The 53611-nt window shown below is 69.9% G+C and carries 60 protein-coding genes and 3 tRNA genes (1 of these 63 cut by a window edge); 43 read left to right on the plus strand and 20 right to left on the minus strand.

Going from position 1 to position 53611, the window contains the following annotated elements; translation table 11 throughout:
- The 5 genes from ACE3Q8_RS17345 to ACE3Q8_RS17365 all read left to right on the plus strand — a co-directional run.
- The coding region (locus ACE3Q8_RS17345; RefSeq protein ID WP_374471550.1) for a hypothetical protein at window positions 1–192 on the plus strand (192 nt) is incomplete at its 5' end.
- Window positions 192–650, plus strand: a complete 459-nt coding sequence (locus ACE3Q8_RS17350; RefSeq protein ID WP_374471551.1) for a chemotaxis protein CheW — start codon at window positions 192–194, stop codon at window positions 648–650. The genes ACE3Q8_RS17345 and ACE3Q8_RS17350, both read left to right, overlap by 1 nt.
- 165 nt (window positions 651–815) lie before the next feature.
- Window positions 816–2048 carry a hypothetical protein gene (locus ACE3Q8_RS17355; protein ID WP_374471552.1) on the plus strand — a complete coding sequence of 411 codons (1233 nt, stop codon included), beginning with the start codon at window positions 816–818 and terminating at the stop codon, window positions 2046–2048.
- A gap of 341 nt (window positions 2049–2389) precedes the next feature.
- On the plus strand, window positions 2390–3964 hold the full coding sequence (locus ACE3Q8_RS17360; RefSeq protein WP_374471553.1) for a tyrosine-type recombinase/integrase: 1575 nt from the start codon (window positions 2390–2392) through the stop codon (window positions 3962–3964).
- A gap of 671 nt (window positions 3965–4635) precedes the next feature.
- The gene (locus ACE3Q8_RS17365) at window positions 4636–4929 is read left to right on the plus strand and encodes a hypothetical protein (protein WP_374471554.1); all 294 of its coding nucleotides are present in this window, start codon (window positions 4636–4638) and stop codon (window positions 4927–4929) included.
- Between the two features lie 46 nt (window positions 4930–4975).
- On the opposite strand, the gene ACE3Q8_RS17370 is transcribed toward ACE3Q8_RS17365, so the two are convergent.
- On the minus strand, window positions 4976–6400 hold the full coding sequence (locus ACE3Q8_RS17370) for a PLP-dependent aminotransferase family protein (RefSeq protein WP_374471555.1): 1425 nt from the start codon (window positions 6398–6400) through the stop codon (window positions 4976–4978).
- An 82-nt stretch (window positions 6401–6482) separates the two neighbouring features.
- On the opposite strand from ACE3Q8_RS17370, the gene ACE3Q8_RS17375 reads away from it, so the two are divergent.
- The 5 genes from ACE3Q8_RS17375 to ACE3Q8_RS17395 all read left to right on the plus strand — a co-directional run bounded on the left by ACE3Q8_RS17375 (window position 6483) and on the right by ACE3Q8_RS17395 (window position 9654).
- Complete coding sequence (locus tag ACE3Q8_RS17375; RefSeq protein ID WP_374471556.1) at window positions 6483–6893, plus strand: cupin domain-containing protein; 411 nt, start codon at window positions 6483–6485, stop codon at window positions 6891–6893.
- Between the two features lie 12 nt (window positions 6894–6905).
- On the plus strand, window positions 6906–7370 hold the full coding sequence (locus ACE3Q8_RS17380) for a carboxymuconolactone decarboxylase family protein (RefSeq protein ID WP_374471557.1): 465 nt from the start codon (window positions 6906–6908) through the stop codon (window positions 7368–7370).
- Between the two features lie 2 nt (window positions 7371–7372).
- Window positions 7373–8134, plus strand: coding sequence for an HD domain-containing protein (locus tag ACE3Q8_RS17385; RefSeq protein ID WP_374471558.1), 762 nt, complete (start codon window positions 7373–7375; stop codon window positions 8132–8134).
- A 32-nt stretch (window positions 8135–8166) separates the two neighbouring features.
- On the plus strand, window positions 8167–8817 hold the full coding sequence (locus ACE3Q8_RS17390) for an HD domain-containing protein (protein WP_374471559.1): 651 nt from the start codon (window positions 8167–8169) through the stop codon (window positions 8815–8817).
- 117 nt (window positions 8818–8934) lie between these two features.
- Window positions 8935–9654 carry an SDR family oxidoreductase gene (locus ACE3Q8_RS17395; RefSeq protein WP_374471560.1) on the plus strand — a complete coding sequence of 240 codons (720 nt, stop codon included), beginning with the start codon at window positions 8935–8937 and terminating at the stop codon, window positions 9652–9654.
- A 102-nt stretch (window positions 9655–9756) separates the two neighbouring features.
- Here the strand turns inward: ACE3Q8_RS17395 and ACE3Q8_RS17400 are convergent, their stop codons facing one another.
- Together ACE3Q8_RS17400 and ACE3Q8_RS17405 are read right to left on the minus strand one after the other, a co-directional pair.
- Window positions 9757–10332, minus strand: a complete 576-nt coding sequence (locus ACE3Q8_RS17400) for a hypothetical protein (protein WP_374471561.1) — start codon at window positions 10330–10332, stop codon at window positions 9757–9759.
- 132 nt (window positions 10333–10464) lie between these two features.
- Window positions 10465–10539: transfer RNA gene (locus ACE3Q8_RS17405), tRNA-Thr, on the minus strand.
- A 350-nt stretch (window positions 10540–10889) separates the two neighbouring features.
- Here ACE3Q8_RS17405 and murA point away from each other — a divergent pair.
- The 17 genes from murA to ACE3Q8_RS17490 all read left to right on the plus strand — a co-directional run bounded on the left by murA (window position 10890) and on the right by ACE3Q8_RS17490 (window position 23250).
- Window positions 10890–12179, plus strand: a complete 1290-nt coding sequence (gene murA, locus ACE3Q8_RS17410) for a UDP-N-acetylglucosamine 1-carboxyvinyltransferase (protein WP_374471562.1) — start codon at window positions 10890–10892, stop codon at window positions 12177–12179.
- 7 nt (window positions 12180–12186) lie between these two features.
- The gene (locus ACE3Q8_RS17415) at window positions 12187–12612 is read left to right on the plus strand and encodes a DUF2948 family protein (RefSeq protein WP_374471563.1); all 426 of its coding nucleotides are present in this window, start codon (window positions 12187–12189) and stop codon (window positions 12610–12612) included.
- Window positions 12613–12655: 43 nt separating this feature from the next.
- The gene (hisD, locus tag ACE3Q8_RS17420; RefSeq protein ID WP_374471564.1) at window positions 12656–13939 is read left to right on the plus strand and encodes a histidinol dehydrogenase; all 1284 of its coding nucleotides are present in this window, start codon (window positions 12656–12658) and stop codon (window positions 13937–13939) included.
- 69 nt (window positions 13940–14008) lie between these two features.
- Window positions 14009–15016 carry a fatty acid desaturase gene (locus tag ACE3Q8_RS17425; RefSeq protein ID WP_374471565.1) on the plus strand — a complete coding sequence of 336 codons (1008 nt, stop codon included), beginning with the start codon at window positions 14009–14011 and terminating at the stop codon, window positions 15014–15016.
- A gap of 64 nt (window positions 15017–15080) precedes the next feature.
- Window positions 15081–16364 (plus strand): mechanosensitive ion channel family protein, encoded by a 1284-nt coding sequence (locus ACE3Q8_RS17430; protein ID WP_374471566.1) that lies wholly within the window; start codon window positions 15081–15083, stop codon window positions 16362–16364.
- Between the two features lie 112 nt (window positions 16365–16476).
- Complete coding sequence (locus tag ACE3Q8_RS17435; RefSeq protein ID WP_374471567.1) at window positions 16477–17070, plus strand: SH3 domain-containing protein; 594 nt, start codon at window positions 16477–16479, stop codon at window positions 17068–17070.
- Window positions 17071–17213: 143 nt separating this feature from the next.
- Window positions 17214–17690 (plus strand): UPF0262 family protein, encoded by a 477-nt coding sequence (locus ACE3Q8_RS17440; RefSeq protein ID WP_374471568.1) that lies wholly within the window; start codon window positions 17214–17216, stop codon window positions 17688–17690.
- A gap of 7 nt (window positions 17691–17697) precedes the next feature.
- On the plus strand, window positions 17698–18159 hold the full coding sequence (locus ACE3Q8_RS17445) for a low molecular weight phosphatase family protein (protein ID WP_374471569.1): 462 nt from the start codon (window positions 17698–17700) through the stop codon (window positions 18157–18159).
- A gap of 111 nt (window positions 18160–18270) precedes the next feature.
- Window positions 18271–18489 carry a translation initiation factor IF-1 gene (infA, locus tag ACE3Q8_RS17450; RefSeq protein ID WP_111458197.1) on the plus strand — a complete coding sequence of 73 codons (219 nt, stop codon included), beginning with the start codon at window positions 18271–18273 and terminating at the stop codon, window positions 18487–18489.
- Window positions 18490–18494: 5 nt separating this feature from the next.
- Window positions 18495–19082 (plus strand): nucleoside triphosphate pyrophosphatase, encoded by a 588-nt coding sequence (locus ACE3Q8_RS17455; protein ID WP_374471570.1) that lies wholly within the window; start codon window positions 18495–18497, stop codon window positions 19080–19082.
- Entirely contained in the window at window positions 19079–20119 is a 1041-nt protein-coding gene (locus ACE3Q8_RS17460) for a ribonuclease E/G (protein WP_374471571.1), read from the plus strand. The genes ACE3Q8_RS17455 and ACE3Q8_RS17460 overlap by 4 nt, the downstream gene beginning before the upstream one ends.
- On the plus strand, window positions 20116–20286 hold the full coding sequence (yacG, locus tag ACE3Q8_RS17465; RefSeq protein WP_374471572.1) for a DNA gyrase inhibitor YacG: 171 nt from the start codon (window positions 20116–20118) through the stop codon (window positions 20284–20286). Before ACE3Q8_RS17460 ends, yacG begins: the two co-directional genes overlap by 4 nt.
- Window positions 20287–20350: 64 nt before the next feature.
- Window positions 20351–20426, plus strand: a tRNA-Phe gene (locus ACE3Q8_RS17470).
- 544 nt (window positions 20427–20970) lie between these two features.
- The gene (locus tag ACE3Q8_RS17475) at window positions 20971–21885 is read left to right on the plus strand and encodes a MotA/TolQ/ExbB proton channel family protein (RefSeq protein WP_374471573.1); all 915 of its coding nucleotides are present in this window, start codon (window positions 20971–20973) and stop codon (window positions 21883–21885) included.
- A gap of 5 nt (window positions 21886–21890) precedes the next feature.
- The gene (locus ACE3Q8_RS17480; protein WP_374471574.1) at window positions 21891–22325 is read left to right on the plus strand and encodes a biopolymer transporter ExbD; all 435 of its coding nucleotides are present in this window, start codon (window positions 21891–21893) and stop codon (window positions 22323–22325) included.
- Window positions 22326–22337: 12 nt separating this feature from the next.
- Window positions 22338–23042: an energy transducer TonB gene (locus ACE3Q8_RS17485; protein ID WP_374471575.1), complete on the plus strand. Its 705-nt coding sequence runs from the start codon at window positions 22338–22340 to the stop codon at window positions 23040–23042.
- 131 nt (window positions 23043–23173) lie between these two features.
- Window positions 23174–23250 (plus strand) — tRNA-His (locus ACE3Q8_RS17490).
- Between the two features lie 584 nt (window positions 23251–23834).
- On the opposite strand, the gene ACE3Q8_RS17495 is transcribed toward ACE3Q8_RS17490, so the two are convergent.
- The gene (locus ACE3Q8_RS17495; protein WP_374471576.1) at window positions 23835–25139 is read right to left on the minus strand and encodes an MFS transporter; all 1305 of its coding nucleotides are present in this window, start codon (window positions 25137–25139) and stop codon (window positions 23835–23837) included.
- Between the two features lie 129 nt (window positions 25140–25268).
- On the opposite strand from ACE3Q8_RS17495, the gene ACE3Q8_RS17500 reads away from it, so the two are divergent.
- The 3 genes from ACE3Q8_RS17500 (at window position 25269) to ACE3Q8_RS17510 (ending at window position 26557) form a co-directional block, all read left to right on the plus strand.
- Window positions 25269–25694 carry a DUF4112 domain-containing protein gene (locus tag ACE3Q8_RS17500; RefSeq protein WP_374471577.1) on the plus strand — a complete coding sequence of 142 codons (426 nt, stop codon included), beginning with the start codon at window positions 25269–25271 and terminating at the stop codon, window positions 25692–25694.
- Between the two features lie 252 nt (window positions 25695–25946).
- Window positions 25947–26195 (plus strand): hypothetical protein, encoded by a 249-nt coding sequence (locus tag ACE3Q8_RS17505; RefSeq protein WP_374471578.1) that lies wholly within the window; start codon window positions 25947–25949, stop codon window positions 26193–26195.
- Between the two features lie 92 nt (window positions 26196–26287).
- A complete protein-coding gene (locus ACE3Q8_RS17510) occupies window positions 26288–26557 on the plus strand; it encodes a PAS domain-containing protein (protein WP_374471579.1) in 270 nt (89 codons plus the stop codon).
- 6 nt (window positions 26558–26563) lie between these two features.
- Here the strand turns inward: ACE3Q8_RS17510 and ACE3Q8_RS17515 are convergent, their stop codons facing one another.
- Complete coding sequence (locus tag ACE3Q8_RS17515; RefSeq protein WP_374471580.1) at window positions 26564–27847, minus strand: DUF418 domain-containing protein; 1284 nt, start codon at window positions 27845–27847, stop codon at window positions 26564–26566.
- 195 nt (window positions 27848–28042) lie between these two features.
- On the opposite strand from ACE3Q8_RS17515, the gene ACE3Q8_RS17520 reads away from it, so the two are divergent.
- Window positions 28043–28909 carry a DUF2189 domain-containing protein gene (locus ACE3Q8_RS17520; RefSeq protein WP_374471581.1) on the plus strand — a complete coding sequence of 289 codons (867 nt, stop codon included), beginning with the start codon at window positions 28043–28045 and terminating at the stop codon, window positions 28907–28909.
- A gap of 282 nt (window positions 28910–29191) precedes the next feature.
- The gene (locus tag ACE3Q8_RS17525; RefSeq protein ID WP_374471582.1) at window positions 29192–30622 is read left to right on the plus strand and encodes a sensor histidine kinase; all 1431 of its coding nucleotides are present in this window, start codon (window positions 29192–29194) and stop codon (window positions 30620–30622) included.
- 13 nt (window positions 30623–30635) lie between these two features.
- Here ACE3Q8_RS17525 and ACE3Q8_RS17530 read toward each other — a convergent pair whose 3' ends face one another.
- The 4 genes from ACE3Q8_RS17530 to ACE3Q8_RS17545 all read right to left on the minus strand — a co-directional run bounded on the left by ACE3Q8_RS17530 (window position 30636) and on the right by ACE3Q8_RS17545 (window position 32614).
- Window positions 30636–30845 carry a hypothetical protein gene (locus ACE3Q8_RS17530; RefSeq protein ID WP_374471583.1) on the minus strand — a complete coding sequence of 70 codons (210 nt, stop codon included), beginning with the start codon at window positions 30843–30845 and terminating at the stop codon, window positions 30636–30638.
- Window positions 30846–30959: 114 nt separating this feature from the next.
- Window positions 30960–31094, minus strand: a complete 135-nt coding sequence (locus ACE3Q8_RS17535) for a hypothetical protein (RefSeq protein WP_374471584.1) — start codon at window positions 31092–31094, stop codon at window positions 30960–30962.
- Between the two features lie 219 nt (window positions 31095–31313).
- Complete coding sequence (locus tag ACE3Q8_RS17540) at window positions 31314–31910, minus strand: helix-turn-helix transcriptional regulator (RefSeq protein WP_374471585.1); 597 nt, start codon at window positions 31908–31910, stop codon at window positions 31314–31316.
- Between the two features lie 68 nt (window positions 31911–31978).
- On the minus strand, window positions 31979–32614 hold the full coding sequence (locus ACE3Q8_RS17545) for a helix-turn-helix transcriptional regulator (protein ID WP_374471586.1): 636 nt from the start codon (window positions 32612–32614) through the stop codon (window positions 31979–31981).
- A 322-nt stretch (window positions 32615–32936) separates the two neighbouring features.
- Between ACE3Q8_RS17545 and ACE3Q8_RS17550 the strand changes: the two genes are divergently transcribed.
- Window positions 32937–33641 (plus strand): LuxR C-terminal-related transcriptional regulator, encoded by a 705-nt coding sequence (locus ACE3Q8_RS17550; RefSeq protein ID WP_374471587.1) that lies wholly within the window; start codon window positions 32937–32939, stop codon window positions 33639–33641.
- Here ACE3Q8_RS17550 and ACE3Q8_RS17555 read toward each other — a convergent pair.
- On the minus strand, window positions 33620–34399 hold the full coding sequence (locus tag ACE3Q8_RS17555; RefSeq protein WP_374471588.1) for a Crp/Fnr family transcriptional regulator: 780 nt from the start codon (window positions 34397–34399) through the stop codon (window positions 33620–33622). The two genes, ACE3Q8_RS17550 and ACE3Q8_RS17555, sit on opposite strands and share 22 nt — an antisense overlap.
- Before the next feature lie 648 nt (window positions 34400–35047).
- Here ACE3Q8_RS17555 and ACE3Q8_RS17560 point away from each other — a divergent pair.
- Together ACE3Q8_RS17560 and ACE3Q8_RS17565 are read left to right on the plus strand one after the other, a co-directional pair.
- The gene (locus tag ACE3Q8_RS17560; protein WP_374471589.1) at window positions 35048–35578 is read left to right on the plus strand and encodes a sigma-70 family RNA polymerase sigma factor; all 531 of its coding nucleotides are present in this window, start codon (window positions 35048–35050) and stop codon (window positions 35576–35578) included.
- 343 nt (window positions 35579–35921) lie between these two features.
- Window positions 35922–36491, plus strand: coding sequence for a sigma-70 family RNA polymerase sigma factor (locus tag ACE3Q8_RS17565; protein WP_374471590.1), 570 nt, complete (start codon window positions 35922–35924; stop codon window positions 36489–36491).
- Here ACE3Q8_RS17565 and ACE3Q8_RS17570 read toward each other — a convergent pair.
- From ACE3Q8_RS17570 to ACE3Q8_RS17590, 5 genes are all read right to left on the minus strand, one after another.
- Entirely contained in the window at window positions 36479–37762 is a 1284-nt protein-coding gene (locus ACE3Q8_RS17570) for a transporter (protein ID WP_374471591.1), read from the minus strand. The two genes, ACE3Q8_RS17565 and ACE3Q8_RS17570, sit on opposite strands and share 13 nt — an antisense overlap.
- The gene (locus ACE3Q8_RS17575) at window positions 37759–38277 is read right to left on the minus strand and encodes a hypothetical protein (protein ID WP_374471592.1); all 519 of its coding nucleotides are present in this window, start codon (window positions 38275–38277) and stop codon (window positions 37759–37761) included. The genes ACE3Q8_RS17570 and ACE3Q8_RS17575 overlap by 4 nt, the downstream gene beginning before the upstream one ends.
- The gene (locus ACE3Q8_RS17580) at window positions 38274–38984 is read right to left on the minus strand and encodes a C39 family peptidase (RefSeq protein ID WP_374471593.1); all 711 of its coding nucleotides are present in this window, start codon (window positions 38982–38984) and stop codon (window positions 38274–38276) included. Before ACE3Q8_RS17580 ends, ACE3Q8_RS17575 begins: the two co-directional genes overlap by 4 nt.
- Complete coding sequence (locus ACE3Q8_RS17585; RefSeq protein ID WP_374471594.1) at window positions 38984–39382, minus strand: hypothetical protein; 399 nt, start codon at window positions 39380–39382, stop codon at window positions 38984–38986. The genes ACE3Q8_RS17580 and ACE3Q8_RS17585 overlap by 1 nt, the downstream gene beginning before the upstream one ends.
- A gap of 69 nt (window positions 39383–39451) precedes the next feature.
- On the minus strand, window positions 39452–40423 hold the full coding sequence (locus ACE3Q8_RS17590; protein WP_374471595.1) for a hypothetical protein: 972 nt from the start codon (window positions 40421–40423) through the stop codon (window positions 39452–39454).
- Window positions 40424–40825: 402 nt separating this feature from the next.
- Here ACE3Q8_RS17590 and ACE3Q8_RS17595 point away from each other — a divergent pair, with 402 nt between their 5' ends.
- The 6 genes from ACE3Q8_RS17595 to ACE3Q8_RS17620 all read left to right on the plus strand — a co-directional run bounded on the left by ACE3Q8_RS17595 (window position 40826) and on the right by ACE3Q8_RS17620 (window position 46258).
- The gene (locus tag ACE3Q8_RS17595) at window positions 40826–41584 is read left to right on the plus strand and encodes a Crp/Fnr family transcriptional regulator (RefSeq protein WP_374471596.1); all 759 of its coding nucleotides are present in this window, start codon (window positions 40826–40828) and stop codon (window positions 41582–41584) included.
- 50 nt (window positions 41585–41634) lie between these two features.
- Window positions 41635–42840, plus strand: coding sequence for a hypothetical protein (locus ACE3Q8_RS17600; protein ID WP_374471597.1), 1206 nt, complete (start codon window positions 41635–41637; stop codon window positions 42838–42840).
- On the plus strand, window positions 42827–43876 hold the full coding sequence (locus ACE3Q8_RS17605) for a nucleotidyltransferase family protein (protein ID WP_374471598.1): 1050 nt from the start codon (window positions 42827–42829) through the stop codon (window positions 43874–43876). The genes ACE3Q8_RS17600 and ACE3Q8_RS17605 overlap by 14 nt, the downstream gene beginning before the upstream one ends.
- The gene (locus ACE3Q8_RS17610; protein ID WP_374471599.1) at window positions 43873–44091 is read left to right on the plus strand and encodes a hypothetical protein; all 219 of its coding nucleotides are present in this window, start codon (window positions 43873–43875) and stop codon (window positions 44089–44091) included. The genes ACE3Q8_RS17605 and ACE3Q8_RS17610 overlap by 4 nt, the downstream gene beginning before the upstream one ends.
- A gap of 132 nt (window positions 44092–44223) precedes the next feature.
- Window positions 44224–44586: a hypothetical protein gene (locus ACE3Q8_RS17615; protein ID WP_374471600.1), complete on the plus strand. Its 363-nt coding sequence runs from the start codon at window positions 44224–44226 to the stop codon at window positions 44584–44586.
- Window positions 44579–46258: a L,D-transpeptidase family protein gene (locus tag ACE3Q8_RS17620; RefSeq protein ID WP_374471601.1), complete on the plus strand. Its 1680-nt coding sequence runs from the start codon at window positions 44579–44581 to the stop codon at window positions 46256–46258. The genes ACE3Q8_RS17615 and ACE3Q8_RS17620 overlap by 8 nt, the downstream gene beginning before the upstream one ends.
- A 6-nt stretch (window positions 46259–46264) precedes the next feature.
- Here the strand turns inward: ACE3Q8_RS17620 and ACE3Q8_RS17625 are convergent, their stop codons facing one another.
- From ACE3Q8_RS17625 to ACE3Q8_RS17635, 3 genes are all read right to left on the minus strand, one after another.
- Entirely contained in the window at window positions 46265–46480 is a 216-nt protein-coding gene (locus ACE3Q8_RS17625; RefSeq protein ID WP_374471602.1) for a hypothetical protein, read from the minus strand.
- 119 nt (window positions 46481–46599) lie between these two features.
- Window positions 46600–46785 carry a hypothetical protein gene (locus ACE3Q8_RS17630; RefSeq protein ID WP_374471603.1) on the minus strand — a complete coding sequence of 62 codons (186 nt, stop codon included), beginning with the start codon at window positions 46783–46785 and terminating at the stop codon, window positions 46600–46602.
- Window positions 46786–46957: 172 nt separating this feature from the next.
- Entirely contained in the window at window positions 46958–48418 is a 1461-nt protein-coding gene (locus ACE3Q8_RS17635; RefSeq protein ID WP_374471604.1) for an O-antigen ligase family protein, read from the minus strand.
- Between the two features lie 290 nt (window positions 48419–48708).
- Between ACE3Q8_RS17635 and ACE3Q8_RS17640 the strand changes: the two genes are divergently transcribed.
- Window positions 48709–49440 (plus strand): sugar transferase, encoded by a 732-nt coding sequence (locus ACE3Q8_RS17640; protein ID WP_374471605.1) that lies wholly within the window; start codon window positions 48709–48711, stop codon window positions 49438–49440.
- Between the two features lie 168 nt (window positions 49441–49608).
- On the plus strand, window positions 49609–50355 hold the full coding sequence (locus tag ACE3Q8_RS17645) for a class I SAM-dependent methyltransferase (RefSeq protein ID WP_374471606.1): 747 nt from the start codon (window positions 49609–49611) through the stop codon (window positions 50353–50355).
- Window positions 50356–50360: 5 nt separating this feature from the next.
- Here ACE3Q8_RS17645 and ACE3Q8_RS17650 read toward each other — a convergent pair whose 3' ends face one another.
- Together ACE3Q8_RS17650 and ACE3Q8_RS17655 are read right to left on the minus strand one after the other, a co-directional pair.
- Window positions 50361–51722, minus strand: coding sequence for a hypothetical protein (locus tag ACE3Q8_RS17650; RefSeq protein ID WP_374471607.1), 1362 nt, complete (start codon window positions 51720–51722; stop codon window positions 50361–50363).
- 126 nt (window positions 51723–51848) lie between these two features.
- Window positions 51849–53611: the 3' portion of a calcium-binding protein gene (locus ACE3Q8_RS17655; protein ID WP_374471608.1), read on the minus strand. Its footprint extends 520 nt past the window's final position; the window shows 1763 of its 2283 coding nt (coding positions 521–2283); the start codon falls outside the window, past its right edge; it ends in the stop codon at window positions 51849–51851.

Consider the following 53611-nt stretch of genomic DNA (forward strand, 5'->3'; position numbering starts at 1 on the left):
TTCAAGGTCGACGGCGTCGCCGCCAAGGCCGCGCCGGCCAAGCGCGCCGAGCCGGTGCAGCCGCAGCCGCCGCGAGCGCAAACCGCCCAACCTGCCCCCGCGCGGACGGCGGAGCTTCGCCGCGCCACGGCCGGCGGCGCCGCGCTCAAGCTTGAGCCGGCCGGCCAAGGCGAGAGCTGGGAGGAGTTCTGATGGACGCGGGAGCGAGCCTCTCCGCCGCGCCGGCCGAGCTGATCTCGGTCCGCATCGGCGAGCAACTCTTCGCGCTCGACATCATGGCCGTCCGCGAGATCCGCGGCTGGACCGTCTCCACGCCGCTGCCGCACGCGCCGGACTACGTGCTGGGCATGATCAACCTGCGCGGCGCCGTCCTGCCGGTGGTCGACCTGGCCGGCCTGCTCGGGCTCCAGAAGATCCAGCCGGACGCCTCCTCGGTGGTGGTCGTGGCGGAGGTCGGCGGACGCACCATGGGCCTGCTGGTCGACGCCGTCTGCGACATCATCACGGTGCAGGACGGGGAGCTGAAGCCCGCGCCCGACCTCGGTTCCGACGACCTGGGCTTCGTCAGCGGGGTGATCACGGCGGCCGACGGGATCGTCACGGTTCTGCAGCTCGACGGCGCCCTGCCGGCGGTGGAGGAGGCCGCCTAAGCGGCGGGGCCATGCCGGACGTCGGGGCGAGGCGCCGACCGCTGTCAATTGACGGATCGCTCTCGGCAACGTGTCCGCGTCGGACGTGAACCCGGCTTCCGCTCCTAGCTGCGGGCCTCAATCTGGCACGGGCGATCTGCGCGCCGTCAGTCAGGGGGCACACCGATGAAGGCGGAGATGGAGGCATGGGAGCAGCTCGTGTTCGGAGACACGAGTGGAACGCTGTCCGGCTCTGCGAGAGCGGGTGATCAGGAGCTCGACGTCAGCTCGCAGGGCGTCACAATCCTGGTAGGAGACGCGCGCAACCTCGGCGGTTTCGCGGTCGGAGGCGACGACCGCCTGTCCGCATATGGCTTCGCTCTCGGTGAGGCTATCGGAGACGCGTTCAAACTCACGGCCCAAGCTCGCGGCGGCGACGACGTCGTCGTCGCGCGGGGGGATCAGGCGAGCCGCGCCTTCGGCGACGCCGAGCACATCACCGGAAACGCGGCAGGCGGTGACGACGAGGTGGGCGCCTATTCCCCGCAGAGCGCAAGAGCCTATGGCGATGCGCTGGTGATCAGCGGCGTCGGCCGCGGGGGAAACGACACGGTGAGCGCGGGCGCAAGCCTGCATGGTACGCCCGTCGTGTTCGGAGATGCCGAGCGTCTTGAGGGGACGAGTCACGGCGGAGACGACGTGCTTATCGCGTCGGTTGTCGGCAGCATGATGTGGGGTGACGCGGAATATGTCGGTGCTGGGGCGAGCACCGGGCAGGACCGCTTCGTGATTCCCTACGGCAATGTCTTCGGCTCGACGATCATGGACTTCGAGCCCGGACGAGATGTCGTCGAGCTACGCGGCTATCCGGTCGGCGGATACGACGAGCTGGCCGCCCGGTTCGTTGAGACGTCTTGGGGGGTCGAGATCGACTTCGGGCAAGAGGACACGATCTACCTGCGGGGCGTCACGGCGGACGAGCTCGGTCCCAACGACTTCGAGCTTAGCCGGCTCGTAGACGAGGGCGTTTTCCTGGAGGCTGACCATCCGAGCGCCGTCCATGGCCCCGGTTGGTATTACTTCGCTTCGCCGGGCTCCCAGGCGTTCGTTGGCCATCCCGGTGAACTCGACGTTTACATCCGCGATTTCGGCCTGTTCGGTCTGGGTGACGCGGCAGCGCCACTCGGTGACGACACCATCGACGTGTTCGAACTGGGCCTCGACCGGATCGTCACCCTGAACGCCGGGATCGTGCAGGATGAGAATAACCGGAACGTCATCGTCTCGCGCGAAGGGCAGACGGCGCCAAACGGGGAGTACTTCCCAACGTCCTACTATCAGGATCGCGCCGTGGACGGCGTCGTCAGTGTGACGGAGGTGCCAGGCCAGACGCTCATCCAGGACTTCGTGTTCGCTTGAGCCGATCGCGATTCGGGGAGCTTGCCCGCCTGGCCGCGAGGGCGCGCGTTCAGCGGGGACCGCCGCGCTGCATCGTAGGGTCTGGCGAGGGAATGGTGTTTCCCCAAGCCTGTCGAGGCTTGGGGAAACATGGTGCCGCCGGGCAGGATTGAACTGCCGACCTCAGCCTTACCAACTCGCATAACATGTTTTGCGAAAATGCGGCGAGCTGCGAAAATTCACTAGAAACATTGACTTACGCCTTCGGCTTCACGACGCTGCGCGACCTGATTTCCGTCCCGGCGCTTACTATGTGCTTACTAGAAGCGCCGGGCGGCGGCCATACGACCGGAGGCCCCCGGGTGCCAAACGACGCTCGCGCCAGGCTCACCAGACGCCTCGTGGAGGCGCTTCAACCCGCCGCGAAGGATCGCTTCGTCTGGGACTCCGAGGTCACCGGCTTCGGCGTGAAGGTCGCCGCCTCAGGCCTTCGAACCTACGTCCTGCAGTATCGTTTCGGCGGACGCGCGCGTCGCTTCAGCATCGGCGCCCATGGATCGCCCTGGACGGTGGAGACCGCGCGGGACCAGGCGCGGGTCCTGCTCGGCCGGATCGCCGGCGGCTGCGATCCCCAGGAGGAGAAGCAGGGCGCCCGGCGCGACCTCACCGTGGCCGAGCTCTGCGACCTCTACCTCTGCGAAGGCCTGGTCACCCGCAAGCCTTCGTCGATCGCCTCGGCCCGCGCCGACATCGAGAATCACATCAAGCCCTTGCTTGGGGCCAAGCGCGCCGCCCTCGTGACGCGCCAGGACGTCGAGCGGCTGCTGATCGATGTGGCGGCCGGAAAGACGGCGCGCCGCGCGCGCACCTCCAGGCGCCGGGGGCTCGCGCGGGTGCGGGGCGGGCAGGGCGCCGCCAACGCCGCCGTCGTGACGCTCTCGGCGGCGTTCAGCTTCGGCATGGGCCGGCAGGTCCGGCCGGACAACCCGGCGCAGGGAGTGCGGCGCTTCCCGGAGAAGAAGATCGAACGCTTCCTCTCGCCGGCCGAACTCGCGCGTCTCGGCGAGGTGCTGGCCGCCGCGGAGAGCCTGGGCGTCGAGAGCCCCTACGCGCTTGCCGCCATCAAGCTCCTCATGCTCACCGGCTGCCGCAAGAACGAGATCCTGACCCTGAAGCGCAACCACGTCGATCTTCACCACCGCTGCCTGCGCCTTCCGGACAGCAAGACGGGCGCGAAGGTCGTGCACCTCGGCGCGCCGGCGGTGGCGCTGATCGCCCGGATCCCCGAGACAGCGGGCAATCCGTACCTGCTGCCCGGGCGCAACGGCGTCGGCCACTTGGTCGACCTTCAGGCGACCTGGGAGCGGATCCGCACGGCGGCGGGGCTCGAGGATGTCCGCATCCACGATCTCCGGCACTCCTTCGCCAGCGTCGGCGCCACGACCGGCGACAGCCTGCTGATCATCGGCGCGCTGCTCGGCCATCGGAGCGCCAAGACAACGGAGCGCTACGCCCATCTCTCGGATCATCCGATCAAGGGCGCCGCCGACCGCATTTCCGCGGAGATCGCGCGCATGCTGGGCCTCTTCGAGCGGGCCGACGCCGGTTCAGCCGCCCCGCCCCCCGCTCCGCCGCCGCTCAGCGCTCGACCTGTCCTGGGCGATGTCGTCCAGGCGCGCTGGCTCGACACGCCTGCGGCCGCCGCCTTCCTGGGCAACACCGTGGGCACGCTCCAGACCTGGCGCTGGATGGGCGTGGGCCCGAGCTTCCGGCGCATCGGGCGGCGGATCGTCTACGCACGGGCGGACCTGCAGGCATGGCAACGGGAACATGGCCATGCACCCGCCGCAGCCGGCGCCGAGTTGGGCGAGAACGTCATCTCTCTGGCGGCGGCCCGCCAGAACGGGCGGGGAGGGCGCGCAGCCGGTCACGTCTAGCGCCGAATGCCGCGCGAGCACCTTCCAAGCCGCTGAGCGCGTACGACTGCACGGCGCATCGGCGACTCCGACCCCAGGCGTAAGATCTCGCATCCCCGCCTGCCGCAGAGGACACTGCCCAGCAACAGCGAAGAGGAAACGATGATGTCTTGCCGGAAAGACAGAAGAACAAATGCGACGGCAAGATAAAAGGGCGCAGGACCCTGCGGGCCTAGGCGGCTGTGGGTGTTGAGGTTTCCGCGGGACCTTGAAAAGGGCCAGGGTCCCGCGGCGGACGAAAACGCCAGCCGCATCAACCCACATCGCGGGACCAGCCGCCGCCGCAGCCGCTTCGTTCACGAAGGGGAAGAGGCTTTCGCGACACGCCGAGCCAGCGCCGGCCGGCGGGAGCGGGTCAGGGCTGGCGCCGCCAGGCGCCACCGCGAAGCGGCGGCGAAGCCGGCCTTGACGCGCTCGCAGAGCCGGCCGGCACGCTCGCGCGCCGAGCGATAGCCGCGCCGCCGCCGCAGCCGCCACCAGGAGGTTTCAGCGGGCCCACGAAGGCAGCCAGCCCGGCCGCGCAATTCGCTGGCACCCTCCAGGGCGCCGAGCTGAGCCTCCGGACGTCAGCTATGGGTGGATTGCGGACCTTCTCCGGTTAAGCTTCACCGATGCGCAGAAATCGGTTCCCCGTGATCTCTGGCTGGCCTGCTGTTCTGCTGGCGCCTCTCGTGGCGCCGATCGCTCTTTTGGCGCAACTGCTCCCGGGCAAGAAGACGATCGACCGAACTCCGGAGGAGGTCGTTGGCTTCATCGAGGACTTCTTGGAAGGCACTGGCGGCGATTGGGATTGGGACGAGTTCGAGAGCGTGCCAATTACCGATCCGACGCTGGAAGCGATACGCATCCGAGCCACAACGCCGGGCGTGGAGCTGTCAGACCTTCTCCAGGAAGCGCGACAAATCGCTAGCGCGAGGTCTGCTTAGGGTCGAGAGCGGACCTTGGCGACGTCGGCTCCCCGGCGGGTGGCAGCTAATTCGGCGAACCTTGGATTGACCCGACGAGTCTTTCGCAAATCCGGTCGAGGTGCCTAGTCGGTGCGGTGGCAACACCGAGCAGCAGCGCGGACTTGGCTCCGTCCGTCGAGGCATACCAAGGCGAGAGCGGCGTCGGCGATACGCCGAAGCTTGAAGCCTCAGTGGCCAACCGCACGTCGGAAATCGACTCCGGCAGCCTCAGCATGACGGACAGCCCCGCAGTCGCCAGTTGATCACCCGGAACGAGCGTCCGAAGGCGCTCCATGACAGCTTGCCGCCTGGCGGCGTACGCGCGTTTCGTGCGCCGGAGGTGGCGGATGTAGTGCCCTTCGCGGATGAAGTCTGCGATGGCCCATTGAAGCGACGGGCCGGGGGGCGGCGCGAGGCAGGCCGCCGTCTCAGCGAACCTGGAGACGAGCTCGACGGGCGCGACCACGAACCCGAGCCTGAGGCCGGGGCTGATCGTCTTGCTGAACGAGCCGATGTGGATTACCCGACCGCCGCGGTCGAGGGAGGCGAGCGCGGGCGCAGCTCTCCCCGAGAGCTGCAGCTCGCTGAGGTAGTCGTCCTCCACGACCCAGGCGTTCTCGGACGACGCCCACTCCAGCAGTCGAAGCCGCCGGTCCAGCGACAAGGCCCCGCCAAGGGGCGCCTGCTGGCCCGGAGTCACCAAGGCGAGCTTGGCGTCGCCATGCACGCGCAGGCCGTGATCGAGATCGATCCCATCCTTGTCCACGGGTATGGGCGCCAGCGAAAGGCCAGCCAGCTCGAGCGCCTTCCGCGACCATGGGAAACCCGGGTCTTCCATCCATGCCTTGCAGCCGGCGAGACGGAGGACGTGTAGCGCCAAGCCGAGGCCGCCAGCGAACCCAGCGGTGATGATCACCTGGGAAGCCGCACAGGAGATCCCTCGAGCGACGGCGAGATAGGCTGCGATTTCGCGCCTGAGCTCAGGCTCCCCCCGCGGGTCGGGATACAGCGGCGGTGCGCTCGCCTCCGCCCGCACTGCGCGCCCGCGCAGCCGGGACAGGAGGGTCGCGGGGAATATGTCGAGCGCCGGCACGCCCATCTGGAAGTGCGCGGGGCCGCGGATCATCTCCTCATAGGTGGCGATGAACGGGCCGGCATCGACAGGCTCCGCGAGGGCTCCGTGGGCGCTCGGCCGCGGCGCGACGCGGGTGCCGGAGGCGCGGGAAGCTACGACCAACTGTGCGGCGGCCAGCTTCTCGTAAGCGATCCGCACGGTGCCCCGAGCCACGCCGAGCTGCGTTGCCAGGTCCTGCCAGGAGGGTAGGCGCGCACCCGGGCTCAAGACCCCCTCATGGATGGCGTTTGCGATCCCCAGCTGGATCTGCTCGGCCAAAGAGGGTTTCGCCGAGCGGTCGAGCTTCAAGTCCAGGGCATTGGTCATCGCGGTCATAGTACAGCGATTTCGCACATTCTTGGTGCTTATCGGTGAACCAACGAAAGCCAATCTTCAGGCTCCCAGGAGGGACAGGCGCATGAAGATTCAAACCCCTATCGCCGCGGCCGGCATGGCCTTGCTGCTGGCGTTCCCCGCTGCGGCTCACCCGGCGCGCGAGACGGTCACGCCGAAGTTCGATCAGGCGATCCCGAACGTGCCCGGCAAGTCGCTCATCGTGGTGGAAGTCGACTACGCCCCCGGCGCGGCGTCGCCCTCGCACACCCACGCCAAGTCCGCCTTCATCTACGCCTACGTGCTCGCCGGCGAGGTCGAGTCGAAGGTCGATGACGCGCCGGTCCGCGTGTACCGGGCTGGCGAAGGTTGGTTCGAGGCTCCGAACGCGCGCCACCAGATCAGCCGCAATGCGAGCAAGACGGTGCCGGCGAAGCTGCTCGCCGTCTTCGTCGTCGACAGCGGCGACACGAAACTCACCACCCCCGACCATTAGAGGAACGAAATCATGGCCAAGAGGCTCGACTACGCTCAGGTCGCTCCGAACGGCGCGAAGGCGCTCGGCGGCGTGTACGGCTACGTCCTACAGAGTGGACTGCCCGGCGATCTGGTGGATCTGGTCTACCTTCGGGTGTCGCAGATCAACAACTGCGCCTACTGCTTAGATATGCACACGCGGGAACTGCTGAAGCGCGGTGTGACGGTGGAGAAGCTGGCGCTCGTTCAGGCTTGGGCTGAAGGTGGCGCGCTCTTCAGCCGTGAAGAACGTGCGGCGCTCGCCTGGGCCGAAGCCGTCACGCTCGTCGCGCAGACCGGCGTTCCCGACAGCGCCTACGACGCGGCGCGGGAGGTCTTCGACCAGAAACAGCTCGTCGACCTCACCCTCGCGATCAGCCTGATGAACAGCTACAATCGTATGGCCATCAGCTTCCGCAACACGCCTCAGGCGGTCGCGGACCTGGGTGGAGACTGATCATGGCGCTCTCGAAGGCGCTGATCGCCACAGCAGCCGCGCTGGCGATCGCCGGGGCGGCACAGGCCGGCGGCAGCCCTGCGGAAACCGGGCTGCCCAAGCCGGCGAACTCGGCGCCAGCCGCAGAGGTGGCTGGCGTCGTCATCCCGGATGGGCCCTTAGCCGCTGCGGCGGCCCAAGCGGTTCGCGGCGCCGAAAGCGAGCTGGTCTATCAGCACTCGCTGCGGGTCTACCATTGGGCGACCCTTGCGGCGAAGCGTAGAGGGCTCGCGGTCGACCCGCAGCTGCTCTACGTGGCGTCGCTGTTTCATGACTTCGGGCTCACGGACCGCTACCGGAACAGCCATCTGAGGTTCGAGGTGGATGGCGCCAACGCCGCCCGCGAGTTCCTGCTCCGCCACGGCGCGTCAGCGGAAGAGGCGCAAAGGGTCTGGCTGGCGATCGCGCTCCACACCACCAACGGCGTCTCGTCGCAGCTCGAGCCCATGGCGGCGGTGTTGGCGGAGTCCGCCAACATGGATCTGGTCGCCGCTGGCTATGACGCCTTCACGCCGGGCGAAAGACGCGCGGTCGAGGCGGCATTCCCGCGTGAGCCGGACTTTGCGGAAGGCTTTCTGCAGACGCTTTACGAGGGCCTGAAGCACCGACCCGAAACGACGCAGGGTACAGGGCTGGCCGATGTCATGGCCTACAAGGATCCTGCCTTTCGCCGTCGCGATTTCAGCGTCCTTGTGCGGACCTCGCGCTGGACGGCCAAGCCGTGACCGCCCAGCCCTCAGGCCAATGGGGTCTTGCGATGCGCCGTGAGGTTTTCGGCGTCAGGGTTCCTGACAGCGCGCTGGCGCGGAACGTGACCGCCTACGTCCGCGACGTGGAGGGCAGCCTGCTCTTCCGTCACTCGCTGCGGGTCTACTTCTGGGGCGCCCTGAAGGGCCGGCGCATGGGCATGACCTTCGACGCCGAGCTGCTCTACGCCGCCGCCATGTTCCACGATATCGGGCTGACGGCAGCGTTTCGCGAAAGCCAGCTGCGCTTCGAGGTCGACGGGGCGAATGCCGCCCGCGAGTTCCTACGCGGCCACGGCGTACCGGAAGCGGACCTCCAGACGGTGTGGAACGCCATCGCCCTGCACACCACGCCGGGGATTCCGGAATTCATGGGGTCCGAGATTGCCCTGGTCCAAGCGGGCGCGGGCATGGATGTCGCAGGACGCGGGTTCGACGAATTCACCGAGGCGGAGCGCAGCGCCGTCGTTGCCGCCGCGCCCCGGGAACGACACTTCGAGCACGGCATCATCAACGCCTTCTACGAAGGCATGAAACATCGCCCCGGCAGCACGTTCGGGACCTTCAACGACGACGTCCTCGCCTACAAGGACCCAGACTTCCGCAGGACCGACATGTGCAGCGTCATCCTGTCTTCAGCCTGGGCGGCTCGGGCGCGCTGACGCGCGCCCGTCTCATCCGATCAGGTCGCCGGGCGTCGGAGCTGCCGCCCCCCGGCGCCTCATGCGCGGCCCACATCGTGACCCGGGGCGCTACATGACCATTGGAGCAAGAGATCGATGATCGAACGCACTTTCCTCGTGACAGGCGCCAGCAAGGGCATCGGCCGCGCGGTTTCGGAGCGGCTGGCGAAGGCGGGCCATCGCGTGGTTGGCATCGCTCGCGGTGCGGATGCCGGTTTCCCGGGTGAACTTGTATCCCTTGACCTGGCTGACACTCAGCGAGCCCAAGACGTGTTCGCCGAACTTGCGGGGACTTATGCCTTCGACGGCGTCGTCAACAACGCTGGCTTGGCCCGACTGGCCCCCCTTGGCCGCATCGAGGTGGCCGATGCTGACGATCTCTTCCGGATGAACGTGCATCCAGCGATCGTCGCCACGCAGGCGGTGCTGCCGACTTTCCGGGAGAAGGGGTGGGGGCGTATCGTCAACGTGACCAGTCTTGTGGTGACCGGGACGCCTCTGCGCAGCGCCTACGCCGCGGCGAAGGCGGCGCTGAACAGCCTTACCCGCACGTGGGCGATGGAGTTGGCGGACACGGGCGTCACGGTCAATGCTGTCGCGCCAGGTCCCGTCGAGACGGAACTCTTCCGTCGCAATACGCCTGTCGGAAGCGAGGCTGAGGCGCGGTTCCTGTCGATGATCCCGATGCGGCGACTGGGCAAACCCGACGAGATCGCCGCCACCATCGAATTCCTGTTGTCGGAGGACGCCGGCTTCATCACGGGGCAGACGGTCTTCGTCGACGGCGGCGGTTCGATCGGGAGAGTTGCCGCCTGACCCGCAACCGCCTTTCCTGCCAGGCCAGCGGAGTCCGCTGCCGGCCCTAGGGTCCGCTTCCCGCCTCTAAGCCAATGTCCGCTAACGCCCCATAGCGGACCTTCAAAAGACGATACGCCCGAGTGCCGTAGCGATGTTTCCGTTCTCGTGTGGGCCTTCGTCGGTGTGAATACGGAGCGAGGCTCCGTTGCTGAACTTCAGGGTCAGGCGAAGTGACTCAGCCTCAAGCTCAGAGATGCGTTCCTGTAGAAGTTCGCGCATGTAGACAGGCGCGGTGTCGCGATCCTCTCCCGCGTGATGCTCATGGGCCTGCCCGCGCGCGTCGAGGTGCTCAAACCTGCCCTCGATGGTGATCTGCCCCTCGTCCGCAAAGCGAAGCTGGACCGACCAAGGATCGAGGCAGATTTGGCCGACTTCCTTCCCGATAAGGAAGTGCAATTCGGAGGCGGGAGGGAACGGGTGCATGCGAACAAGCTGTGGCAAGCCGAGCGCTCGTACAACGCCCCTAGCCGACTTAGAAAAGTCGGCCGCGGGCGTCCACGTCCAACCGTCGTTCCGCAGAGTGAAGTCAGTGTCGGCTTCCGCCTCTGAGCGGCGTGGGAACGTTCCGGCCTTGCCCGAACCCGCCGAGCCGAACGACGACAAACGGTCGTGATTCGGTTGGTAGTCGGCCTTCAACCTCGAGGATCGGAGCCTAATCTCACGGAAAAATGGCTCTCCGGGCGCTTACTATGTGCTTACTAGCGCGCTGACGGGACACCAATTGGGGAAGTGGCGTTTCCCCAAGCCTTTGAAAGGCTTGGGGAAACATGGTGCCGCCGGGCAGGATTGAACTGCCGACCTCAGCCTTACCAAGGATGCGCTCTACCACTGAGCTACGGCGGCGAAAGGCGAGGCGGGGCATATAGCGGGACGACTCGGGCTCGTGAAGCCCCCATCGACGGCAAATTTGCTTGACGCCCCGGACCGGTCGCCGCACCGCAGGGGAGATGGCCGCCGACGACAAGCCCAACAGACACCCGCCTGACAGCCGGGAAGCGAAGCTCGCGCAAGCGCTCCGCGCCAACCTGCGGCGACGCAAGGCGCCTCCGCCCGCGACGTCGGCGAAACCTGCACCGGAACAGGACGAGAAGGGCTGAGCAGCGCCCTTTGCGAGCTCGCGGCCGCACGCTAGATAGCGCCGCGAAGGGCCGACCCCGCGATTTCCGCACAAGCGTCGCCTCGAAGGACTGGGATTGGACCGCATCGCCATCACCGGCGGCGCTCGCCTGCAGGGAGAAATCCCCATCAGCGGCGCCAAGAACTCCGCCATCAAACTGATGGCGGCGAGCCTGCTCACGGACGAGCCGCTGCGGCTCACCAACATGCCGCGCCTGGCCGACACCCGCTTCCTCGGCAAGCTGCTGCAGCGGCTGGGGACCGAGGTCGTCGAGTCGGAGCTGGAGAGCGGCTCCGAGACCCTGCTGACCACGCGCGAGATTGTCTCGGGCTTTGCGCCCTATGACCTCGTCCGGCAGATGCGGGCGTCATTCAACGTGCTCGGCCCGCTACTGGCCCGCAGCGGCCAGGCGAAGGTCTCGCTGCCGGGCGGCTGCACCATCGGCGCGCGTCCGGTGGACCTGCACCTGAAGGCGCTGGAGGCGCTGGGCGCGCGCATCGACCTGCACGAGGGCTACGTCTACGCCCAGGCGCCGCGCGGCCTGAAGGGCGGCGAGATCGACTTCCCGTTCGTGTCGGTGGGCGCCACGGAGCATGCGCTGCTGGCCGCCGTGCTGGCGGACGGGGACACGGTGATGACCAACGCGGCCCAGGAGCCCGAGATCGTCGACCTCGCCGAGTGCCTCAACAAGATGGGCGCGAAGATCACCGGCGCGGGGACGTCCACCATCCGGATCCAGGGCGCGACGAGCCTGAGCGGCGCGACCCACGCGGTGCTGCCGGACCGGATCGAGACCGGCACCTATGCGCTGGCCGCGGCGATGGCGGGCGGCGAGGTGCGGCTGACCCGGACCCGCAGCGACTTCATCGCGGCCCTGATCGACAAGCTGGTCGAGGCCGGCGTCGAGGTGACCGCCCACAACGATGGTTTGACGGTGAAGCGCAACGGCGGGCGGCTGCGCGCCGTTGAGCTGGAGACCGATCCCTATCCCGGGTTCGCGACCGACCTGCAGGCCCAGTTCATGGCGCTGATGACCCTGGCGGAGGGCGAGAGCATCATCCGCGAGACGATCTTCGAGAACCGCTTCATGCACGCGCCCGAGCTGCGGCGCCTGGGCGCCGACATCACGGTGCACGGCGGCGAGGCGCGGGTCAGGGGGGTGGAAGCCCTGGAGGGCGCGCAGGTCATGGCCACCGACCTTCGCGCCTCGGTCAGCCTGGTGATCGCCGGACTCGCCGCGCGCGGGGAGACTGTGGTCAACCGGGTGTACCACCTGGACCGCGGCTTCGAGCGTCTGGAGGAGAAGCTGAGCGCCTGCGGCGCGCAGATCCGCCGCATCCAGGGCGATGGCGAGGCGGAGGACTGAGCCGAGCATGGCCGATCCGACCCCGCTCCGTCTGCTGGCCCAGGACGAGGAGGACCTCGCGGTCATCTCGGCCGCCCTGCAGGACGCCGTCGCCAAGGTCGGCGACATCCAGTTCGAGCCGAAGGCGCGCCGCCTGACCCTAGCCTTCAATCGCTTCCGCTGGGAGGCGGGCAAGGGGGAGCGGGTCCGCACGGCCCTGCAACTCGGCGGCGTGCTGAAGGTGGAGGCGCGCAAGATCCGGCGCGATGCGCCCGACGCCGTACTCGAGGTCCTGGCCGTCACCTTCGAGCCCGGGGAGGCGCCAGGCGGGGTCGTGACCCTGAGCTGCGCGGGGGGCGGGGATATCCGGGCGACGGTGGAGTGCATCGAGGCGGTGCTCGCCGATGTCTCCAGCCCCTGGCCAACGCCGCGCACGCCGAAGCACGAACTCTAGTCGCGCATGGCGCTTCGCCCCGCGCGTCGCTAAGTAGCGCGCCATGCGCCGCTTCCGCTTCACCGATCCTGGCTTCCGAGCCGTCTTCGCCGCCTTCGTCGAAGAGCGGCGGGAGACGCCCGAGGAGGTGGACGCCATCGTTCGCGACGTGGTGGCCGCGGTGCGGAGCGAGGGGCTGGAGGCGCTGCTGCGCTTCGCCCGCGAGTTCGACAAGGTCGAGCTGGACGCGCAGTCGCTGCGGGTGAGCGAGGCCGAGATCGCCGAGGGCGCCGCCGCCTGTTCCTCCGAAGTACGCGAGGCGATCGCCTTCGCCGCCGGCCGCATCCGCGCCTACCACGAGCGCCAGCGCCCCGCCGACCAGCACTTCACAGATGAAGCGGGCGTCGAGCTCGGCTGGCGATGGGGACCGCTGGACGCCGTCGGGGTCTACGTACCCGGCGGCCGGGCCGCCTATCCCTCCACCGTGCTGATGAACGCCGTTCCGGCCGCCGCCGCGGGCGTGGGCCGTATTGCGATGGTCACGCCGCCGGGCCGGCTGCAGCCCGCGGTGCTCGCCGCCGCCCAGGCCGCCGGCGTGACCGAGATCTGGCGTGTCGGCGGCGCCCAGGCCGTCGCCGCCCTGGCCTACGGCGCAGGGCCGATCCGCCCGGTGGACAAGATCGTCGGCCCAGGCAACGCCTTCGTCACGGCCGCCAAGCGGCGGGTCTACGGCGCCGTCGGCATCGACGCCCTGGCTGGCCCCTCCGAGATCGTGGTCGTGGCCGACGGAGCGAACGATCCGGAGTGGATCGCCGCCGACCTGCTGTCCCAGGCCGAGCACGATCCCGCCGCCCAATCCATCCTGATCACCGACGACGAGGCGTTCGCCGCCCGCGTCGAAGCCGCCGTCCAGGCGCAACTCGCCACGCTCGCCACAGGCGAGGACGCGGCGGCGTCGTGGCGCGACCACGGCGCCGTGGTCATCGCGCCGCTGGACGAGGCGCCGCCGCTGGTCGACCTCATCGCCCCCGAACACGTGGAGTTCGCCGTCGAGGAACCCGAGCGGCTGGCCGCGCGCGTGCGGCACGCCGGGGCGATGTTCCTCGGCCGGCACGCGCCGGAAGCCATCGGGGATTACGTCGCCGGCTCCAACCACGTGCTGCCGACCAGTCGCGCCGCCCGGTTCTCGTCCGGCCTCTCGCTGTACGACTTCCTGAAGCGCACCTCGTTCGTGAAGTGCGACGAGGCCGCCTTCGCGGCGCTCGCACCAGCCACGGTGGCGCTGGCCGAAGCGGAAGGGCTGCCGGCCCACGCCCGCTCGGCGGCGATCCGCATGGGCCGCGGCTGAGACCGGAACCGCCGCATTCAAACCTTGTTTCTGGGGCACGGCAGCGCGCCGCCTCAATTGGGAAGATCCATGCCACCCGACGCGACCTCCGCCAGCGCCTGGTCCAAGAAGCTCGTCGCCTACAGGACGCCCAAGACGGGACGGAGCGTATTGGAGATCGTCGTCACGGCGGTTCCGTTGCTCGCCATCTGGGGCTTGGCCTGGCTGCTGCATGGGCGCGGGCTTTGGTGGGCCGCCCTGCTGCTGGCCGTACCGGCCTCCCTGTTCCTCGTGCGGCTGTTCATGATCCAGCACGACTGCGGCCACCAGGCGTTCTTCGGAGAGCGGCGGGCCAACGACTGGGTCGGCCGGATCATCGGGGTCTTCACCCTGACGCCCTATGACTACTGGCGCCAGACGCACGCCATCCACCACGCCACCTCCGGCAACCTTGACCGCCGCGGGCTGGGCGCGATCGAGATGCTGACGGTCGCGGAATACAAGGCTTTGCCGGCGCACCGGCGGCTGGGCTACCGCCTCTACCGCCATCCGGCGGTGATGTTCGGCCTGGGTCCCGCCTTCGTCTTCTTCCTGATGAACCGTCTGCCGATCGGCATGATGCGCCAGGGCTGGCGGCCCTGGGCGAGCGTGCTCGGCAACACTCTCGCGGTGGTGATCGGGCTCGGGACGCTCGTCTGGCTGTTCGGCCCGGCGCCGGTGCTGATCGTCAACGCCGCGACCATGCTCCTGGCGGCCACCATCGGGGTCTGGCTCTTCTACATCCAGCACCAGTTCGAAGGCGCCGAGTGGTCCCGCAACGGCGTTTGGACACGGGACGCGGCGGCGCTGGCCGGCAGTTCCCACTACGACCTGCCGCCCGTGCTGCGGTGGTTCACCGCCAACATCGGCATCCACCACGTGCACCACCTGTCGAGCCGCATCCCGTTCTACCGACTGCCGAAGGTGCTGCAGGACAATCCGGAGCTCGCGCCCATGAGCCGGGTCGGCCTGCTGGAGAGCTTCCGCTGCGCAAAACTGGCACTGTGGGACGAGTCGCAGGGCCGTCTGGTGTCGTTCCGCGAGGCGCGGCGGGTCTGACCGCCAGGAACTCCGGCCAAAGCCGAGGCGTTGGCCCGCGGACGTCCACCGCCACAGGCTCCGCATGTTCCAGTCCAACGCCGCCCCGGCCGAGGCGGCTCCGGCCGCCGCCGACGCGGTCCAGCCCTCGCTTGCCGAGCAACTGACCGTCTTCGGCCGCAACGCCTGGCGACACCTCACCCAGCTCGATCCGGGCGAGGCCGGCCTGAACTTCCTGGTCTCGGCGGCGGTGATCCTGGGGGCGCTCGGACTGCTCTGGATCCTGCGCCGCGTGTTCGACCGATGGATCGGCCGCTTCTCGGACAGTTGCCAGGTGGAGGTGGCCGAGGAGGATCGGCGCACGCCGCGGGCGGCCGGCGTCACCTGGGCGCTCATGCGGCTGTTCGTGCTCGGCGCCGCGCTTCTTCTGGTGGTCAGCGTTTGGGGCATCGACCCCTGGGCCTGGATTTCGGGCGAGGCCGGCGCCCGCCTCGTGCGCCTGGCGCTAATCCTGGTGCTGGTCACGGCCCTGGTGGAGGTGGCGGGCTTCGTCATCCGTCGGTTCATCGAGGGCGTCGCCAGCCGCAGCCGCGACGCGCGGCGGGCGAATCAGATCCGCTCGCTCGGACCCCTGCTCACCGGCTCATTGCAGGGCGTGCTGCTGGTGGTGGGCCTGCTCACCTTCCTGTCGGAACTCGGCGTCCAGGTGGGGCCGCTGTTGGCCAGCGCCGGCGTGGTCGGCCTCGCCGTGGGCTTCGGCGCCCAGACGATCGTGAAGGACTTCCTGACCGGCGTCTTTCTCATCGCCGAGGACGCCGTCTCCGTCGGCGACAACGTCCGCATCGGCGACGCCAGCGGCACGGTGGAGGCCATGACCCTGCGGACCATCCGGCTGCGCAACATGAACGGCACGCTGCACATCTTCCCCTACAGCGAGGCGCAGGTGATCCATAATCGGACCAAGGCCTTCTCCTCCTACCTGTTCGACCTGCAGATCGCTTACGACGCCGACATCGACGAGGCGCTGGGCGTGATGACGCGGGTGGGCGAGGAGATGCGGGCCGATCCGGAGTTCGGCCCCATGATCACTCGGCCATTCGAGGTGATGGGCGTCGACAAGCTGGCCGACAGCGGGGTCGTCCTGAAGGCCCGCGTAACCACCACGCCCAAGGACCAGTGGAAGGTCGGCCGGGAGTACAACCGCCGCATCAAGCTGGCCTTCGACCGCGCCGGGATCGGCATCCCGTTTCCCACGGTCCAACTCGTCGCGCCCGCCGAGCCGATCCGCATCGCGGGAGAGGGGCGCGAGGCGCGACGCCCGGCCGAGCCTCGCTCGTTCGATAGTCCGGACGCGCGTCCACAAAGCTGAACAGTTCCTGTCAGCGCGGCCCAAAGGGCGTTCAGGCTCGGCCGTCTAGGGTGGCGTCATGTCGAGGCCGGTCGGGCCTCGCGAAGCAACGCGAAGAAGGACGGAGAGCAAGATGCGGACTTCGAAGATCAACAAGCTGATCGGCGGCGGCGCGGCTGCGGCGATCCTCGCCGGCGCGACCCTGGCCAGCGCCGGGGCGGCCCAGGCGGCTGGGATCGGCGGGGTGACGAACTGCTCGGCCCCCGGCGGCAAGCAGGAAGTCGGCGCCGTGCTCGGCGCGGTGGTCGGCGGCCTCGTCGGCAACAAGGTGGGCGGCCGCCATCCCACTGGCGAAACGGTGGTCGGCGCGGCCGCCGGCGCGGCGGCGGGCTCCGCCATCGGCTGCCAGATGCAGAAGAACACGGCCCGCGAGCACGCCTATGGCGGCACCTACACCCGCGGCGGATACCGGCTGTCGTCGAGCATCGCGCCGGCCAACTACAGCCGGATCGGGGACACCTTCGTGGCCACCCGGACTGTGAACCTGAGGGCGGCGCCCTCCACCGGCTCGGGGCGGGTAGGCTCGCTACGGGCCGGCGAGCGCTTCCAGGCGCTGGCCGAGGTCCGCGGGACCGACTGGATTCTGGTTGGCGAGAACGGCGTCGGCGTGGGCTACGTCCACCAGGCCTATGTCCATCCCGAGGGGCGCCGGTACGCCCGCTACTAGGCGCGCCGACATCCGAAACAAGACGCCCGGCGCAGCCCGCGCCGGGCGTTTTTCGTTTTTGGGCCGCGGGTTCTCGCGGCTGCGGGATGACGCGAACCCCCGGAATGCCATAAAGCTCGCCCACTGCCGCAACGCCGAACCCGATGGCCGAGGACCGCAACAAGCACCGCCTGCAGAGCGTGGAACTGGACGAGGATTCCCTCGCCGCGGTGTCGCGCGACCAGGAGCAGGAGCGGCAGATCGCCATCTTCGACCTGCTGGAGGAGAACTACTTCGTCCCGGAGGGCGCCGAGTCGGGTCCGTACGACCTCCGCATGGGGCTGGTCGAGAACCGTCTGGTGCTCGACGTCCGCGGCCCAGGCTACGAACGCCGCCACATTCTTTCACTCTCGCCGTTCCGAGGCCTGATCAAAGACTACTTCATGATCTGCGAGAGCTACTACCAGGCGATCCGCAACTCGACGCCGGCGCAGATTGAGGCGCTCGATATGGGGCGTCGCGGTCTGCACAACGAGGCTTCGCAGCTCCTGCAGACGCGGCTGAAGGGCAAGATCGAGACCGACCTCGACACCGCGCGCCGGCTGTTCACGCTGATCTGCGCACTGCACTGGCGCGGGTGAGGATCGCGTGCCGTCCGACGACTCTCCCCCGCAGCCGGGCGCGGTACTCTTCGCCTGCAACCTCAACCGGGTGCGCTCCCCCATGGCTGAGGCGCTGCTGAAGCGCCTGATGGGCGACCGCGTCTTCGTGGACAGTTGCGGGCTCAAGCGCGAGCCGGCCGACGCGGACGACACAGCCGTCGATCCCTTCGCGGCGGCCGTGATGGCCGAGCTCGACTGCGACCTCACCCGGCACCGGGCGAAGACCTTCGACGAGCTCGAGGACGACTCCTTCGACCTGGTGATCTCGCTGACGCCGGAGGCGCAGCACCGCGCCGTCGAGCTCACCCGCGGCCGGGCGGTCGAGATCGAATACTGGCCGATCTTCGATCCCACCCTGTCGGAGGGCTCCCGGGAGGCGCGGTTGGCCGCCTACCGCGAAGTGCGCGACGCGCTCGCCGCCCGGATCGCCCAGCGCTTCCGCCGCTGAGCCCCCATCGACCGCAGACGGGCGCCTGCGTTATACTTCCGGCGCTGTTCACGGCTCGCGGCCTCGGCTAAAGGCGCGAGCCGTCGTTTTATTCTCCGTTTGGGAGCCGGCATGGCGAAGGAAGAGCTTCTGGAATTTCCGGGCACGGTCAGCGAGGTCCTGCCCAACGCGACCTTCCGCGTGAAACTCGAGAACGACCACGAGATCATCGCCCACACCGCCGGCAAGATGCGCAAGAACCGCATCCGGGTCTCGGCCGGGGACAAGGTGCTCGTGGAGATGACCCCCTACGATCTCACCAAGGGTCGTATCACCTTCCGCGTCCGCTAGCCGGCTTGGCCGACACACCACCACGCCTGGTGCTCGCCTCGGCCAGTCCCAGGCGCCTCGACCTGTTGCGCCAGATCGGGCTCGAGCCCGACGCCGTGGCGCCCGCAGAGGTCGACGAATCTCCCCTCAAAGACGAAACGCCGCGCCAACTCGCCCTCCGCCTGGCGGCGGCCAAGTGCGCGCGCGTCGCCGAGAGCGACCCGGAGTCGTTCGTGCTCGCCGCCGACACGGTGGTGGCCGTGGGCCGCCGGATCCTGCCTAAGGCCGAGACAGAGGCGCAGGTCCGAGACTGCCTGGCCCTGCTGAGCGGGCGGGCGCACCGGGTCCTGACCGGTGTGGCCGTGGCTGCGCCCGGCGGCGCCCGCGCCGAGCGGCTGGTGGAGACACGCGTCCGCTTCAAGCGCCTTTCCGAGCAGGAGGTGGCCGGCTACCTCGCCGCGGGGGAGGGGCTCGGCAAGGCCGGGGGATATGCGATCCAGGGCCGCGCCGCGGCCTTTGTGCTCGGGCTCCAGGGCTCCTATTCCGGCGTCGTGGGTCTGCCGCTCTACGAATGCGCGAATCTGCTTGGCGGCCTCGGATTTCGACTTCCATGAGCGTGCGCCGCCTCTACCTCGACCGCGGCCTGGGCGAGAGCCGGGGTGTCGTCACCCTCGACGGCCGGCCAGAGCGGCTGCTGATCCGCCGAGATGGCGACGACCCGAAGCTCCGCCTCGGCGCCCGCTGCGTCGCGCGGGTGGCGAGCCTCGAGCCAGCTCTGGCCACGGCCTTCCTGGACCTCGGCGGCGGCGCCGAGGCCATCCTGCCGTTCAGGGCCGACGCCAAGCCGGTGCGCGGACAGACCATCGAGGTGGAAATCCGCAGCGAGCCGCGCCGGGGGAAGCTTCCCATCGCCCGCCTGCTGGGAGAAGGAGAGGGCGCTCCGCGCCTGCTGGGCGAAGCGCGGGACCTGGCCGAGGAACTGCGTGGCTTCGCCCGCGACGCGGATCTGGTGGAGGGCCGCGCCGCGCGCGAGGCGGCCGACGAGGCCGAGGCCGAGGCGCTGGAGGTGCTGCACCCGATCCCCGGCGGGGGGCTGATCGCCGTCGAACCGACCCGGGCGCTGACGGCCATCGACGTCGACCTTGGCGAGCGGAAGGGCGCGGACGCGAAGCGCGTCACCCGGGCGGCGAATCTCGCCGCGCTGGGGCTGGCCGCCCGCCTGCTGCGCCTCAAGGGAATCGGCGGCATCGTCGTGGTGGACCTGGTCGGCCGGGGCCACGACGGCAACGCGCTGATGGCGGCGGCGCGTGCGGCGTTCGGACCGGACAACCCCGGCGTGGCCATCGGGCCGGTCGGCCGGTTCGGCACCATGGAGCTTTCGCTGCCGCGGCGCGTGCGGCCGCTGGCCGAGATCCTGTGCCGCGAGGACGGGCGACTCGCCGAGCGCACCTTGGCCCAGCGCCTGATCCGTCGGATCGAGGCCGAGGCCGCCGCCCAGGGTGGCGCCCGGCTCGTGGCGCGCTGCGCCCCGGGCGTGGAGCGGGAGGCGAGGGCGCTGGCGCCGAAGCTCGCCGAGCGGATCGGCGCCCGATTCACGATCACCGCCGATCCATCCCTGCCGCAGGAGCGACTGGAGGTGTCGGCGGCATGAGCCGGCCCAAGTGTCCGATCTGCGGCAAGCCCGCGGTCGCGGAGTACCGCCCGTTCTGCTCGCGGCGGTGCGCGGACGTGGATCTCCAGCGCTGGCTGAGCGGCGTCTACGCGGTGCCCGCCGTGGAGGACGAGGAGAGTTCCGCCGATGGTTCGCAGGACGATTGAAAGGGTCGCTGGACTTCCGAAAAAGCCTACCCTATAGACGCGGCTCCCGCGTCGGCGGCCCGGCGCCTGGGTAGCTCAGTTGGTAGAGCAGCGGATTGAAAATCCGCGTGTCGGTGGTTCGAATCCGCCCCCAGGCACCACTTCCTTCCAGATGAACCGCCGCCTCTTGCACGCGAGGCAAGCAACGCGGCGCCTTGGCGCCTTTTCGCGATCTCAGATTCAGTTATCCCGGACCGTTTGTTCGACAACGCGGTTCCGTAGAACATTGCTGCGGCGCAACATCAGAATTCCCGGCAGAGTGGAAATACCTCTGAGCTTTTCGCGGGCGCCGATTGTGCAGTGCAGCGCCATAGGCGGGCTGTGGAATTTCACAAGACCGACCAAGCGCGTCTCCCCTTGACGGCTTAATAAGGGGTTGCCAAAGGGTCGCAGCCGCACGTCTAACATAGCGGTAAGACTTCGGGTTCCTTCGGGAGTTCGGGGTCGCCTCGCGCCTTCGAAACGCCAATCTTCCACGAGCAGTTGGGAGTACGCGTTACGGGTCGGGCGTAAGCGACAGCGGCTCTGTCGTCCGGGTCCGGTAAAACGGGTCGGGGCGGCGGGCTTGTTTCAACTAGGGTGGAGACGCTCTCGCGCGACGACCCTCCGGCCAATCGTGCTAGACCAACCAGGAACTGGCGACAGATGCTCGACAACAAACTGAAGACCCCTTTCATCGCTCTCGTTGGCGCGCTGGCGCTGGCGGTGAGCGCGCCGGCGTTCGCCCAGGACGCCGCCGCCCCGGCCGCTCCGGCGGCTGACGCCGCCGCCGCCGCTCCGGCTCCCGGCGCTGCGGCCCCCGCGGCTGCTCCGGCCGGCGATCCCGCCGCTGCCGGCGCCGAAGGCGGCGATCCGCCGACCATGAAGCATGCCGGCAAGCTCGGCATCGGCACCATGTTCATGGACGCCGACCCCGTCGTTAAGGTGATCATGATCGGCCTCGTGCTGGCGTCGATCTTCTCGTGGACCCTGCTGCTCACCAAGCTGCTCGAGTTCCGCAACCTGAACCGCACCACCGACAACTTCCTCGAACAGTTCCGCGGCGCGAAGTCGATCAACGACATGAACCGCATCGCGCTCTCGGAAGAGTTCGACGGCAACCCGCTGGCCGACATGGCCGCGGCCGCCGCCCAGGAGATCGAACTGTCCCGCCAAGCGGGCCTGCAGATCGCCGGCGAGCACCGCGACAACACCATCATGCGCGCCCAGGCCGCCGTCGGCGCGGTGCAGGCCTCGCTGGCCCGCCGCCTCTCCAGCGGCATGCAGTTCCTGGCCTCGGTCGGCTCCAACGGTCCGTTCATCGGTCTGTTCGGCACCGTGTACGGGATCATGAACTCGTTCATCGGCATCGCGAACACCAACACGACCAACCTGGCCGTCGTGGCGCCGGGTATCGCCGAAGCCCTCCTGGCCACCGGCCTGGGCCTCTTCGCCGCTATCCCGTCGGTTATCTTCTACAACTACTTCCAGACCCGCATCTCCGCCTACGGCGCGCGGACGGAAGGCTTTGTGGCTGAGCTGATGAACGCCATCTCCCGGCAGCTCGACAAGGGAGCCTAAGCCACATGGCCGCCAAACTCTCGGGCTCCGGGGGCGAAGGCAAATACCAAGAGGAGCAGAACGCCGAGATCAACGTCACCCCCTTCGTGGATGTGATGCTCGTGCTTCTGATCATCTTCATGGTGGCGGCGCCTATGGCGGCCGTCACTGTGAAGGTGAACCTGCCCCCCGCGGTTGCGCCGCCTTCGACCAACCCTCCGAAGCCGGTCTACATCTCGCTCCAGAACAATGGGCGGATCTTCATCCAGGATTTCCCGTCGGACCTCGCCACCCTCGGCGACGACCTGCGGTCCAACCTGGGCGAGAGCCGTAACCCGACGAAGGAGCGGATCTTCATCCGGGCCGACAAGGACGTGCTCTACGGCGACTTCATGGGCGTTATGAACATGCTGCAGGACAATGGGTTCTACAGCGTGGCCCTGGTCGGCGAAGAACAGTGAGGACGGTGACGCATGGCTGATACGCAAGAAGCCGTCCACGTCCGGCACAATCCCTTCGACGATCCGAAGCCGAAGCGGAACAAGGGCGTCACGATCGCGATCGTGATCTCGATCATCGTCCACGTCGCCGTCGGTATCTATCTCTGGAAGACGCGCTTCGAACCGAAGTACAGGGAGTACTCGGACGAGGTGACGGACGTGGCGATCATCAAGCCGGTGCCGCCGCCGCCGCCGCCCCCTCCGCCGCCCCCGCCGCCCAACACGCCGCCGCCGCCGCCGCCCAAGCTGCAGCCGCGGCCGCCCGTGGCGGTCCCCGACGTGCCGTCGATCCCGCCGCTGCCGGTTCCGCCGGTGGAGCGCCGGATCGAGGAGCCCAGGCCGCCGGCCCCGCCGCCGCCTGAGCCGCCGCGCCCGTCGGTGATCACGCAGCCGGACTGGCTGCGCCGTCCCTCGCCCGAGGACATGGCGCGGTACTATCCGGAGCGTGCTCAGCGGATGGAAGTCGACGGTCGAGCGACCCTGAGCTGCACGGTCAACGCCCGTGGCACTCTGGACAACTGCTCGGTGGCGTCGGAAGACCCCGCGGACATGGGTTTCGGCGACGCTGCGATGCGTCTGTCGCGTCTCTTCAAGATGCGGCCGCAGACCAAGGACGGCCAGCCGGTCGACGGCGGTACGGTGCGGATCCCGATCCGCTTCCAGCTGCCCAAGGGCTGATCGCCTCCAAGGCGTGACACAAGGAAGGCCCCGGAAGCTTCGGCTTCCGGGGCTTTTTCTTTGTGCGGGGGGCGGCTGCGGAGCGCTTGATCCCAAGGGCCGCGCCGACTAGAACCGGGCCCTCGCGAGGCGCCGCCCTAGCTCAGTTGGTTAGAGCGCCAGATTGTGGCTCTGGAGGTCCCCCGTTCGATCCGGGGGGGCGGTACCACGAAGTGCTTGAAAAGGCTCGGGAATTCCCGAGCCTTTTTCTGTGGTCTGACAGTTTTTTTGTAACATTCCTCCTCTGAGATTTGTAACGCGTTGGAAGACGCTGCCGAATCTCTCGCCAAACGAGACCAGGTCCCCCTCCCCAAGGCCGATTCGACGGCAAAAAATTTCCGTCGGAGCGGAAGCTGGTAGGGCCGAGGGGCCTCGGATCGCATAGCGTCTCAGGCTCCCGCAGCACCCTTTGGCGGCGCGTCCGGCGTGGTGCTTCGCTTCCGCGTCAGATTCGAGCGATGTGCTCGCCGCCCTGGGGCTCAGCCATCTATGCGGAAATCGACATAGGCGCGTTCATGCCGCCTGGGACATAGGCGCGCCCACTGGTGTCGCCGGCTGTCCTCGGGAGCTGGTCCAGGTCACGGACGCCCGGAACGGCCGCCACCCGCCGACATCAGCGGCATGGCGATCGATGCCGAAGGCCGCACGCCGCCGCGGTGTCGCGGCGGCAGGGCGTCCGCGACTGATGGCGCCTGGCGGTGTCGAGGGCCAGCAGGCCGGCTCCGCTCGGGCCGCACCGGGCCGGCTGAGACGCTATCCGCCCAGCGGCGCCTCAAGGCGGCGGCGGTCGAGCATGATGAGCGCGCCGGCCAGACCCAGGGCGGTGGCGAGCGCCAGCATGGGAGCCAGGTCGCTGCCGCTGACGTCGCGGACGACCGGCACCAGGTTCTGGGCCGCGAAGCCGCCGAGGTTGCCGATCGAGTTGATGGCCGCGATTCCGGCCGCCGCGTGGGCTCCGAGCAGGAAGCGCGGCGGCCAGCTCCAGAACAGCGGCTGGCCGATGAAGATGGCCGGGGCGGCGATGCAGATCAGCGCGAACTGCAGCCAGGGCCAGGGGGCCATGACGCTCAGCACCAGGGCCGCGGCGGCCACGAACAGGGGCCCTGCGACTCCGATGGCCCGCGCCTCGTGGCCGGCGCGCGTGCGGGGGTAGAGCCACAGCGCCAGCGCCACCAGCGCCCAGGGCGCGATGTTGATCAGGCCGTTGACCGTGTGGCTGACCCCGAAGCCCCGCACGATGGTAGGTAGCCAGTAGCTCAGGCCGTAGGCCCCCAGAGGGAGGCCGATGTAGAGGCCCGCCAGCCGCAGGACCCGCAGGTCGAAGATCGTCCGCCAGGCCGCGCCGTCATGGGCGGGGATCTCGCCGGTGTCGAGGCGGAGGCGCTCGAGCAGCGCCTCGCGCTCGTCCTGCGGCAGCCACCGCGCCTGGCCGGGATGGCTGGGCAGCCAGAGCAGCACGAAGGGCGCGAGCAGGACCGCCGGCAGGCCCGTCGCCACGAACACCCACTGCCAGCCGGCCAGGCCGAACGTCTGGTCGAGGTCGAGCAGGGCGCCGCCGATCACCGCGCCCACTGCGTTGGCCACGGCGCTGGCGACCATGAACAGGCCGACCATCCGGGCGCGGTCCGACTGCGGGTACCAGAGCGTCAGGACGTAGAGCACGCCGGGGAAGAAGCCGGCCTCGGCCGCGCCTAGCAGGAAGCGCAGCACGTAGAACATCGCCGCGTTCTGGGTGAAGCCCAGCGCCACCGTAACCGCGCCCCAGGTCAACATGATCCGCGCGAACCAGGCCCGCGCGCCCACCTTGGCCAGGATCAGGTTGGCGGGCGCCTCGAAGAAGAAGTAGCCGAGGAAGAACAGCGACGCGCCCAGGCCATAGGCGGCTTCGCTCAAGCCCAGAGCGCCCACCATTTCCAGCTTGGCGTAGGAGACGTTCTGCCGGTCGATGTAGGCGATCAGGTACATCAGGCAGAACAGCGGCATGAGCCGCCTGGTGGCGCGGCGCACCGCCCGTCGGCAGGGGTCGGACGCGGCCACGGGCGGCAGGGTCGTGCTCATGCGGCTCCCGGAGATCTGGCCTGGAGGATCACGCGGCTCAGGCGTCCTGTCGAGCGCCCCAGCGCGCGACCTCGGCGACGCGGCGGGGCCGCCAGGAGAACCTCGCGCGCGCCGCGGCGTTGTCAGCGCATGGACGAGGTTTCACGGGAACGCGCACACCGCGCCTGGCGCGCCGCCGACCGGATCCGACGGCTGTCGGACGACATGATCCGCATCGGCCCGTGGGGCCTGGGGCTGGACGGCGTGCTGGCCTGGGCTCCGGGCGTCGGCACGATCTACTCCCTGGGGGCCGGCGGCCTGCTCCTGTATGAGGCGACGCAGTCCGGAGCCTCCAAGGCGACGCTCGGCCGGATGGCGGCCTGGCTGGCGGCCGACAGCGCCTTTTCCGGCGTGCCGGTGGTGGGCTGGGCGATCGACACCTTCTTCCGCGGCCACCGGATGGCCGCGCGGGCGCTGCAGCGGGACATCGAGCGCCGGCATGGCCGTCCCGCCTTGGAGCCGGAGACCGAGCTGCGGCCGGATTCCCTGCGAGACGTGACGCCGGGCCGAACCTGACGCACTCGCCCCAGGGCTGCTGACGTGACCTGCGGCACAGCCCAGCCAGGAAGCGCTCGCTATCGAAGGTTGCAAGCTTCACCTTAATTTCGGATAATGCTGTTCGGGGGCGTGTGAGGAGCAGCAGCTCGTCAATGCCGGACATCGTGAGCGTTTGGGGGACGAATGCGCCCGCGGTCGGTTCATGCTTGGGGATTTGGCCTCTTCCGGAAACGTCGGCGCGCGCCGCGCGTCTCGTCGGTCAGTGAGTTCGTGCAGCGCACCGACAGGTGCGAACTCACGCCCCGCGCCGAGCCGCACCGTCTGCAGGTGGCGCCGGCGCCGTGCAACGATGAGGTGAGCTATGTCACCCCGGCCGCGCGGAACAGCCGCGCGCAGCAGCTTGAGGCCGAGAACCGCCGCCTGCGCGAACTGGTGGGCGACCTCATGCTCGAGACCGAGATCCTGCGGGCGACGCTGCGTCGCTACGCCCCGGAGACCGGAGCCGTCGCCATCCGCTGAAACCCGGCGATCCCCGGCGACTTGGGGGCCGCCATCTGCTAAGCGGCGCGCGGGGGAAATCCGTGCCGCTCAGCGACAGACCTGCACATTGCATGCTGGACCACGACCTGCGGTTCGTGTCCGTGAACGACGTCATGCTGCGCTCGCTGGGCAAGACCCGGGACGAGATGATCGGCCGTGGCTACCTCGAGGTCTATCCGCAGTCGGTGGGGTCTGAGGTGCACCAGGCGCTGGAGCGGGCGCTTCGGTCCATGGCGCCCGAGAAGCGGCGGCTCCACTCGCAGGCGCTCGGTCGCGCCCTGGAGATGGAGATCTTCCCCGTGGCTGGCGGCCTCCAGGTCGCCTTTTCGCTGGCCGGCTAGTCGCCCTCATTCGGCGGGCGCGGCGGCTCTCGGCCCTGCGCGCAGGAGCGGCTGCGGCTTCCACTGCACGAGCGAGCGCCAGGCCCACTCGAAGGGGCCGTATCGGAACTGCGCGAGCCACGGCGCGCTCCACGCGAGGATGAAGGCCCAGACCCCGGCCACGACCCAGAGCAGTTGGGAGCGCGACAGCTCCCCGAAGAGCCCGAGCCCCCAGCCGCCGAACACCGCCGCGGTTATGATCGAGCTCATCAGGTAGTTGCTGAACGCCATCCGGCCGGCGGCGGCCAGGCGCTCCACCAGCCACCGCGCCCAGCCGGCCTGGACCACCAGCAACAGGACGGCGGCGTGGGCGAGGGCGATGAAGGGGCGCGTGACCTGCTGCCAGACCTGCAGCTCGTGCAGGACGAGCGGGTCGAAGCCGCTGCGCCACATTCCCCAGGCGAGCCAGGCGTTGAGCGGTACGCAGACCAGGTAGCCGAAGGCGATGGCCGCCGCGTAGGCCCGGCGGCTCCACCGCAGGGTGAAGAAGCCCGTCCGGAACAGCGCCATGCCGATGAACATCTGGCCGATGGCTTCGGGCACGGCGTCCCAGGGCAGGAAGTAGGTGTAGAACATCCTGAGCAGGCCGAGCCTCGCCTGGACCGTGTCGAGGAAGCCGCCGCCGAAGCCGGCCAGCTCGGCGGACGCCGCGCCGGGCGGCGGTGCGACGAAGCTGCTGGCCTCGCGCCAGGCCGCCACCAGCTCGGGCGAGGCGCCGGGCGCCAGCGCGGCGGACCGCAGGCCCTCGAGTTCTGCTGCCTGCCACAGGTTCTTGCCCAGCAGCGCCAGCAGCACCGCCGCGCCGATGGCGATCTGGATCCGAGGGGAGAGCTTGCGGAACGGGAAGATCACGAGGCCGGCGACGGCGTAGGTGACCAGGATGTCACCGTACCAGAAGAGCACCGCGTGCAGCAGGCCGAACACCGCCAGCCACAGCATGCGGCGGTAGTGGGTCTGCGCCGGCGACAGGCCGCGGCCCGCCGCCGCCCGCTCCGCGATGAGGACGGCGCTCGCCCCGAACAGGAAGGTGAAGAGCGCCCGCATCTTGCCGTCGACCAGCACGTTGTTGGCCGCCCAGGTCCAGAGATCGGCGCCCTCGGCGCCGCCGGCGAACGTCGGGAGGATGTAGGCGAACGACGGCAGCCCCATCGCCACGATGTTCATCAGCAGGATGCCCAGCACGGCGAACCCGCGCACGGCGTCGATGGACAGATGGCGGCCTCCATCGGCCTCGCCCTCGGTCGCGGACATGTCTTGCTCCTCCCGAAGCGCCGGAGGATGCGCCCGCGCCCGCCCCTGTCAACGTCGCGGAACCGTGTTCGTCCGTTCGGCGACAGCGCCGGAGCGCTGTGTTAGCCTCGACGGGTGAGGACTGTGGTGCGTTCGCTCCGGGTCGTCCTCGTGGCCGGACCGCGCCGCCGCCGCCCATAAGACGGGAGCTCGCGCATGGCCGCGCCACGCCACATCGAAAACCCCTTCGAATTCCTCATCGTCGGACTGAGCCGCAGCGTCTCAATGGCCGACCGGGCGCTGTCGACCGGACGGGGGGCGCACGCCGGCCCGCGGCCCGACGTCAGGCGCCTGACCCCGGATGACCTGCGCCAGGCGCTCCGGGAGGGCCTCGCCGATCTCGGTGCGGGGCGGGCGGACGTCCCGTTCCTGGCCATCGTCTACCCCGTCGCGGGCCTGGTGCTCGCCGCACTCGCCTTCCGTTACGAACTCCTGCCGCTGGTCTTTCCGCTGATCTCCGGCTTCGCCCTGCTCGGGCCGCTCGCGGCGGTGGGGCTCTACGAGATCAGCCGCCGCCGGGAGCGGGGAGAGGCGGTGACCTGGACGGCGGTGGGGCAGGTGTTGAGCTCTCCGGCCATCGGCTCGATCATGGCGCTGGGCGCAGGCCTGCTGGCGCTGTTCTTCCTCTGGCTCGGCGCCGCCTATGGCATCTATCAGGTGACGCTCGGGCCCGAGCCGCCCAGGTCCGTGAGCGCCTTCCTCTCGGAGGTGTTCACCACGCCGGCCGGCTGGGCGATGATCGTGGTGGGGATCGGCGTCGGCTTCGTCTTCGCCGTCACGTCGCTGGCGGTCAGTGTGTTCGCCTTCCCCCTGCTGCTCGACCGTGACGTCGGCGTGGTGCGCGCGGTGCAGACCTCCGTCGCCGCCGTGCGGGCCAATCCGGGAACCATGGCGCTGTGGGGGCTGATCGTCGCCGGCGCCCTGGTGCTGGGCTCGCTGCCGGCCCTGGCCGGTCTGATCCTGGTGATGCCGGTGCTCGGCCACGCCACGTGGCGGCTCTATCGCCGCGCCGTCGGGCCCTGAGCCGTCAGAGAGAGAGGCCGAACTCCGGCCCCAAAAGGTCGCCCCCGGCCGTCGGGGGGTGGCCGGGGGCTATGGAGTGCGCCGGGGGGCGCCAGGGGGCGGAAGGAGATTGGGGGCTCCGGCCGCGCTTCTTTCCAACACGGCTGGCGGCGCGGCGTTGCGTCAAATGATGACCACCGCGTCCTGCGCGGCGCAGTAACCTGTCGCCGTGAGCGCCGGTGTTCCTTCGGCGGGTGAATAGGACTCGATGTGTCGGCGGTGGAACATGGCTCCCCCGAACCCATGGAACGCCTGGGAACCGGCGTTCCGGACACCGCCTGGTCTATCCTCCTGCGCCGCGCCGACCGAGGGTTGATCCTCGTCGATCGCCGATGGCGGGTCAGGTTCTGCAGTCCCGTGGCGCAGCGCGAACTGCTGCGCCAGCCGGCCGCGGAGGGTGCGAACTTCTGGGATCATGCCGGCCGCTTCTTTGACGCCGCCACGCGCAGGAGGTTCCGCCGCGCACTGTCACACGCCACGCCGGCCGAGGCGGTCCTGTCTCCCGCGCCGGGCCTGTGGCTGCACGTGGAGCTCGTCTGCGATACCGAAGTATCGGCGGTGCTCGCCCGCGACGCGACGCGCGACCTGCGCCTTCAGGCGGCGGCCCGCCGGATGCAGGAGCGGACCCGGGAACTCAACGAGAGCCTCATGCTGGCGCACCGCGCCGCCCGCGCGGCGACCTGGGAGTGGAGAGCGGGCGAAGCGCTGCGCTGGACGGACGTCGATGCGGCCCGCGACCTCATCGGCATTCCACGGCCGTGGAGCAGTGCGTTGGTCCCGCGAGACTGGGTCGATCTCGTGGTCCCCGAGGATCGGCCCGGGCTGCAGCAGGCGGTGTCGCGCGTCCGCGCGGACGGCGAAGGCCAGTTCGTGTTCCGGGTCGTGGCCGCCGACGGAGCTGTCCGGTGGCTCGAGGCGAGCGCCGTGGTGGCGGAGCGCGGCCCCGCTGGCGAGGCCCTGCGGCTCGCCGGCGTGACCATAGACGTCACCCAGCGCCGGGCCGCCGAGGACGCGCTTCAGCAGGAGGTGGCGGAGCGACGCCGCGCCGAGGAGCGGCAGCGCCTGCTCGTGGCCGAGCTCAACCATCGTGTGAAGAACACCCTGGCGACGGTGCAATCCATCGCGCGCCAGACCCTCCGCAGCAGGCCGGAGCTGCGGCGCCTGTTCGAGGATTTCGAAGGACGGCTGCTCGCACTGTCCTGGGCCCACGACGTGCTGAACGCGGAGGGCTGGTCGGGGGCGGACCTGCCGAACCTCGTGGAGCAGACCCTGCGCGCCCATCAGGGCGACCAGGGCGACCGGATCATCGCCGTGGGCCCCGCCGTGCGTCTGGCCCCGGAAGTGGCGCTGGCCATCTCCCTTGCGCTGCACGAACTGGCGACCAACGCCCTCAAGTACGGCGCATTCGCGCGGGACGAGGGGTTCGTGGAGGTGCGCTGGGACGTAGGCCCCGTCGATCAAAGGGGCGAGGTCCGCGAGCTGACCCTCGAGTGGCGGGAACGGAATGGTCCCGCGGTGACGGCGCCCACGCGCAGCGGCTTCGGGACCCGGCTCCTGCGCCAGGCGCTCTCGGCCGAACTGGGCGCGCCGGTGGATCTCCGCTTCGAGCCGGACGGGCTGGTCTGTCGCCTCTCCACCCGGCGGGGATTGCTCCCCGCGCCCGCGGCGGCATGACCGGAATCCCGTGCTAGTGCCTCAGCAGGAGACCCGAGCCTTCCAGCTCGTCGGCGACCCGAGCGGCGGCGGCGGCCCGCCATAGCCGGTCGGCGGTTCGCTCCGCCGCCTCGGCGGTCAGCGGGATCGCGCCGCCGGTGGGGGACAGGATGAGGACCAGACCCTCGTCATTGACGACGAAGAGGGGGTCCTGGTGGATCGGCTCGGGGCTGAGCTCATGCATACAGCTGTGTACCGCTCCGATGCCAATCCGGTTCCGTGGACGGCGGCGCATGGACGGAGAGGCGGAGGCGGCGTCGGGGGGCGCCGCCCGCGGGCCTGTCGGATCGGGCGGCGATCAGCCGGCCGCGCCCTGCCAAAGCACCTGAAAGGCGCGGAAGGCCGCCCACCAGAAGAGGCCGCAGGCCAGGACGACGGCGAGGACAAGGCTCAGCCGCCGCCAGTTGATGGTGTATGTCCCTCGCGCCCGCAAGCTGATGCCCCTCCCGCGCGCCGAGGCGCGCCCGCCGTCGGCATGCCCCCGGTCCAGGGCTGGACCGGGGACACCTTGTCGCCGCGGCAGCTGCGCCGACTGGAGGCGCAGAGTTGGGCTCGTGCTGACGCCCGCCCACTCTGGCTGAGCCGCAGCGCCATGCCTTATCAAACGACGCGGGCGCTGCTGTTGAGCCTGACGGGGCTCGCCCCGACGTGTTCAGCCGGGCAGGACGAACGGAGCGAGCTTGCGGAAGAACGCCTCTCGCGATCCCACGCCGAGCTTGCAGTACGCCCGCTTGATGTGCATCCGGATCGTGTCGACGGTGACGTTAAGCGCCCGGGCGGCCTCCTCGGCGGTGCGGCCGTGCAGAAGCTGGGTGGCGACCTGGCGCTCGCTCCGCGTCAGGCCGAACGCCTGTCCAAGGTCGGCGAGGGCGAAGTCGAAGCCGGGACCGGCATGATGCAGCGTAAGGCCGACCACGTGGCGCCAGGGGCGTTCCAGGCGCACGGCCGTCAGCACGACATGTTCGTCGGTCTCGTGGTTGGTGATGCAGTCGCTGCTCAGGCGCTCGGTCGCCCTCGCGACGAAGCGCCGGAGGGCCTGATCGGTCCTGGCGTCGCGAGAGGTCAGGCGGCCGTTCCTGTGGACGATGCTGGCGTCCCGCCGCAGGAACTCCTGGGCCGACGAACTCAGCCAGTAGACCGTGAGATGCTCGTCCACCACGAGGCGCGCGCGGGTCTCCCTGTCGACCCAGCGCGCGAGCATGGTTTCGACCGTAACCGCCGCCTCGGCATTGACGCTCACTGGAAGCATGGCTCGCGCCCTCCGGCCCATGTCGTGTTCGCTGCGCTTGCGGACGATCCGTGGAAAGCCTGGGCCATCTAGCGCACCAGCCGCATGACCTGACGGAGGACGCCCGCGATCCCGCGCACGTGCATCTTCAGGTAGAGGGTCCGCAGGTGCGCCCGCACCGTGTTTGTCGAAACGCCGAGTTGCCGTGCGATGTCCTTCGGCGCGGAGCCGCCCACCAGCAGGCGCAGCACCTCCCCCTCGGCGCCCGTCAGGGCGAAGGCCTGCATCACCGCCTCCACGTCCTGCAGTGGGCGGGGCTCGCCAGGGAAGGAGACGAACACCAGGTCGCTCGGCCGGGTCGGCCAGGCCAGGAGTTCTAGCGGCCGCCATTCCCCGTCGGCGCCGCGCAGGATCACCCGGGCGCCGCCGCTTAGCGAGGCTTCGGCGAGGCCGCGGGAGAAGGCGAACTGCGCGTCCCCGTCGGCGAAGACCAGGCGCTCACGCCGGAGCGCCGCCGCCGCGCCCTGCTCCAGGAGCCGCCAACCGGCAGGGTTGGCCTGCGCCAGCACCCCCGCGGGGTCGACGATCAGGACCGGGATCGGGTCGGCCAGGAACCATCCACCGGGCTCCACGCCCGCGTAGCGCGGCCGCTCCGAGGTTGTGCGGGGGATCCGGGCCGGCTCTCCGGCGGGGGAGTGCGAGTGTCCTGCATCATTGGAAGGCATGGCGATCCTGCGCAATGGAGGCTGGTCTTCAAGCCGCCCCGCAAACATTCGCCACGACGTTCACCATGAAAAGTGAGGGATTTCCCGTACGTGGCCCGTACGTGCACAGGACCTGAGATCGCCAAAATTACGCCCCCAAATGATGGAACCGAGTTCAACAAACGACGGTATCTCTTGTTGGGAACATGCTCTCAGCAGGTGAGGAGGTGGGCTAATGTTAGTGACGCGGAATACTCGGATTGCGCCAGAAGGCGCGACGTTCGCGGGTGGCGTCGATCGGCCGTTTTCGGGTGCGGCCTCGGCCTGGGGAACCGGCGAGTCGTTGAGGATCCGGCGATCGTCGGCAGGGCTTCGGGGGACGCCGGGACAGGACGAGGCCTATGCGAACGCCGCCATCGAGACAGTGCCGATCCCTGCGGCCGTGACGGACGAGGAGGGCGTGGTGCTGGCGGCCAACCGGCGGCTGCTGGACCTCCTCGGCCTGCCCGGCAGCGCGCCGGCCCCTCGACTCCGCCTGCCGCTCCCCGGCGCGGCTCCGACGGAGCGGCAGGAGGTTCGCACGGGCTCCGTGACCCTCTCGCGCTGGAACGGGCGACTGATCAGCCCCATGGTGGTTGCGGTCGGCGTCGGAGGCCGCGGCTGGATGCTCTACCTCGTCACCGACGTCTCTCCGCCGAAGGCGTCGAGCGAGCCGGCCGACGGTCCGGGGACCTCAGAGGCGGCCGCCCGTCTCTCGCTTCTGACGTCGCGGGAGACGGAGGTTCTGCGGCTGCTCATCACCGACGGCTCCAACAAGGCGGTGGCTCGGGCCCTGGGAATCAGCCCGCGGACCGTGGAGGTGCATCGCAGCAGGGTGCTGCGGAAGCTCGGGGTCACGAGCCTCACCCAGGCCTTTGCGGTCGCGCTGGCGGCCGGCCTGGACGGGGGCCGCGCGGGCCGCCGGCACGGCGACCTGGGCGCTGTGGACCGCGAGGGCGGCGGCCAGGCGGTCGGCGCCTCCGCGGCTTACAGCCTCCAGTTCAGATAGGTCGGGGAGAAGTCGGCGAAGCCTTCCAGGCGCCGCTGGTCGAGGATCCGCAGCACCCGCCCGTCGAGCTGCAGCAAGCCGTCTTCCTGCAGGCGCTTCAGCACGCGGTTGGTGTGGACGATCGAGAGCCCCTGGGAGGCTGAGAGGCGCGCCTGGCTGAAGGGGACGTGGCAGGTCGAGCCTTCGGCGAGGCCGGCGGCCTTCATCCGATGGAAGTGCTCGCAGAGCGCATGGGCCAGGCGCTCGGCCGCCGGCCGCGCGCCCAGGTTGGCGAGCCACTCGCGCGCGATGTTCTGGTCGATCAGGGCGGCCGCCTCGAAGGTCTGGCGGAGACTGGGGAAGTCGTCGAACAGGTCCAGCAGAGCGCCGGCCCGGAACACGGCCACCACGCTTCGGCTGATCGAGGTGATGTTGTGGTCCAGGACTGCGTCGCGGGCCCCGGGGCTGAACGCCCTCAGCGAAAACAGCGGCCAGTCGAACAGATCGCCCGGCAGCAGGAAGCCGATGATGGGATGTCCGCCCCACCGCGTGACCTTCGAGCGGGCGGCGCAACCATGGACCATCATCATCAGGTCCCCCATCGAGCCGCCCGCGAGCCCGATCGCATTCTCCCGCCGGAACGCCTCCAGCGTGAAGGGAAGCCCCGCCAAGCCCTGATGTTCCGCCGCGCTGAACGGGCGGATAGCCGACAGCTTCGTCGTCAGCAGCCGTACGACACGGGTCCGCTCCACGTGAGGAGGCGGGCGCCTGATTGACATGAGGAGCTCCCGGATGCGCCGCCCAAGGTCTTGGCGATGTTCATATCGAGAGAGAGCTCGAGCGGTTCGGCGCCTGATTTTGAGGAGACAATATTTGCGGACTTCTCGTCCCGATCTGATCACGCGCTTGTGATTTCGCTTGAAGGGCGAGCCCCAGGACAACCTGCAATAGAATTCGACGGGGGCGCTGAAGGGGCGCTGCTGGCTGGGAGCGGCGGTTTGGATCTGGATGGAGAGGCCAGCTCCTGGTCGCGCTGGGACTACCCCGGCGTGTGTGCGCTCTCCCCGCTCGCCTTCGGCAAGAGCCGACATGAGCCGCCTCACGAAACAGCATCGCAAGCTAAGCTTGTTTCCGCGGGCGGGGCTGCTCTCGGCCTCTGGTGGGGGGCGGTCCTCGCCCTGGCCGCGCCCGGGTGAGCGCCCATCCCACCAATTCAGGGTCGCATTCAGCTTTCTACAAGTTGGGCGAACAATCGGGTTCGACAACATTTGATGTTGTTCGGCATCTATGTGGGTGGATCACTAGAGGAGCCTGCTGACAGCAGGTGTTGGTGCGGCTTCTCAGGAAGCGTTGGCGCCTTTTCGAGGGTTGGCGGGGTGATGGCGAGTTGAAGTGCTCGCCGTCTTCCTGCTCGGGAGGGGAGCACTATGGCCGACATGTTTCGGGATAGCGTTATCGCGTTGATTCCAAAGATGCGTAACTACGCAACCGCTCTGACGGGTTGCCGAACGAGCGCAGATGATCTGGTGCAGGACACCCTCGTCAGGGTGTGGCGCTTCCGAAACAGCTATCAGGAAGGCAGCCAACTGCAGGCGTGGGTCATGAAGATCATGCGCAACGAGTTCCTGAGCCAGCGCGCCAGGCGTCTGCCCGTCATCCAGAACGGCGACGGCGAGTTCGAGGACCTGCGGACCTGCGAGCCGGATCAGGAGTGGCGCGCGACCTATTCCCAGATGCTCGAGGCTCTGGCCCAGTTGCCGGGCGGGAACCGGGAAGCCCTCCTCATGACGGTGGCGCTGGGCTTCACCTGCGAGGAGGCGTCCGATCTTCTGGGCTGCGCCGCCGGAACGGTGAAGAGCCGGGTCAGCCGCGCACGAGAGCAACTGATGCGGCTGCTGAACATCCCCACCGAGCCCGCGCAACTCCTGCATTCGCCCGGTGGGCTGGCGCAATGCTAGCCGAACCGCGAGGCCTCCTTTGATGTGGTGCGCGCCGAATCGCGAGCATCGTTATCCCAGTTTATAGAAAGTAACGCGCCCATTCGATATCCCTCCTTGTAATGAAATTGCCACCCACGCGTGTTTTCGGCGGCGGTGTGGTCTAGAATACAATAGGGATGGAAATGGGTTGGGCGTCGAGTATACCTGCGCGTGAGCGGTGTTTGCTTCGCGACGATCTCAAGGCGAAGGGCTGCGCCTCAGAACGACTTCGAAGAGAAGCCGCGGCGCAGGCCTCCTCGCCTCCTTCAGCTCCGTGGCTGTCTCCCGCCAGCGGCCAAGCCGCCTGTCCGGGCGCGCTGTGATGTCCCTGCCAGCCTTTCCGTGCGTGGGATCGCCCGAACGAGGGCGGCCGCCGCCGGGCGCGCCTGGTCCATCCGCGACCTGGCCGCTCGAGGAACTGCGCGTTCTTCGCCCCGCCCTGCGGTCCTACGCCGTGGGGCTGGTCGGGTCGGCCGCGGACGCCGACGACCTCGTGCAGGAAGCCCTGCTGAAGGCCTGGCGCTATCGCGCGAGCTACGAGCCCGGCACCAATCTGAAGGGCTGGCTCTTCCGCATCCTGCGCAACGAGTTCCTGTCGTTCGTGGCGCGGCCCCGTCCGGTCCAGGATGTTGATGGAAGGTACGCGGCCCAGCTCCGGGCTCCCGACAGGGAGGATCTGGTCCCGCTGACGATGGAGGTGCTCGCGGCCCTGGACGCGCTTCCGGAGATCTCCCGCCAGGCGCTGGTCCTTGTGGCCCGCGGGGAGAGCTATCAGGACATCGCGACGATCTGCGGCTGCGACGTCGGCGCGGTGAAGGCCCGGGTGAGCCGCGCCCGCGCCCGGCTGCTCAAGGCCGTCGGCCGCTCCGCCACGCCCGGTCAGAACCTGTAGGGGGTCCTCAGCATGATCCGCACGTCGGAGGCGTCCGCGGTCATGCCGAACTCGAAGGTGCCGTTCACCGTCAGTCGCTCGTTGAAACGATAGGACGAGCCCACCAGGAAGTTGCCGACCTGCAGCGGCTGCGAGGACTGTACGGTCGCGCCCAGTTCGGTGCGCGTGCGCCGGATGTAGTTGTGCGTATAGCCGAACGAGACCGAGAACCGCGGGTTGAGCGAGAGGCCGAACCCCAGTGAAGCGCCGATCGAGGCGCCCGGCTCGACACGCCCCACCAGGGCGCCGCCCACCTCCCGATCGATGTCCCGACTGAAGTTGTGCAGGTAGGTGAGGGCGCCGAAGATCACCACCGGGTCCGACGGGTAGAGCATGGTCAGGCCGCCCTCCACAGCCCAGAAGCCGGATCCTGTGGCCAGTTCGCTCGCAACCCCGAACTCGTCGTAGTCGACCTCATAGGGTCCCAGGCCGGTCGGGGATTTGACGCGCGTGGTGGCGACGAAGACCGGCCATCCGTTGCGCCCGCCGTTGAGCTGGTAGCGGAGGCTCGCCTCGATGTCGCCGAGGCCCCGGCCGTCGAGCTCAATATTGCGCGAGATGGTCTCGTCGCGCTGGGCGAGGGTCGTGATGCGGTCGTGCCGCACCACGTAGGGGACGCGCAGCTCCATTTCGAGCCGGTTGGTGAGGCCGTAGCGGGCGGCGATGTTGGCCACTCCGGTGTCGCGGTCGGCGTCGCTGGCCTCGATCACGCCGAGCTGGACGCCGGGGACGATCTCGACGCCGCGGAACACGAGGCGGTTGTTGCTCGTGCGCACGTATTCCAGCGATGGGTCGATCACCAGCGTGCCCGGGGCTGTGAGAACCCCAAGCTCCGGCGGGAGCGCCGCAACCTCCGCCCGTGTCGGTTCCGGCGCCTCCCCCACAGGCGCGCTCGGAAGCACGACCGTCGCCCGGGGCGCGGGCGCGGGTGCGGCCTGGGCCAGGGCGAGGGCGGCGAAGGGGGAGGGAGCGCCGCGCGCGCGGATCTCCGCCAGCGTCGCGTCCCGCTCCGCCTTCAACGCCTGGATCTCCCGCTGCTGGTCGGCGATCAGCCCGGCCTGCCGGGCCAGCTCGGCGCGGATCTCGTCGAGCTCTCCGCCGGCGGTGCGGACTTCGGGAGGGCGGGTGGCCAGCGGGGCGTCCTGCGCCGCCGCGCTCCCGGCTGCGCCGGCGAGGAGCGCCGCGGCGAGCGATCCGCCGGCTCCAGCGATCGTGGCGATGCGGCGCCTCAACGCTGCGTTCCGTCCCGCAACGCCGCGCTCACCGCGGCGTCGAGGTTCAGGGCGGTGCGCTCGACGGCGACCTGTCGCTGGAACTGCTGGAGCTCGGGCACGGAGAGCATGATGTCCGTGACCTGGCGGATCGCCCTGTCATTTGCCGTATTGAGGACGACGCTGGCGATCCGATCCTCGCCGATATGGTGCAGCACCTGGGTCGTGCCTCCGCCCGCCGCCGGCGCGTCGAAGAACGGCGTGCCGGCCGGCAGCGGCGTCCCGTCCGCGCCTGCCGTGCGGGTCGTCAGCCCGGTCTCCGACCACGCCACCCAGCTTTCCAGGACCAGCCGCCCGTCGACGAAAGTCTGCACGGAGGCGGCGAACCCCACCTCGATACCGAGGGGGGTCATCAGGCCTGCGCGGGCGGCGGCAAGCTCGGCGTCGGCCAGCCGCCGCGGGGCGGCTTCCTCCGCGGCGGCCGGCGTGGCGGCGGCGAGAAGCAGGGCGGCGAGCGGGGGGACGAGGCGTCTCATTGGCCGGACACCACAAGGGGGGTGATCTGGTAGACTGGCGGAAGCTCGCGGGTGAAGCTCGCCAGGCTGGTGTCGTCCAGCCGCCGGCGCGGCGCCCGTGGGAGGCTGTTCCATTCGGCGGCGACGTTGAAGGCGCCCGGCGCCGCGGCGGGATGGATGACGAAGGTGACGCCGTTCCACATCCTCGCGAACTCGCGCAGGGGGTAGGCGGCGAGGCCTCGTGCGGGATCCCCCACCAGAACCTCGTCGCCGCGGACGCCCTTCACCACGACGAAGTGGCGGTAGGCGCCGATGCTGATCATCACGATCGCCGGTGTCCGTCGGGCGGCGAGCTGGGCGACGGACTCCCGGTAGCCGTCGGACCGCAGGCCGATGGCGGCGAGGTAGGTCTTCATGTCCATGAGCGAGAAGCCGAGCCGGCGGATGTTCGGCTGGTCTCCGACGGCGTACATGGCCCGGAACACCTGGGCCTCGTTCACCGGCCGGCCGTAGTGATAGTGGAGCAGGGTGGCCAGCGCCGCCGAACCGCAACTGTAGTCGTACTGCTGGCGAACCACGGTGCGGAACGGCATGTCCCGCAGGCTGGTGACCTTGGCCCGGAAGGCGCCGACGCTGCTGTTGAACTGCGCCTGAGCCATGCAGGGGGCTGCAGCGGCCGCCATCACGAGGGCGCCGCCCGCCGCCAGGAGCGTGTGCGCGGGCCGCATCACGGGGTCGGCGCCGTGCCGATGCTGACGTTGATCGCGCCCTGCAGCGTGTTGTTGGCGCCGGTGTTGATCACGAAGTTCCCCACGCCCGTGAAGCCGCTGAGGGCCTCCGGCGAGAAGTTGACCGGACCGGAGCTCAGGGACCCGGCGTTGACGACGTTGCCGCTGCTGGTGGCGGTGAGCTGCTGGCTCGACAGCACCTGCAGGCTGACGCCGTCGCCGCCCCGGATGGCGCTCATCTCGTCCACGCCGAGCGTCGGCGGCTCGGCGTCGGCCGCGTCGGCGCTCGCAGCGTCGGGCGGTGGCGCCTCGGGCGAGGAAGGAGGGTCCGCACCGGCGGGGCTGCAGACGAACAGGACGGCCGCGCCCCACAGGGCGGGCGACAGAAGGCGATGCACGGTCTCTCTCCAGGTTTCGGCAGGACCAGGTGACCGCGGCGGGCTTGCGCCCGCCGCGGTTTCCCCCCGTCAGGGCGCCGTGCCCGTGGTCGGCGCGCCGAAGCTGATGTTCGCGTTGGCCGAGAGCGAGGTGGCCGACTGGTTCAGGGAACCCACGCCGGTGTTGAAGCTCGCCGTCTGCACACCCGCGAAGTTCGCGAACGAGCCGCCATCGATGGTGATGGCGCCCGTGGTGACCACGCCCTGGGTCGCGCCGCCGCCCGCGCCGCCCGGTCCGCCGGTGGCGCCGTCCGCGGCGTCGCCGCCGTCCGCGTAAGAGTCGCCGAAGGTGACGGTGATGCCCGTCACGGTGCCGGTGAGCTCCTGCGTGGACATGGTGGTCACGTTGCTGGAGTTGTCGTTGCCGGAATCGTTGGTGGAGTTGTCGGAATAGTCGTTCCCGGCGTTGTCGACCGAGTTGTCGTTGCCGGAGTCATTCGTCGAATTGTCGTTGCCCGAGTTGTTGGTCGAGTTGTCGTTGCCGGAATCGCTCGTGGAGTTGTCGTTTCCGGAGTTGTCGGTCGAGTTGTCCGAATTGTCATTGCCGGAGTTGTTGGTCGAATTGTCGTTTCCGGAATCGTTGGTCGAGTTGTCGTTTCCGGAGTCGTTCGTCGAGTTATTCGAGTTGTCATTACCCGAATCATTCGTCGAGTTGTTCGAGTTGTCGTTTCCGGAGTTGTTCGTCGAGCTGTCGTTTCCGGAGTCGTTCGTCGAACTGTCGGTGTTGGTCGAGTTGTCGTTTCCGGAGTTGTTCGTCGAACTGTCGTTTCCGGAGTCGTTGGTGGAGCTGTCCGTGCTCGTCGAATTGTCGTTGCCGGAGTTGTTCGTCGAGTTATCCGAGTTGTCGTTTCCCGAGTTGTTGGTGCTCGCGGCGGCCGCGCCGCCGTCGGCCGTTCCTGTGGCCGTGGCGTCGAGCGTTGTGGAAGTGGCGGTCTGCGCCAAAGCGGGGCTGTAGAGTGCGCCCGCGAGGATGAACGCCGATGTCGTGGCGAAGAGCTTCAAGTTCATGGATACCCCTCCAGGGATGGTCTTGGAGGATGACCCTCCGGACCGCAGAACCTGAGATCATTCCGGTCGGTGATCACACAAGATATTGAACGGACCGGGCTCGTGAACTTGCCGCAGGTTGGCGAATACAGGCGCTCGTGCGGTCGCCGGCGCGCTTTTCATAGCCCATGTTGTAGATCCGGGTCAGGGCGCGAGCCGCGCCGCGGTCGCCGCGCGCAGCCGGCAGGCGGCGGAAATTCAACCAGAAATTTACCCAATCTTGGGGCTGCGGGCTCGTCCGCCCGGCGCCACCGTCTCACCTGCCGGGCGCCGTTCCGCCCGGAGATGATCGGCAGGCGCTGCGGGTGGCATGGCCGCAGGGCGGCGCCTCTCGGTTGCAGAGCTGGAGGGTCTTCGATGGGGCAGTTGGATTACATCGCATCCAGATCGGCCGCGCCCGCCGGGGCGTCCTGCGTCGCGCCGGCGGACAGCGACGACGTGCAACGGGTGCGTGCGTTCTGGCGGCGGGTGGAGCGCTATCCGGCCGGCGTGCAGATGGGAGTGGAGTCGGGCCCGGGCCGAGGTCGCCGGCTGGTGATCGTGTCCGGTTGGGCCTGCGAGCTGAGGATCCTCCCGGACGGTCGTCGGCAGATCTTCGGATTCCTGCTGCCCGGCGACGTGGTCGACACGGAGGTGACCCGAGACCTCGGCGCCCGCGGCGTCATGACCCTGACGCGCCTTCAGGCGGTCGAGGCCGAGGGTGAGGCGGCCGATCCCGCCACGCCCGCCGAGCGGGCCGCAGCGGCCTCCCGGCGGGAGGAGCGGCTGTACGATCACATGGTCCGGATGGGCCGGCTGACCGCGCGCGAGCGGGTGCTGCATCTGCTGCTGGAGCTGTGCGAGCGGCTCGAGGCGGCCGGCCTGGTGCGCGACGAGAGCTTCCGCATCCCGCTCACCCAGGAGCTGTTCGCCGACACCCTGGGGCTCAGCGTGGTGCACATCAACCGCACGCTGAAGGCGCTCCGGGAAGAGGGCAGCATCACCCTGAAGGCCGGATCGGTGACACTGCACAACAGGGCGCGGCTGGCGGTGGCCTGCTGCTATGAGCCGCCGCGGCCGGTCGCTGGCCTCGGCGCGGGCCGGGAGGGCGTGCGCCGCCGCACGGCGGAGATCTGAGGACGCGGGCCATTCGCCAAATGACGCCTCGGGCGCCGCGGCGGCCTGCCATGCGTGGCGGGCGCGGCGACCGGCCGGCGCCCAACGAGGTGAGCGTGGTGTGGCGGCAGGACCCAGGGCTGGCGGCCCCCGCCGAAGAGGGCGAGGCGGTCACCTTCGCGGCTCCAGGCCATGTGACGCGCCTGCGTGTCGGCGACCGCGCGATCCTCCACGACGCACGGCGCCAGCAGCTCTTCGAGCTCAACGACACCGCCGACCTGGTGTGGCAGGCGCTCACGTCCGGGGCCGGGGTGGTGGGGGCGGACCGCGACCTGCGCCGGCTCGGCCTCGCGCCGGCCGAGGCTCGCGCCCATGTCTGCGCGTCCGCCGCGGCTTGGATGACCGCGGGGCTCCTCGCGCCATGCGCGGCGCTGCGGGAGATCGCCGGCGTTCCCGACCACAGGCGTCGCCTCCACCTGGACGAGCTGTCGCTGGAGATCGCGTTCCACGGCCTGCCGCCGGCAGCCTGCGATCTGGTGGCCCGCCCGTTCTACGGCGCGGGCGCGCCGGCGGATCGGCTCTCCGTCGTCGCGCACGGCGACCTGTTCCTGTTCTTCCTCAACGGAGTCATCCGCTCCGCGTGCCCGGGCGAGCGCCTTGCGCCCCAGTTCAAGGCGCTGCTCACGGAACTGTACCTCGGCGCGGTCGATGGTGGCTTCCTGGCCCATGGCGCGATGCTCGTTCGTGACGGGCGCGGCCTGCTCCTCACCGGCGACCCCGGCGCCGGCAAGTCGACGCTCGGCCTGGCTATGGCGGCGGCCGGATGGACCTTCGGCGGCGATGACATCGTCCGGGTCTGGCCGGACGCCCGCGCCTCCCCGGTCACCTTCGCCGCCTGCGCGAAGTCCGGCGCCTGGCCGTTGCTGGACGCGCTATGGGCCGGGTTTGCAGCCCTGCCGTCATGGATACGCAACGATGGCCAGCAGGTGCGCTACCTCCTGCCGCCGGACCTCGCCGACCGCTCGCCGCGGACCTTGGACGCCGTCGTCGTCCTCTCGCGAGAGAGCGGCGCGCCGGCGGGGCTGCACCCCCTCTCGCCCCTGGACGGCCTGAGGGCCCTGGTGGCCGGCGCGCACTCGGGGCGCTGGTCCCTCACCGGAGACGCCCTGCGCGCCCTCGTCGATCGACTCGAGCGCATCCCCTGTCGACGGCTGGTCTATTCCGACGCGCGCGAGGCGATCCCTGTCCTGGAGGGGCTGGCCCTTGCGCCGTCTTGAGGTCCTGCGGCAGCTGTCCGCCGCCCTCGCCGGTCGGCCGTTCGAGCGGACAAGCTGGCCCGAGGTGGTGGAGCTCGCCAACGAACACCTCGTGACGCCGCAGCTCCATGCCGCGCTGGTCGGCGGCGGGGCCCTGCGCCGCCTGCCCGTGGACCTGCAGGCCTTCCTCGAGGACGTCTTCCAGCGGAACCGTGAACGCAACCGCCGCCTGTTCGCCCAGCTCCGCGAGGCCCTCGCGGTGCTGAACGCCGCGGGACTGCAGCCCATCCTTCTGAAGGGGGCGGCCCTGTGGATCAGCCTCGGCCGGCCGGCCGGCTTCGACCGGATGCTCAATGACCTTGACCTTCTCGTCCAGCCGCACGAGGCCGCCCGGGCCATGGACGCGCTCGCCGCGGCGGATTTCCAGGTCCTGGCCCGCTTTGACGAGCCATGGCGTCACGTGGTGGCGGAGCTCGGCCGGCCCAGCGACGTGGGTGTCCTCGACCTGCACCGCCGGCCGCCCGGCCCGCTGAGCGCTCCCGCGCCGCTGCAGGATCTGCGGCCGGTCGACTGGGACGGCGTCCGGGCCTGGACGCCCGGGCCCGCCGCCCAGGTGTGCATGCTGGCCCTGCACGACCAGTTCCACGAGGGCGCCTTCTGGCGCGGGGACCTGCCCGTGCGCCATCTGCTGGATATCGCCATGCTGTCGCCGATGGTGGCGACGCAGTCCCTCGCCGAGCTGGCGGGAGAGCGCCTGCTGCTCCGCGGCGTCGCCGTGCAGGTGGCGGCCGCGCAGCGGTTCGTGGGGGCCAAATCCGACTGGCCCGCTCTCAGGTCGGCCGCGGTGCGCGCCCACCACCTGCGGCAGGCGGCGCAGTTCGCCTGGCCGGGCGCAGCCTGGCCGCTGGCCTGCCTCGCGGCGCTGGCCGAAGCCGGCAGCCTCGTTGGGCGGGATCGGCTCGTGGGCGATGGCCCCGGTGGGGTGGCGGAGCGCTTCGCGCGATTCCGGTCCGTCGCGCGCGCGGGCGGCGCGAACCCTCCGCTAGGCGCCGGGTGAAAGACCGCCACACCGGCGGCGGCCTGGGCGCGTCGGCAGCCGCCAGCCTCGGCCTGAACGGCCTCGAACCAAATGATGCAACCTTGGCGGGATTTCGGCCACACTATGGCCATGGAAAACATTCGTGTGGCGCTTGGCTTTTCCGTGAAGACGCGGCGGCGTTCATGAGCGGCGACGATTTCGCTCATCATGTCCTCGCTTCAGATCAGGTCTGAGCGCGACTTGAGAGACTTGGCCTGAGAAGAGAGCGCATGCTTATGAGCGACAAGGGCGAGGACGAACGTGTTGAACAGGATCGTCGGATCTTCTTGAGGCGCGCGGGAGTCGCGGTGCCGCCGGCGATGGTGATGCTGCTCTCTACGAGCATGGTCTCTCCGGCCATCGCCGCCTCCGGCGGCGGCGGAGGCGGCGGCGGCGGAGGAGGGGGAGGCGACGGCTTCGTGCCGCTGGCGATCCCCCTGATCGGCGCCGCGGCGACCCAGGGCGGCCCCGGGATCGCGCCGCTGGCCGCAGCGCCGGTCCCTTCGGGATCGGCGCCCAGCGGCGCGGGGACCTCCACGCCGGAGCCGCCGCCGATCGTGGCGCCCATCGGCTCGGGAACGCCGGCGCTCGCGATGGCGACGCCGCGGCCCGGGGCCCCGCCGATCGGAGCGGCCCCGCCGCCCACGCGGCGGTCGCTCGCCGTGCGGAAGGCGGGAGAGCGTGGCTAGGAGCCGCGGCGCAGTCCGCCGTGCGGAGGCCGCGCTGGCAGGCTGGTGGTGGGTCATCGGCGCGCGCGCCGCCAACGCCTCCAAGCGGTCTGTGCTGCTGACATCGGCGCTGGTTCTCGGGGTGGCCGGAGCCGGGCTCGTCGCGTCCCAGGCCCCGGACCTCGCCCTGCGTGCGGACCTGCGGCAGGAGCTCGCCGCCAGCGCGGCGCCGCCCTCGGTGACCGCCTTCTACGCCGCGCGGCGATATGAGCCGGTCTGGGTGGAGGCGGCCGGCGTGTGGCCGTTCTGGACTCAAAGCCGCGTTCGTCCGGCCGCACGGGAGCGCGCCGAACGTGTCCTGGCCGTCCACCAGCAGCATGCCGCCCTGGACGATGCTCGCAACTGGTCCGGGGCTGCAGTCCGGCGGAGCACGCTTGGCGGCCTGAGCGACGGCGCCCGCGTCGAGGTGGCTCTGACCGCTTCCCTGGCCGCCGGGGCCGAGGCGGTCGCCGAGGCGCGCCGGCGAGAGCTGGCGTTCGTGGATCCGGCCTTTTCGTCTCCGGCGCCGCCGGAGGAGTTCTTCCAGTGGGCCACCTCCGCGCCCAGCGCGGTGGACGACATCCGCCGGCTCAACCCGGTGCACGACGCGCTCGCCGCTGGCCTGGTCGCCTATCGCGACCAATGGGCGGCCCTGCCGAAGGCGAGGGTTCCCGTCGGGCCGACGCTGCGGGCGGGCGACCGCGGCCCGCGCGTGGAGCGACTGCGGTTCCGGCTTGGGCTCGCCGCAGGCGACGTCTTCGACAGCAAGCTCGTCGCGGCCGTGCGGCGCTTCCAGGCGGCCCACGGCGTCCCGGCGACGGGCGCAGCGGACCCCGACACCGTCGCCGCGTTGAACCTGGGCCCGGCGCACTTCGAGGCGCGGATCGTCGCCAACCTCCGTCGCGCCCAGGCGCTGCCGCCGCCGGTGGGCGAGCGCTACATCCTGGTGAACCCCGCGGCCGGCCGCCTCTGGATGTACGAGGGCGAACGGCTGGCCGGCTCCATGAAGGTCATCGTCGGCTCGCGGCGGGAACAGACCCCCGGCATGGCCGGCCTGATCCGCTACATGGTCTACAATCCCTATTGGGAGGTCCCGGTCGACATCGCCCAGGCGGCCATCGCGCCTGCCGCGCTCCGCAGCGGGCCGGGCTACATCGAGGCGCGCCAGATGCAGGTCCTGTCGGACTGGGGCGACAACGCCAGCCTCGTGAGCCCGGCCGCCGTCAACTGGACGGAGGTGGCCGCGCGGCGGGCCGAGGTGCGCCTGCGCCAGCGGCCAGGACCCGAGAACATGATGGGACGGGTCAAGTTCATGATGCCGAACGAGCTCGGCATCTACCTGCACGACACGCCCGACAGGAGCCTCTTCGCCTTGGAGGCGCGCCAGCTCAGCGCCGGCTGCGTCCGCGTTGAGCGGGCCGAGGAACTGGCGGCGTGGATCCGCATGGACCGGCCCCTGGATCCGGCGTTCCAAGGCGTGGACCAGGTGGTGGACCAGTTCGCGCCGGTGACGGTCTACGTCAGCTACCTGACCGCCGGCCCCACGCCCGAAGGCGTCAGGTTCTACCCCGATGTCTATGGACGGGACCGGGCGGGCGCCGGAGCGAATGGCGCCGCGACGCTCGCAGACAACGCCCGCGCGCCGGCGGTCTAGCCGGCGTCAGGTCGATCGGGGCGCGAAGCGCCTCAGCTCTTCCGCGCCACCGTCCGAGGCGAGCGTCACGACCGCCGTCTCGCCACGTTCGGACGCGGCCTGCGCCATGTTCTGGGCGGCGGTGAGCGCCTGGTCGAGGGTGGCGAACCTCAGTCCGGCCGTATGGCCCCGCTTCACCAGCCATCCCGACGCTGCGCCCGAAATCGCGTACTCTACCCGCATGCTGAGGTCCTCCTTCGCGCCAGATCAGGACCTCGGCGCCGCTCGCGCCGTATCAAAAGATCGGTTCGTGCGCAGGCAGGGCCAGGCGACTGCGTCACGGCCGCGGGCGCCGCCGGAGCTCACGGTTCATTGGCGGAGGAAGGCCAGAACCTCACCCTGCGTCGGCGCAGCCACAGCTCGCGATCGGTGGTGTCCCGCCGGCTCTCCACCCATGCGATCGCCTCCCGGTCGTCTTGGCAGTCGAGGGGAAGGGCGCGAACGATCTCCCCGCCCGAACTCTTGAAGTAAAGCCAGTAGCGGGCCATCGCGCGCTCCCGTCCCTAGGATCGTGCTTCTTCTTCCAGCATGCGGCGTCGCCCCGCCGCTTCATTCGCCTAGGTGGACGCCGCGGAAACGGCGGGGCCCAGGTCATTCATACTTACGTGAGCCGGGGCCGCGCAGCGTCGGCCGCCGAAGCCGCGCCGGCGAGCGCGACCTTCAGGTCCGGCGGAGTCCCGCGCCCGGGGCGAACTCGTCCGGGAAGGTCGACGCCTCGAGCTCCTCTTCCGCGGCGGTCGTGGCCGAGCTCCTGACCGGCAGGCTCAGTCCCAGGCCGAAGTAGAGCAGCACGGCCGCGGCCGAGATCAGCATGTTGTAGGACGGCAGCTGCGAGAGGCTGGCCGCCACGATGGCCAGGCCCGCGAGGCCGGCCGACGATCGCCGCCCCGCGACGACCGCCGCCGTCGCGAGCCAGGCGAGGACAGCCAGGAAGGCGACAGCCATGGGGATGCCGTAGCTCGTCGCAAGCTGGATCAGGGCGCTGTCCACCGTGCCGTGCTTGGGATCGAGGCGGCCGTTGCCGCTGCCCAGCCGGGTGGCGTTGTCGGTGCTGCCCAGCCCCTTGCCGAGGATGGGCTCCTCGAAGGTGATGGTCTGATACAGGATCAGGCGGTCGCGGAGGCTGACGTCGGAACTGCCGGCGCGGAAGCTTTCGACCCGGCTCACCACCGCCCGCTGGATCGGCTCGTAGGCGAGCAGGGGCAGGCCCAGGGCGAAGACCAGGGGAACCACCGCGAACATCCGGACAACGCGGCCGATCGAGGCCACGCCGGCCACCAGGGCCACGGCGGTCATGCCGATCGCCAGCGCCAGCCACTCCGAGCGCACAAGCGAGAGCAGCAGGGCCACCAGCATGGTGGGCGCCAGGAACCATCGCCACGGGCGTGGGTCCAGGATGGCGGCGATGATGCCGGCGACCATGACAGCGGCGAACGGCACGGGCGAGTTCAGAGGCCCGAACACCCGGACCCGGAAGGGGAGGGGCTCGCCCAGCACCGGCATGCCCGAATTGATCATCCAGCGCCGGTCCCACATGCCGGGCTCCACGAACTGGGCGATGCCGTAGATGCTGGCGCCGAACGCCAGGAGGGCGAGGCCGCCCAGCACTGTGGCCTCGAGCCCCGGTTCCCGCTCCCGGGCGCCGAGCACATAGAGGCCGAAGAGCGCCGGCCCCGCCCAGGCCAGGAGGGCGTAGGCCGCCGGGACGATCCCGTTGTTGAGGAAGCCGACCGCGAGGGCCCAGGCGAGCGGCAGCCCCAGCATGGCGAACCCCGGGGCGCGCGCGAGTCCGGTGCGCCAGGCGCCTACTCCGAGAAAGGCCAGTCCGGTCAGCACGGTGGGCGTGGCCAGGATGGAGCTCAGCTGGTGGTACTCGGTCTGCCAGTCGACAATGCGGCGCACGAACGGGGCCCAGACCCAGACGCCGAGGGTGAAGACGATGAACGCCGCGGGCCGGCGCACCAGGATCAGGCCGAGCCCGATGCACAGGGGTGGAAAGAGGTAGAGCAGCCAGCCCGCCCTGCCGATCGCGGTGAGCGCCAACACCATCCCGCTGACGGCCAGCAGCGCACTCCATCCCAGCCGCGCGCTCGGGGGCGCCGCCTCGGGGGTGGACCACATGGGGCATCTCCGTCGCCTGTACCGGCCAGCAGGACCGGCGAGGCAGCTAAGCGTCCCCGCGCTGCGCCTTCCGCCTCAAATGACGTCGGGTCCGCCGGCGCCCTCCCCAGCGGAAGGTGGGGCGCCCGAAGCGGGCGGGCGGTTCGTCAAATGATGGCGGCCGGCCTGCTCGATTTGGCTAGCGTGATATGGCCTGTGTTGCACACCGCTGAAGGCGAGTGGGGAGCGGGCGAAGTCGTGCCGCGTAGATCCTCAGTAGTCCTCAAGATGACAGAGCAACGGGGTGCTTCATGCTGCTTGCGCCGTCTCCAGCCGCCTCGGAGTTCGACAGCTACTCGACAGCCGAGCTGGCCGATGTGGGTCGCAGCGGCCTTTCGCCGGGCGTCATCTATGGGGGCCTCAGCCCGGGCGCGCTCGCCGCGGCTGACGTCGCCGCCAGCCGGGCCAAGCGCCTGCTCGACGTCGTGGTCAGCGCCACGGCCCTCCTGCTCCTGGCGCCCGCCCTGCTGCTCATCGCCCTCGCCATCTATGTAGAGACGAGGGGCCCGATCTTCTTCCTGCAGCAGCGCACGGGCTACCTCGGCCAGGTGTTTCCGATCGTGAAGTTCCGGACGATGACGGTCCAGGAAGACGGTCGGGCGGTGCAGCAGGCCTGCCGGGGGGACCCGCGGATCACACGGGTCGGGGCGGTCCTCCGGAAACTCAGCCTCGACGAGCTGCCGCAACTCATCAACGTCCTGAGAGGCGAGATGTCGCTCGTGGGGCCGCGGCCGCACGCGGTCGCCCACGACGAGGCGTTCATGCGCCTTGTTCCCAACTACGCGCAGCGCTTCCGGGCCCGGCCCGGGATCACCGGGCTTGCGCAGGTGCACGGCCTGCGGGGCGAGATCGTCCGGGAGTCCTCGATCATTCTGCGCGCCGCGGCCGACATCCGGTACGTGGAGCGCTGGTCGCTGTTGACCGATGTCGTGATCCTCGCCCGGACGGCGCTCCTCATCTTCCGCGACCGGTCCGCCTTCTGAGCGCGCCGGCGCGCCGATGATCAAACGGCAAAGCCGCGGGCGCGCCCGCCCCATCTAGTGAGGGCGCGCCGCGAGCGCGGAGGCGCCGGCCCCGGCTCCCCCCCGCGCAGGCGCGCGCCGCGCGCCGCGCGGCGTCTTCCATCGGCCCAGCCATGTCGGAGCGAGACCTTGCCCAGCCGTTCGAGAATGCAGGAAGCCTGGAACGCCCGCGCGAAGGCCGACGCGGTCTTCTACGTGGAATCCTATCACGCGACAGACCGCGACGGCTTCTTCGCCAGGGGCGAAGAGCGGGCCGCGATGTTCCTGGATCCGGTGGTGTCCCGCACGCTGGGCGAGCCGGCGGGCCGCCACGTGCTCGAGATCGGCTGCGGTCTTGGCCGGTTCTCCCGGGCGCTCGCCCGCCGCTTCGGCCAGGTGACCGCGGTAGACGTGTCGGACGAGATGGTGGCGCAGGCGAAGGCGGCTAACGCCCATTGGCCGAACATCCGCTTCCACGCCACCGACGGGGAGAAGATCCCTCTGCCGGCCCAGGGCGCCGACTTCGTGTTCTCGTACGAGGTCTTCCAGCACATGCCCTCGCACCGCGTCATCCAGGCCAACCTGCGGGAGGTGGGGCGCGTGCTGAAGCCCGGCGGCGCGGCGATGATCCACCTGAGAACAGGCGGATTCCGGCTGCGCCTGCTGTACCGGCTCGCCGACCTCGTGCCGACCTGGGCGCACGCCGCGATCAAGCGGCTGAGGGGCAAGCGCGCCCTGACCAGCGACGCCACCTGGCGAGGCGCGCCGCCGCTCTCGTGGCCGCAGATCGAGCGCATGGCTGCGGCCGCCGGCCTGAGGGTCGCGGAATTCCTGCCCGATCCGACGCACGGTCCAGGCACACGCGTCTTCGCCCTGATGTCGCCGGCGATACGCTAGGTCGGTCAGGGGGCGGTTCGCCCCCCGACCAGCGCCTTCCCGGCCGCCGATGGCGCGAGCTCCAGGACCACGGGGTGGCCGGCCAGCGGAATGGTGATGCTCCGCGCCGCCTTCCAGGTCCGCACCGGCCTGTCGCCGACGAGCGGATCGTAGAGGGCCAGCGCCGCGTGCTCCGACGTCAGCGTCAACTCGACAGGCGTGGGCTCCACAGCGAGCGGGCGGGCGGCGGACTCGTCCCAGAGATCGGGCTCGCTCCAGAGGACGATGTCGTAGCCGCCGTCCGGCCTCCGCAGCAGGAGGCTCGCCCCGGTGGGCGGCAGGCCCGCCAGGCTGTAGCGCGGCAGCGGACTGCGCGCCGGCGCGCTGCGCCGGCCGACGATGCGGGTCAGGTTGTGGAGGGCATGGGCCGCTGGCTTGGGGCTCCAGTCGTAGCGGTAGAGCCCATAGTGGCTCTCGGTGTCTGCGGGCCCGTTGTCGTGGGAGTCCACGAGTTCGTAGACGTAGGTGGCCGCCGCGCCGTGCTTTGCGGCGGCCATGATCGAATTCAGGATCTGCTTGGCCTGCACCGGCTCGCTGACCCCGATCGGGGCCCGGCGGGCGGTGGTGGAGCCCGTCTCCGTGACCACGACCGGACGGCCGGGCGCGGTCCACCGCGCCGAGGCGAGGTAGTTCCGCAGCGTGTAGCGGGTGTCCAGGCGGCTGTGCCCCCAGGACTGCTGGCCGGCCCGGTAGTACGGGTGGACATTGGCGTAGTCGGCGTGCGCCGACAGGTCCCCCAGCGCGTCCGAGCTCTCCCGGCTGATGCCCGAGACGGTGACATTATAGACCGGAACGCCGCGAAGAACCGGGTCGGCCTTGGCCTGCGCGTACAGCGCCCTCTGGGTCGCGGCGGCCGCCCGATAGCCCGTGAGGCCTCCGAAGGTCACCGGCCATTTGTCGACCTCGTTCGGACCCTCCAGCGCGACCACCGATCCGGGGTAGGCTTGGGCGAGGCCGCGCGCCCAGCCGAGATAGTTGTCCAGTCCGACCTTCGGATTGAGCAGCAGGTTGAACCGCACCCCGCGGGCGGCGAGCCGGTCGAAGACCGAGAGGCTGCTCGAGTTGATGTAGTCGCGGAGATTGCGGACGCCGACGTAGGCCATCGCGCCTGCGACCCTGTCCGTGTCCGAATAGGGGTAATGGCCCGGCCAGCTCACGTGGCCGTTGACGCCCAGGCGATCCAGGAACGCGCGCGCCTCGATAACGCTGCCGTCGCTGTCGATGCGGACGGGGAAGGGGGCTGCGCCGACGCCACCCTCGTGCGAGTGCAGCAGGGGAACCGACAGCGCCGCCGCCAGGGCCAGCCGATGGATCGTCGCGCGAGGCAAGGCGAGCTCCGGGAAAGTCCCGGTCGACCCTAGAGGGGCTTCCCCGTCCGGCATGATCCTATGACGGTCGCCCCTGCCGATGAGTCGGCAGAGGCCGGGCGGGTGACCCGGCCTCGCCGTACCCGGTCAGCCGAAGATGAAGTTGCCGTCCTGCAGGCTGCTGGCCTGGATGTTCTGCAGCAGCAGGCTGGTGTCTCCCAGCGTGATCAGCGCCCCGCCGGCGGTCTGCGTCAGCACATAGCTGTGCTGCTCCGCGCCGAAGGCCCGCATGTCGACGCGCTCCCAGAGGGTGAAGTCGGTGACCACGTCGTGACCGCCGCCCCGCTCCATGACGAAGAAGTCGACCTCGTCCGCGCCGCCCGTGAGCGTGTCGTTGCCGAGGTTGCCGTTCAGGATGTCGCGGCCGCCGTCTCCGAAGATCCGGTCGTCGCCTTGCCCGCCCAGCAGGGTGTCGTTGTCGGGCCCGCCGTAGATCACGTCCGCGCCCTTGCCGCCGTTCAGGACATCGGTGCTGCCGAGGCCGGACAGGGTGTCGGCGCCTTCGCTTCCCACCTTCAGGTCGTTGCTTGCGGTGCCGACCCAGTTGACGCCGGGCGTGCTCGGAGCGGGCGCAGGCGCCGGGACTGGCGCCGTGGTGACCGGGTTCAGGGGCGCGGGATTGTTGAAGATGAAGTTCCCGGCCTTGAGGCTGGTCGCCTGGATCCCCTTGAGCAGCATGCTGGTGTCGCCGACCGTGATCAGCGCGCCGTCGGCGGCCTGGCTGAGCTTGTAGGTGTGCTCGTTGGAGCCGAAGGCCCGCATGTCCACCCGTTCGGAGAGGGTGAAGTCGGTGACCACGTCGTGGCCGCCGCCGGCCTCCATGACGAAGAAGTCGACGTCGTCGGCGCCCCCCGTCAGCGTGTCATTGCCGAGGTTGCCGTTCAGGATGTCCCGGCCGGTGTCCCCGAGGATGCGGTCGTCGCCCTGTCCGCCCAGCAGGGTGTCGTTGTCCGGGCCGCCGTAGATCACGTCGGCGCCCTTGCCCCCGTTCAGGATGTCCGTTCCGCCCAGGCCGGAGAGCGTGTCGGCGCCTTCGGAGCCCACCTTGGAGTCATTGCGCGCGGTCCCGAGCCACTCGGCGCCGGTCGACGGCGTGGGGCTCGGAGGGGGCGGGACGGGGGTGGGCGTCGGCGCAGGCCCGGGCGTCGGCGCGGGGGCCTGCGCAGCGCCGCTGACCTCGATGATCAGCGGGTGATCGGTGAGCGACAGCTTCACCGTGTTGGTGTTGCTGAAGGTCTGCAGCGGCTTGTCGCTGACCAGCGGATCGTAGACGGCGACGCTGGCGTAGGTTGCGCCAAGCGACACGTTGATGGCGGCGGTCGGCGCCGTGATCGCCCGGTGCGCCGCCTGGTCCCACAGGTCCGGCTCGGCCCACACCACGATGTCGTAGGAGCCGTTGTCCTCCTGGAACAGGAGGCTCGAGCCCGTCGCCGGCAGGCCGGTCACCGTATAGGCCGGAGCCGCCGTGTTCGTGGCGCCGCCCGAGGCGGTGGTGAGGATGCTGGTGAGATTGTGCACCGCGTGCGCCGCGGGCTTCGCCGTCCAGTCGTAGCGGTAGAGGCCGTAGTGGCTCTCGATGTCGTTCGGTCCGGCGTTGTGGGACTCCACCAGCTCGTAGATGTAGGTCGCCGCCACATTGTGCTTGGCGGCCGACATCAGCGAGTTGAGGATCTGCTTGGCCTGGACCTCCTCGCTCACGCCGATGGCCGAGCCGGGCGAGGTGGTGGAGCCGGTTTCGGTGATCACCGTCGGCTTGCCGGGCGCGCTCCACTGGCCGGAACTGATGTAGCCCTGCAGCGTGTACTTGGTGTCGCCGAAGCTGTAGCCCCAGGACTGCTGCCCCGCCTGGT

The sequence above is a fragment of the Phenylobacterium sp. genome, from assembly GCF_041913825.1.
GTDB lineage: Bacteria > Pseudomonadota > Alphaproteobacteria > Caulobacterales > Caulobacteraceae > Phenylobacterium.

What these genes read in the sequence shown, in the direction of transcription:
- ACE3Q8_RS17385 (WP_374471558.1), top strand. Translation starts at nt 7,373, where the DNA reads ATGGCGCTCTCGAAGGCGCTGATCGCCACAGCAGCCGCGCTGGCGATC.
- ACE3Q8_RS17540 (WP_374471585.1), bottom strand. Translation starts at nt 31,910, where the DNA reads ATGCTTCCAGTGAGCGTCAATGCCGAGGCGGCGGTTACGGTCGAAACC.
- ACE3Q8_RS17485 (WP_374471575.1), top strand. Translation starts at nt 22,338, where the DNA reads ATGGCTGATACGCAAGAAGCCGTCCACGTCCGGCACAATCCCTTCGAC.
- ACE3Q8_RS17395 (WP_374471560.1), top strand. Translation starts at nt 8,935, where the DNA reads ATGATCGAACGCACTTTCCTCGTGACAGGCGCCAGCAAGGGCATCGGC.
- ACE3Q8_RS17475 (WP_374471573.1), top strand. Translation starts at nt 20,971, where the DNA reads ATGCTCGACAACAAACTGAAGACCCCTTTCATCGCTCTCGTTGGCGCG.
- ACE3Q8_RS17635 (WP_374471604.1), bottom strand. Translation starts at nt 48,418, where the DNA reads ATGTGGTCCACCCCCGAGGCGGCGCCCCCGAGCGCGCGGCTGGGATGG.
- ACE3Q8_RS17560 (WP_374471589.1), top strand. Translation starts at nt 35,048, where the DNA reads ATGGCCGACATGTTTCGGGATAGCGTTATCGCGTTGATTCCAAAGATG.
- ACE3Q8_RS17615 (WP_374471600.1), top strand. Translation starts at nt 44,224, where the DNA reads ATGCTGCTCTCTACGAGCATGGTCTCTCCGGCCATCGCCGCCTCCGGC.
- ACE3Q8_RS17355 (WP_374471552.1), top strand. Translation starts at nt 816, where the DNA reads ATGAAGGCGGAGATGGAGGCATGGGAGCAGCTCGTGTTCGGAGACACG.
- ACE3Q8_RS17595 (WP_374471596.1), top strand. Translation starts at nt 40,826, where the DNA reads ATGGGGCAGTTGGATTACATCGCATCCAGATCGGCCGCGCCCGCCGGG.
- ACE3Q8_RS17380 (WP_374471557.1), top strand. Translation starts at nt 6,906, where the DNA reads ATGGCCAAGAGGCTCGACTACGCTCAGGTCGCTCCGAACGGCGCGAAG.
- hisD (WP_374471564.1), top strand. Translation starts at nt 12,656, where the DNA reads ATGCGCCGCTTCCGCTTCACCGATCCTGGCTTCCGAGCCGTCTTCGCC.
- ACE3Q8_RS17565 (WP_374471590.1), top strand. Translation starts at nt 35,922, where the DNA reads ATGTCCCTGCCAGCCTTTCCGTGCGTGGGATCGCCCGAACGAGGGCGG.
- yacG (WP_374471572.1), top strand. Translation starts at nt 20,116, where the DNA reads ATGAGCCGGCCCAAGTGTCCGATCTGCGGCAAGCCCGCGGTCGCGGAG.
- ACE3Q8_RS17530 (WP_374471583.1), bottom strand. Translation starts at nt 30,845, where the DNA reads ATGCATGAGCTCAGCCCCGAGCCGATCCACCAGGACCCCCTCTTCGTC.
- ACE3Q8_RS17580 (WP_374471593.1), bottom strand. Translation starts at nt 38,984, where the DNA reads ATGCGGCCCGCGCACACGCTCCTGGCGGCGGGCGGCGCCCTCGTGATG.
- ACE3Q8_RS17515 (WP_374471580.1), bottom strand. Translation starts at nt 27,847, where the DNA reads ATGTCCGCGACCGAGGGCGAGGCCGATGGAGGCCGCCATCTGTCCATC.
- ACE3Q8_RS17460 (WP_374471571.1), top strand. Translation starts at nt 19,079, where the DNA reads ATGAGCGTGCGCCGCCTCTACCTCGACCGCGGCCTGGGCGAGAGCCGG.
- ACE3Q8_RS17425 (WP_374471565.1), top strand. Translation starts at nt 14,009, where the DNA reads ATGCCACCCGACGCGACCTCCGCCAGCGCCTGGTCCAAGAAGCTCGTC.
- infA (WP_111458197.1), top strand. Translation starts at nt 18,271, where the DNA reads ATGGCGAAGGAAGAGCTTCTGGAATTTCCGGGCACGGTCAGCGAGGTC.
- ACE3Q8_RS17495 (WP_374471576.1), bottom strand. Translation starts at nt 25,139, where the DNA reads ATGAGCACGACCCTGCCGCCCGTGGCCGCGTCCGACCCCTGCCGACGG.
- ACE3Q8_RS17600 (WP_374471597.1), top strand. Translation starts at nt 41,635, where the DNA reads ATGCGTGGCGGGCGCGGCGACCGGCCGGCGCCCAACGAGGTGAGCGTG.
- ACE3Q8_RS17415 (WP_374471563.1), top strand. Translation starts at nt 12,187, where the DNA reads ATGGCCGATCCGACCCCGCTCCGTCTGCTGGCCCAGGACGAGGAGGAC.
- ACE3Q8_RS17375 (WP_374471556.1), top strand. Translation starts at nt 6,483, where the DNA reads ATGAAGATTCAAACCCCTATCGCCGCGGCCGGCATGGCCTTGCTGCTG.
- ACE3Q8_RS17510 (WP_374471579.1), top strand. Translation starts at nt 26,288, where the DNA reads ATGCTGGACCACGACCTGCGGTTCGTGTCCGTGAACGACGTCATGCTG.
- ACE3Q8_RS17500 (WP_374471577.1), top strand. Translation starts at nt 25,269, where the DNA reads ATGGACGAGGTTTCACGGGAACGCGCACACCGCGCCTGGCGCGCCGCC.
- ACE3Q8_RS17370 (WP_374471555.1), bottom strand. Translation starts at nt 6,400, where the DNA reads ATGACCGCGATGACCAATGCCCTGGACTTGAAGCTCGACCGCTCGGCG.
- ACE3Q8_RS17435 (WP_374471567.1), top strand. Translation starts at nt 16,477, where the DNA reads ATGCGGACTTCGAAGATCAACAAGCTGATCGGCGGCGGCGCGGCTGCG.
- ACE3Q8_RS17430 (WP_374471566.1), top strand. Translation starts at nt 15,081, where the DNA reads ATGTTCCAGTCCAACGCCGCCCCGGCCGAGGCGGCTCCGGCCGCCGCC.
- ACE3Q8_RS17480 (WP_374471574.1), top strand. Translation starts at nt 21,891, where the DNA reads ATGGCCGCCAAACTCTCGGGCTCCGGGGGCGAAGGCAAATACCAAGAG.
- ACE3Q8_RS17555 (WP_374471588.1), bottom strand. Translation starts at nt 34,399, where the DNA reads ATGTCAATCAGGCGCCCGCCTCCTCACGTGGAGCGGACCCGTGTCGTA.
- ACE3Q8_RS17350 (WP_374471551.1), top strand. Translation starts at nt 192, where the DNA reads ATGGACGCGGGAGCGAGCCTCTCCGCCGCGCCGGCCGAGCTGATCTCG.
- ACE3Q8_RS17545 (WP_374471586.1), bottom strand. Translation starts at nt 32,614, where the DNA reads ATGCCTTCCAATGATGCAGGACACTCGCACTCCCCCGCCGGAGAGCCG.
- ACE3Q8_RS17520 (WP_374471581.1), top strand. Translation starts at nt 28,043, where the DNA reads ATGGCCGCGCCACGCCACATCGAAAACCCCTTCGAATTCCTCATCGTC.
- ACE3Q8_RS17575 (WP_374471592.1), bottom strand. Translation starts at nt 38,277, where the DNA reads ATGAGACGCCTCGTCCCCCCGCTCGCCGCCCTGCTTCTCGCCGCCGCC.
- ACE3Q8_RS17630 (WP_374471603.1), bottom strand. Translation starts at nt 46,785, where the DNA reads ATGGCCCGCTACTGGCTTTACTTCAAGAGTTCGGGCGGGGAGATCGTT.
- ACE3Q8_RS17640 (WP_374471605.1), top strand. Translation starts at nt 48,709, where the DNA reads ATGCTGCTTGCGCCGTCTCCAGCCGCCTCGGAGTTCGACAGCTACTCG.
- ACE3Q8_RS17440 (WP_374471568.1), top strand. Translation starts at nt 17,214, where the DNA reads ATGGCCGAGGACCGCAACAAGCACCGCCTGCAGAGCGTGGAACTGGAC.
- ACE3Q8_RS17625 (WP_374471602.1), bottom strand. Translation starts at nt 46,480, where the DNA reads ATGCGGGTAGAGTACGCGATTTCGGGCGCAGCGTCGGGATGGCTGGTG.
- ACE3Q8_RS17525 (WP_374471582.1), top strand. Translation starts at nt 29,192, where the DNA reads ATGGAACGCCTGGGAACCGGCGTTCCGGACACCGCCTGGTCTATCCTC.
- ACE3Q8_RS17390 (WP_374471559.1), top strand. Translation starts at nt 8,167, where the DNA reads ATGCGCCGTGAGGTTTTCGGCGTCAGGGTTCCTGACAGCGCGCTGGCG.